This is a genomic window from Pseudomonas sp. Pdm06, from assembly GCF_014851795.1.
Lineage (GTDB): Bacteria > Pseudomonadota > Gammaproteobacteria > Pseudomonadales > Pseudomonadaceae > Aquipseudomonas > Aquipseudomonas fluorescens_AA.
This window is the reverse complement of sequence record NZ_JACVAH010000001.1, coordinates 286,623-344,293: the sequence shown is the minus strand read 5'-3', so window position 1 is coordinate 344,293 and position 57,671 is coordinate 286,623. Positions and strand designations below refer to the sequence as shown.

The window sequence follows — 57,671 nt, the reverse complement described above, 5'->3', positions numbered from 1 at the left end:
GGTTTGCTGCGCCGCGTCATGCCAGGCGTCTCTCGCGGAGCCACACCGGCTGTTCATGAATGCGCACCCGCAAGATCTGCGCCCGGACACAACCCGGATCATGCGCCAGACACTGGTCAAGCATTTGCAGCGCCTGCTCGTTGCGTTGCCAGAACCAGTGATGCCAGGCATGAAAATACAGCACGTCCGCCTGATCGGCCGACAACAGGCAGCGCCGGAACAGCACTTGGGCCGCCTGCTCGCAGCCGCGCAAACTGGTGAGCAACGCCAGGCGTGTCAACGCCGGGATGCTGCCGGGGTCCAGCGCCAACGCACTGGAAACCGCCGAATGCGCCTCTTCGATCGCGCGCTCCGGGTCACCCAGGCCCATCATCGCCTGCCCCAGCCACACATCCGCCAGACCACACCAGGGCGGCGCGTACCCGGCGTCGAGTTTCAAACACTGCCTGAACAGCACCTGGGCATCGCGCAGGCTTTGCACCGTGTGCTGTTGCACGCTGCACAACCCATTGAGATACGCCACCGCCACCGGATAGGACCCGCAGCGATCACCGACAGGGCGCAGCCCCGGTACGTGCTGGGCAACCAGGCATGTCAATGCACCCAGCGCCTCCCCCGGATCCCAGGCATCCAGCGTCTGACCGTGCAGCAAGGCCTGGTCGCTGCCGCGAATCAACTCGACCGACCAGAGCCGCTGTTCGCCCGAACCGATAGAACGCCCGCTCAAGCAGTAATCCGCCGACAAGCGCCCGACCAACGACCGTACATCGTTCGATGCTCCGTAGCCCGCGATCAACCCCGAGGGGATGACATGTAACGCCTCGCCGAATGCCGTGGTCAACTGACGGATCATCACATCCTGCAGATCCAGCGCCGTTGTTTCATCCAGGTTGCGAAACGGCAAAACCGCCAGCGAAGGCGCCACCGCCCTCGCATCGCTCGGTACGTCGAGCTCGACCACGGAACCGGTGAACCGATAACCCTGGCCGTAAACCGTCGAAATGTAGCCTTTGTTCTCCTTGAACAACTTGCGCAATGCGTAGATACAACGGGTCAACGACTCCTCCGCCGCATCCATCCGGGGCCAGACATGGTCCAGCAGATAATCCTTGCCGACGACCGTACCCGCCGACTTCAACAACAGACGCAGTACATGCAGCTCTTTGGGTGGAACATGAACTCCTTGTCCATCTCGCATCAGCGTTCCATCGCTTTGCAATAGCCAGTGGTCAAAAACGAATGACTTGACCAGCGGTTGATCAGTTGCACTGTCCATACTTTGAAACTTCTCTATAGAAAGTTACTGAAGCGCGATCGAGCCTGTCGGGACAGGCTCGGGATGGCGAGCTGCGTGACTATAGGAAGATGTGTGGGGGGATTCCGTAGGATGGCACGCCTATTTAGCTGAAGAAATCACGCCTGTAGCCGTAGGAAAAAGCGCTTTCAAAATCAGCAAAGTGAAGTCGGCCAGCAATGCAAAGCTACTTAAAAGGATCCCTGAAGGCGATGGTGCCCACTGAACCTCAAGTGAACAAGGGCACCTGCGAATTAATACTATCTGTTCTCAATTCCGATAGGCAGCTTAAGCTCGCGATAATCGGCAGGCCTCGGTGTTTTACTTTCAGGCATGCCTTTGATCTTGTGTAACATATCTTTGGTTGGCAATATGAACTGGCCATCGTTTCTGGACAATATCAACGTATCGATAGTCTCACCCTGTCTTAAATGATGAATGACTTCATCAATGCCAAATGCGCGCGATTCATTCAAGGGATGATCCCCTTTGTTGACCCAAATATGCAGGTGCAAGGTAGCAGTTGAGGGGGCTACCGGGAAATGAAAAAACAAACTGATTTTATCTTTTTCAGCAGACACCCCGTAGGTATCAACGAGATGCTGAAAACTGTCCAGCTTGAGCTTTTCCAGCATCTCGACATCACCCTGCTCTAAATCCAATATAGAGGTTAATGACTTTACCCCCGTCATTAACTCCGCACGATGCTGATGCAACTCTATCTTCTGATTGGACGGTATTTGTCCTATTGAAAGATCACCGTTGATTTCCTGGATCAAATTCTGTGGTGCCGTTGGATGAACAGCCCAAGCCGTCAGCTGGATGCCTTCCGGTCTAGTGGGCAGATCCGTGACTTGTCCAGCGGTGTAAGTTTGCGACATGTAGGGGATATTCGGATAAATGAGGAATCCATTGCCCGTTCCCAACGGCGCAGAGTAATGGAAGACATCGGGATTTTCTTTGTACACCTCTTTGTATACCTTATCGCTTGGCTCCCGGCTGTTGCCGTACAGCAGCTCAACCAGAAACTGGGTGACGTTTGCATCTTTGTACGTCTGCTGGAGCTGTGCCAGGTTAGTGGTTGTCAGCGTCACTTGAGCCAAGTCATCCGTTTGATATTTTTGTAAACCTCTTGGGTTTAGCCATCTGAAGCTGCCGTAATCGTCTTCAAGGTTTTTGGATATGTAGGCACCATGGTTAAAATCAATGACGCCTGATTCGTCTGACTTGATCAAAACATGATACTTGTCTTGATTCAATTTGCTCAGAGTTTTCCGGTTATCATCTATCCCATAAGCATCCAATGTTCTGCGGATCGCAGAAGCTTTATGCGTCTTCGGGTTGACCTGCGAGTTACGTACTGCCTGTACATCCAGGTCCAAATGGCGGGACTGACTTGAGTCGGCGAGCATAGTCGCAGCAGAACACTGCAATGCCTGAATTGAAGTCATTAGTAAGCTCCTGTGGTTGTCATACTACAAATGACAGGTGCGCTGGCTGCCTCAATGGCCAAGGCGTACCTGAGCGCACTGCACCGGCAAGACTATGGCCACACATACATTACAAAGGAAGGTTTAAAGCATTGTCGCGCAGACCTTTAAATGGAATGCCGCTAATATCCTTGATGGAGTCCGAGGTAGGTATGAAATAGGACCCCTCGTTACGACTAAGAACAAGATCCCCGATGTCTTTTCCAGACTCAAGGTGCGTAATGATCGCATCGAGATCGAAAGACCTTGGTTCATTCAGCGGGTGATCGCCTTTGTTGACCCAGGTGTGCAAGTGAAGCGTGGCGGTTTTTTCTGCAACGGGGAAATGAAAGAACATTTTGACGTTATCATGTTCATTGACGGCGTAAACATCGCGAAGATGTTGCAACGTCCCATCCCGCAATTTTTCGAGTTGCGGAAGATGCTCCTGCTTTAAACTTAGAATACTGGTCAAGGACTCAAGCTTTGTTTTATCGTCGATCGTCCTTTGTGACGTCTGCTGGCTTGCTTCAAGCCTTATGGGGCCAGAGGGATGATGTCGCGCCGCTAGAAATGCGGAATGTATACTTGGATGAATTGCATAGGTAACCAAAATGACGCCATGCCTAGTGTTTTTGAGTGTCTCAGGAGCATTGACATAAGTATCTAACACATTTGCATCACAGTACGGTGAATTGGGCATAATGAGATAGCCATGCTGCGTGAGATCGACCGGCGCGATAAACTCAGCCAAGCTCGCATTCCGGCGATTGAGAAAAGTATCCAGACAGTCTTCTGCATTGAGTGTCTTGATGAGAAAACCCGGCAAGGGAGTCTCCGAATAGGTAGCACTGAGCTGTGTCAACTGATCTTTGCTCGTGAAGGTGATGACAGCAACATCTTTGGTTTGATACTTGATAAGCCCCTTTGGATTTAACCAGTTAAAGTTGCCATAGCCGTCTTCGTCCTGCTTGGATACATAGGCGCCGAGGGTTAAATCAGGGGCACCTGAGCGGTCTTTTTTAACCAATACATGGTATTTCTCCCGATTTAGCTGGCTTAACGTTCCCCGAGTATCATCTATGCCATAGGCGTCCAGTGTTCTGCGCATCGGCGAGTCTTGAGTGTTATGCACTGCTCTTACCACTAGGGTCTGATTGCGCTGATGACTTTGCTCAGCCGATATAATAGCGATAGAACGTTGCGATGCTTGCACTTGGGTCATCATCTATATCCTTGTCGTATTGATAATATAGTGGACAGCGGCTCACCCTGCGCGGAGTGGAGTGGAGTGGAGTGGAGTGGAGTGATTGACGCTGTTTTTCAGAATTAAATACTCGCCATCATCGGCAGTTATATATTACTTCCAATGCATCATGAAAATCATGGATGATTTGGTTGAGTTTATTTTCAACTAGCGCAAGCGGATCAATCAACGCCTTTAATTCGAAGCCATCGTTGCACTTACCCAATGTTAAATTACCCGTTTCAACATAATCCATTGCACTTGTAATGACGGGCATGATAAGCCTGGCATTTTCTATCAATAATTCTTCGCCCATCGGGATGAACGACCAGATGAAGAGACGATCATCGACCAGTGAAACATTAATTGACCGCTCCTCACCCATATCAATAGCGATGGTTGAGTGCGAGTCAAAATCCTGCAACAAATAGTCTGGAATCCTCAGTACGGTCAGTGCATCACGGACCAGCGAGCTAAGTTCTTGATGGACATTTTGAGAGAATGATAAAGGATTGTAGAACATAACCATCTATAACGAACCGTTGAAGAACACTATGAAGCAGCCCTGCATTTCTGGCTGACTTCAGCCTCCATTAATTTGAAAGTGGCCAATCGTTCAAAATCGATCAGGCCACCCGTTCATTCATGTATTTTTAGCCGTGGCGCACCCTTGGTTTTCAATGACAGCCTGTATCTTCTTGTCACCTGCAATTGAATTGACGATATCGACCACAGACCTCCATTCCGCCACCTGACTCGTCGACAGTTCTACGTTAAAGGTCTCCTCCACAATCATCACGACCTCTACTATATCGACAGAGTCAGCATTCAAATCCTCCACCAGCCGCGAACTGCTGCTTATTTTTTGGTGTGCCTTCGAAAAATACCCAGCCAACAGCCTTATTACCTTAGACTCAGTAGTTGTCTCAGCAACAGACATATTCACTCCCCATAGGTTCTCACCATTAAAAATTCAACATCGCCTTCAACATATCCGCATACTGATTCAAATGCGCCGATAAAGTCTTATTGAAGTTGTCATGATAAGCGTTGGCGTTCGAATACTTCTGCGTGAAGGACTGCAATCTGTTTTTCAGAAGTTCCTCCTGGGCGTTGAAGCCGGTTTGCCAGGCGTTGAATGCGGCCGTATCGAGCTTTACCTTGTCGCCATAATCCTTCAGCCCCTCGTGCATCACATTCAAAGGCCCGATGTCGATGACCACGCACCAGGGCCCGTTCGGCTTGGGATTCTGCTGAAGGCAACTCTCAGGCAGGCCCAGCGCCTTGAGCCATTTTTCCGCGTCTTCCTTGCTCGCGCCGGTATCGGGGGGTGCCGGAAAAAGCATGGCAGCCGGGTTGGGCAGGGAATATTTTGCAATCAGTTTTTCCAGTGCCTCGCGCAACGGGCCCGCACTTAACTCGACCTCTTTGCCGTCGTTAACCCCTTCGACCCAATCCTTCATCATCGCGGTGATTTCGGTGTTGAAGTCGGAGAAGAAATCCGAATAAGCCGAGATGATGTGCTCGTAGCCGGCGAGGTAGCCGTTCTTGATCAGGTCGATCAGCTCAAGGAGTTTGTCGAAGAAATCGTTCGATGAGTTTATCGTCGCATCCAAGGCCTCGGCGATCTCGAGGGGCTTGGCCTGCTCCAGGTGTTCCTGGAGGGCCCGGAGGATTTTGCCTTGTTCGTCAATGAGTTGCTGGCGCTGGCTTTTGTCCAAAAGCCCGGTGCCCTGGCTGTGGCTCATTACGGCAACGCACTGGCGCACCTGTACGGCCCACATTTGTGCTCGATCACGTTTGGCGTGGATCAGTTCGACAAACTCCGCGACGAGGTGCTGCGTCGTGGACTCGGCGGCATCGCCCTGCACTGGCTTGGCGATGATGGACGGGCACTTGAGCAGATGACCAAGGCTGCGGTTCATTGCGTTCATGGACCGATCGAGCAGATTCGTCAGGGAACTGACCGTTTGAATCTCAGCCGGTACGTCTGGAGGCGGGGCTGCATCGGTGACGGCCTCCACGTTCGGCAGCAGTACGATAGGCGAACGAATAGATTGAGTGATTTCCATAGGCCTCGCTCCTTCACGCCGTCACGGCACGAATGCCATCGCTACGGGATTGGAAAATCTGCATCACCGTGTCCATCATTTTTTGCAGCAGCGCCGCGTCGGCCCCATCCCTCTGGCTGACTTCATCAGCCAGGCTCTTCTGGCTGCTTTGCGCACTTTGCATCAGCACTTCTTTCTCCTTCGCCGCGAACTCGGTCAGACGCACCATACTCGTGACCACTTGGCTGAAGCTCATCGACAGGGCGCTGAGGGCGCGGCCGATTTCCAGTTTCCTTTCGATCCCCTTGCTGCCCATCTGGCTCAACCAGTCGGAGGTCTGGCCGACCTTCTGGGCCTTGAGGATCTCCCCGTCGAACCAGGCACGTTCCTTGTCCGTCAGTGTCGAACCCTTGGGTTTGAAGTCGACCGTTTTCGGCCGAGCGAAATCATCGAAGGTCTTGATCTTGTAGGTGGTCTGCGGGTTCCACTCATTGCGATCGCGCTCCAACCTGAGGTCGCGTTCCAGGTTGCCGGCATCCATGGCATTACGACGGTTCACGTCGATGTCGGCATGCTTCAACGCCTGGCCCTGGAAGGTCTTGACCATGGCAAACCCGGCTATGGCGCCGGACACCACCGCGCCGGTGATGGCGCTGTTCAGCGCCGCCCGGCCCGACTCGACAATGGCCGCACCCTGGGATTTTGCCGCCTCCGAGGCCATGACGCTGAAGTGACCGCGCAGTTGCGCATTGGCGACCCGCGCGACGTTCAAGGCAATGATCGCGGCCACTAGGACGTTGGCGTGTTTCTCCCAGGCGCCCGGGTCAAATGCCAGGTCAGTGCGCACGTCATCGCTGACCATCGACAACGCTTCAGCGAAGTCCTCCTGGTCCGATTCAGTGGGCTGATAGGCGTTGATCCGGCTTCCCAGTTCCGCAGCCGAAGGGCCTGCGAAGTGGCCGTTCTGGAGGATTTGCTGTGCAGCGATCTGGTCCAGGATCGGCGAATCCTCAAGGGATTTGCGTTTTGAAAATTGCTCTTGGGCGATCAACTCGCTCAGCCCTGCGTCATTGATCCGGTCGTGGTCAATGACAGGGGGTGCGATGGTGGTTGGAACGTAAATAGTGCTCATCGTAGATACCTGTTGTCCGTGATTTCAAACATGCCTGACCATTTGCAGGCTGACGGAATGGCTGCGTTGCATATCGGCAAACAAGTGCTCGATCTGGCGAGTTCGTTCCTGCATCGCCTGGCCGTAGTTGCTGACCACCTGAGTCAGGTAGGCGCTGATTTCCTCGCTGATTGCCATGCGTACCCGCACATCGGCCAGGTGCACGGCAGCCTGGGCCTGGTGCTGGCCGCTTTTGATCTGCAGCCCACCTTGCACCGCGACATGGCCGAACTCAGTGACGGCCTGGGCGATTTCCAGGTTGGCGGCATAACGGGCCAGCAATACCGGATCGGCACCGTTGGTGATGAAGCCGCGCAACTGGGTGAGCATCTGGGTCAGCGTGTTGCCGACCGAGCTTGCCACTTGCTTCATCGCTTGCATGGCGGCGGGCGCGGCCTGGGCGGCCACCGACGCCAGTTTCGAGGCGACGGCACTGACCATCGGCCCGATCACCTGCACCCCGACCACGGCCACCAGCGCGACAGCGGCCAGCGTCGAAACGACGCCCTGGATCATGCCGGCGATCTGCGCGATTTCCTTGGCCTTGTCTTCATCGACACCCAGCTCCATCAGCATCTTGGTATAGATCTCGGTGAACAGCTTGATGGCTTCCTGCATGACGAGGGTCAGCGGCTTCATCGCTTCGGCCATGAACGACACGCCGGTTTTGTCCTGGATCACCGAGTCGGCAATCATCACGGCCGCACCGACCACGCCCACGGCGATGAGCACCGGGTTGGCGGTCAAGACACCGGCAGCGATGGTCGCCACGGTCAAGATCGCCCCAACGATCTTGCCGATGCAGCCCATGGTCTTTTGCAGGGCCTCGGCCTTGCGGACTTCTTCCAGGTACTTTTCCGACTCGCGCTGCATGTGCGCCTGGAGCCTGGCTTGCAGTTCCTGGAACAGCTCCTGGCTGAGCTCCTCTTTGCTTTGCGCCGACTCGCCGAGCAACTCGATGATTTTCAAGCGGTTCAATAGCGCCAGCGCACTGCTGCTGAGGGCCTTTTCGTCGGTTTGCTTGGGGGTCGAGCTGGTGGCGCTGAACACCAGCACTTTGCCGAACACCACGCTCACCGTTTTCGCGCAGGCGTTGGCGACCTCGATCAGTTTCAGATGCGCATCGGTGGCGGTCTGCAGGGTCTGGACCTGGCTGGTCAAGTCGCCGCGGATCTGGTCGCGCCGGGCCAGCTCCTGGGCATATTCGGGGGACTCCGGGTCCAGCTGCGCCAGTCGCGCCTCGCTTTCTTGAAGCAATGCCTGGAAATGCAGGACCCGCTCCTGCAATTGATCGAGGTGTTCCTGGCTGCTCCCGACGCTGCCCTCGGCCGCCGTCATGGCCTCGACGGCGGCGGTGTATTCAGCCGACAGGTTTTCATGGGCCTGTTGCCTGGCGCCGGCCATGCTCTGCAGCATGGCCAGGCGATTTTTCAGCTTTTTGACGTCGACCTCGCCGATCAGCTCGCTGATCATCGCCATCAACAGGGTGAACAGGTCGCCGTTGGTTTCCTGTTTGTTGCCATCGGCGCGCGGTGGCGGCGCATGTAGCATGGGCCGGCCTGTAGAGGCGGCGGATGTGCCGGTTTGACCTTCGTATTTCACTGACATCAGGTCCGCCAGCGCTTTCTGGCCGGCCTCCTGGAAGTCCGCGGTCCGAGCGGCCTTGCTGGCCGCCGCGGCGTATTTTTCAAAGGCCTCGCTGCGGCTCATCGCGCCGTGAAGCGCCGGGTTGAAAGTAGCCCTTATTTCACTCATGTTCAGTCCTCCGAACAGTGCTGTTCCATGTGGGCCAGGGTGTCGAGATACACCTTGGCCTGCTCGCGCAGGTCGTCTTGCGGGGCTTGCTCAAGCACGTACTCGAAACACAACCGAGCCTTGCCGACCTTGCCCAGGGCCAGATGACATTGGCCGGTGTAGAGCATCGGCCGGTAGTCGTTGCTGCCTTGGGCAAAGGCGATGGCATACAGGTCGATTGCCTTTTGGTGGTTTTGCTTGAGCTGGTGCACCGCCGCCAGTCCCATCCAGTAATGGCTGTTGTAGAAGTCGTAGATGCACAGGAAGTGAAAGAACTTCTCGGCATCGTCCAGCCGCCCCTGTTCGTAGAACTGGAAGGCGAAGGCATAGAGACTGTCCATGTGCTCGTCACTGAGGCCTTGCACGTCCTTCAACGCTGCGCCACCAAGCACCGCGTCGACGACGTCCAGGGCCACCTGCTCGTCTTGTTTGTTGTCACGACTCATCAGCCACACTCCTGAAAAAACGTCAGCGTCGCTGACCGGTGCATTGGGCCAAAACACCGATAGGCCACGCTGCCAAATTGCGCTCATCAATACCTTTGTGGCGAGGGAGCAAGCTCGCGCTGGGCTGTGTAGGAGCTGGCGAAGCCTGCGATCTTTTGATCTTTCGCTTGAGACTCAAGTGCCAGGGGAAAGATCGCAGCCTCGCTCCGCTCGACAGCTCCTACAGGCCCAGCGCGAGCTTGCTCCCTCGCCACAGGGGCTTTGCTTGGCTTCAGGCCTGTTCGACCTGCTCCAGCCAGATCAACAGGCGCAGCACCTCCTCGACTTCCTGCACCTGCAAAAAGCTGTAGCGCTGGTGGGTCTTGAAGATCCGTCGGGCCAAAGCGACGTCGTTGATCACCGGCACCCCGACCTCCTTGGCGTACGCCCGGACCGCCAGGGCACGCTGGTTGGTCTCCATCAGGGAAATGAACGGCAGCAGGGTGATTTCCGGGCGGAAATACACGCCGATGGCAATGTGGGTCGGGTTGGCGATGATCATCCGCGAGCTGCGCACATCGGACTTGACCTGCTCCGACAACAGCTCCATGTGCAGGTCGCGGCGGCGCCCCTTGATCTGTGGGTTGCCGTCCTGCTCCTTGTGTTCACGCTTGACCGAATCCTTGTCCATCATCTGGTCTTTCATGAACAACCAGTACTCGCTGAGTGCATCGAGCACGACGATCAGCAGGACACAGGCGAGAAATGCCAGCACCAACACCAGCAACAAACGCCCCCAGATCGCGAACAGCGCCGGTGCCTGGACGAACAGTTGGGCGAAGATCAATTGCCGCTGGGTGATCCAGACGATCCACAGCGCCGTGGCGAAACTGCCCAGGTACAACAGCGCCTTGAGCGTGTCCTTGACCGTGCGCAGGCTGAACAGTTTTTTGAAACCGTTGACCGGGTTCAACGCCCCCAGATTCAACTTCAACGCCTCACTGGCCAAGGCAAAACCACTTTGCAGCAAGGCCGGCAAGGCACTGGTCAGCACGCACACCAGCAACAACGGCAGCAACGCCTTGAGACCGACCAGCACCAGCATCGCCGAGTAGGATTGCAGCTGCGTGTCAAAATCGCTGGCGATGATGCGCCGGTAGACCTCCATGATCTCGATCAACGAGCTGTTGAACACCATGTAGGTGATGCCGCAGAGGGTCAGGCAGGTGATGACCAGGTCCTTGGCCTTGAACGTCTGGCCTTTGCGGGCGGCATCCCGGAGGCGCTTGGCGGTGGGTTTCTCAGTCTTCGAGGCGCTGGATGACATCACCCTCCTCCCCACCGCCCAGCGCCTGCGCCACGCCGTCGGCCATCGTGCCCATGCGCAAGACTTCGTCCGGCAGATGCACGCCGAAGTACAGCATCAGCACCACCAACGCCACCAGGCTCTTGACCGTCAGCGACACGGAGAAGGCGTTCATCTGCGGCGCATAGCGCGAAAGCAAACCCAGCAGCGCCTCGCTGACCAGCAAGGTCGCCACCACCGGCGCACTGATGACCAGCGTCTTGCTCACCAGCGCATCCAGCAACCCCAGGACCGCCGGCAAGTGCAGCTGACAGCCGCTCACCGGTGCACACAGGCGATAACTGTGGCCAACGGTTTCGAGCATCAACAGCATCCCGCCACCGGCGAGATACACCGCCGCCGCAAACAACTGGAGAAAATTCGCCAGTTCCGAGGTGTCGACACCGTTGGCCGGATCCATGGTGCTGCTGAGCATGGCCCCGCGCTGGTTGTCGATCAGGTTGCCCATGGCGTGCAACACCCAGAACGGCCAGCCCAACAGCATCCCCAACAACACGCCGATACTCGCCTCGCGCAGCACCAGGCCGAGAAACGCCAGGCTGTCGAGAGCGGCTGTGGGCACACCGATGTAACGCCAGAACCCCAGCGCCACCAGCACAATCACCGCCTGACGCGGGACACCGGTGAGCACGCCGCTGTTGAGAAACGGCAACATGAAAAAAATCGGTGCCAGGCGCGCCACACCCAGGACCGCTGCGGCGAACCAGGCGTACAAGTCGAAAAACAACGCCACCGACATCGGCTAGCTCAACGCCAGGCGGATGACTTCACGACTGAAATCCAGCAGCGTTTCGCCGTACCAGCCCGACAGCAGGAACAGGCACGCCGCCACCGCCAACAACTTGAAACCGAACGGCAGCGTCTGTTCCTGCAACTGGGTCACGGTCTGGATCAACCCGACCACCAGGCCGACCACGGTGGCGACGATGATCGGCCAGGCCACCATCAGCAGGATCAGGTACAGGGTTTTGTTGCCGGCATAGACCAGATCGTTCATCGGTGCGCCTATGCCAGCAAGGTCAGGTATTGCTTGACCAGCCCGGTCGACAGCAGCGCCCAACCGTCCAGCGCGACAAACAACACCAGTTTGATCGGCACGGAAATGATCACCGGGCTCATCATCATCATGCCCAGCGCCAGCAGGATGCTGGAGATCACCAGGTCGACGATCACGAAGGGCAAGTACAGGTAGAAGCCAATCTTGAAGGCACTCTTGATTTCACTCAGGGCATAGGCCGGCAACAGCGCAAACAGCGAGGGCACAAGTTCTTCATCGGCAGGCAGGTCCGCGTCGGTTTCATCCTGGAGCGCCTGGGCCCGCTCGAAAAACTGCGCCAGTTCCGGGTCGGTGTAGGTGCGCAGGTAATCCTTGTAACTGCCCAGGCCGTTCTCGGCGAAGTTCACCACCGACTCGATATCGGTAAAGGCCACCGCCTCGCGCTTGTAGTAGTCATGGCCTTGCTTCATGACCGGCGTCATGACGAAAATCGCCAGCATCAACGCAATCGCATTGAGCGCCATGTTCGACGGCACCTGCTGCAGGCCCAACGCGTTGCGCACGATGATGAACACAATGGAAAACTTGAGGTAGCACGTGCCCGCCGCCACCAGGAACGGCAGCAGCGACGCGAACGCCAACAGCGCGATCAGCGAGACATCATTCATCGGCGCTGGCCCGATAGACCTGGAGCAATTCGACCCCCAACTGACCGTCCAACCGCACCAGCTCCCCACGGGCCACCGGCTTGCCGTTGGCCCGCACCTCGATGTGCCGCGCCGCGTCCTCGGTCAACGGGATCAGTTGCCCGTCGATGATGCGCGACAACGTGGCCAGGTCGGTTTCATGGCTGGGGAGCAGGAACTCCAGGCGCACCGGCAGCGCTCCCAGGTCGATCGTCGCGTCGGTTTCTGGCGGGTTATCCGCATTGGCATCGGTCACGCTCGGTTGCATGTGTAGACCCTCCTGGGTAAAGGTGAAAGTGCCAAGGCTGTAGTCGGCCAGCCAACAGCGCTGAGAACCCTGGACGATGCGCACGACATCGCCCTCTTCCAGGCGCATCCGGCTGGCACGGCTCAGGTGGCTGACGCCAAGCATCAACTCCAGGCGCAACGGCAATTCGTCCAGCCATGAATCGACACCCACGCGCTCGCTGGCAACGGGTGTCGGCGGTAGTTGCAGCAACCACAGGCGCCCCCGTGGGGTTTCGAGCCAGGGCAGCTCGCAGGTGGGTAATCGCGCCGGGGCGACGCATTCGATGTCGGACAACGCCCGGTACTGCAGCTCCTCCACCTCCAGCAGCAAGGGACGTGGCAGCGCCCGAAACAACTCGACGATATTCATCAACGACGTCTCCACCTTCAGTAACGATTGCAACTGTGGAAGCGCGCGATACAGCCAGTCATGGGCCGCGATCAACCCTTGCCAGTGGCCGCCGTCGCCGTGGGCGCAAAAACGCAAGTAGCCGTCATGCCCTGGCACCTGGCCCAACCCCGTACCACGACCGGCCCGTCGCCAACGTTGAGTCGCCTGGGCCTGGGCATGGGCCAACGGCTCGACCCGTCGTAGCGGCAAGGCGCTCATGCCGGACGCTCGACCTGTTCGTCCTGCTCCTCATCCGGCGCCTGATGCGAGCCCTGGCGCGACTGCTCGCCGCCACTGTCGGCCAGCCGCCAGGCCGGTTCCCGGGCCAGTTCGAAAGGCGCCTTGAGTTGCTCGAACACCAGGGTATTGCTGGGGCTGAGCGTCAGGCTCCGGGTGGATTCTTCGGGCACCCGGGTAATCGTTATCTGTCCACTGGCAGCACCTCTATTGAACGGTACTTGCAGCACGCTCCGGCCCGTGTCCGGCAACGCCTCGACCATCACCTCAAGCATTGGCGGCGCTGGTGGTAGTGCCGCTGAAGGGAGGGCCGCTGGGGCAACGGCCGGCGTCTGGCGCGGGCCTTGAGCACTCATCGGCGCCTGGGGCAACGGTTGTTCGTCGAGACGGGGTGCAGTGAAAGGCTCCACCGCCAGCGACTCAACCGATGCCGACACCGCCGCTTTATCGACGCCAGAGGCCACAGGCTCCAGGCGTTGCGGCAACGCGTATTGGGTCAAGCCGAACGGCGCGCCTGCCTGTGGAAAAGCCAGGGTTTGCCTGGCAACCCACCGTTTGCCAGCAGGCTCAACCCCCTCCGTGCCCCGGACAACCGGCCGGGCTTCATCGCGCTCAACCGCCAGCGTCTCCTGCCCCACCTTCATCGCCTGCCAGGCCAACGTCCGAGCGGCTTCCATCAGGGGGCGCCGAGGCAGAATCAGCGCCGTCACCAGGTCCAGCACACCTTGTGGCAGTTCATCCTCTTGCACCGGGACGAGTTGGTCCAGCAGCTCATCCAGCGGACCTTCGTCGACGGGCTCCAGGGCCTGGACCGACCCCGTGGGCACTGCAAAGACCTCGTTCATCGCCGCACTCCGATCATCTCTTCCAGCTCCCGTTCTTCGCGGCGCACCGCCTCAAGCCGCTGCCCACGCAACAGCTGTTGGACGCCGCGCGCATACTTGTCGTGTCTGCGTTGCAGCCCACGCAGTTGCTCGCGCTGCGCCTGCAACTGTTGCTCGACCTGCCGGTACTGCTGATCCACGCGATCACGCTCGACACGCAGCAGATCGATGCGTCGCCGGATGACCGCCTGGGTGCGCAACAGCGCCAACAACTGGCCGTGATCCAGCACACAATCATTGGCTTGATGGCTGCTCAACAAACGTTGCAGCGCCGCCTCTTGTTCCTCGAAAGCGGACTGTTCCTGGCGCAGCGGCTGCAATTGACGCTGGACACGCAACACGGCCTGCTCGCCGCGTTGCCGGCGGAACAGACTGAAGGCCAGCAGGCGTCGTCGATCAAGCAATGATTTCATGCAGGCTCCGCAGGGTTTCATCTGGCTCACTGGATTGATCCGTCGGCTGGCGCAACCATTGGTCGAGGGCTTCGCGACGTTGCAGCGCGTGGTCATTGGTCGCGTCCGCGCCCGGGCTGTACTCGCCCATGTCGAGAAACACCTGCAGCTGTTCAAGGCGTGCCAGGGTGTCGCGAGTCGCGGCCGCCAATTGCCGGACCTCTGGCGTGGTGACCTGCGTCGCCACCCGGCTGACGCTGCGCAAGACATCGATGGCCGGGTAATGCCCCTTGGCGGCCAAGGCCCGGCTAAGGTAGACGTGGCCGTCGAGAATGGAGCGAATCTCCTCGGCGATCGGATCCGGCTCGTCGTCACTTTCCAGCAGCACCGTGTACCAGGCCGTGATGCTGCCCGACGCGGTCACGCCCGGACGTTCCAGCAGGCGCGGCAAGGCATCGAACACCGAGGCCGGATAACCCCGCCGCGCCGGTGCTTCACCGGCGGCCAAGGCCAGGTCGCGGCGCGCGCGGGCGTAGCGGGTCAACGAATCCAGCAACAGCACCACGCGCCGGCCCTGGTCGCGAAAATACTCGGCGATGGTGGTGGCCTGCAGCGCCGAGTTGCAGCGATCCACCGAGGAAAAATCCGACGTGGCGTACACCACCACGCAACGGGAATGCTTGGGCGACTGGCGCAAATGCTCGATGAACTCGGTGACTTCGCGCCCGCGTTCGCCAATCAGGCCAATGACAAAAACCTCCGCGTCCGTGTGTTCGATCAGCATGTTGATCAAGGTGGTCTTGCCGGAACCGGCGGCGGCAAAAATGCCGATACGCTGGCCGACGCCGCAGGTCAGCAAGCCGTCGATGACGCGAATGCCGGTGCGCAGCGGCTCCACCACCGGGCGCCGCTGCTGGTACGACGGTGGGTCGGCATCCACCGCACAATCGCGCTGGGCGACCGCCGTCGACGGCGCCAGGCGCTCGACGATAACGCCCTGGGGATCGACCACGCTGCCGAGCAAGGCGTCACTGCACGTCAACTGCAAAGTCGAGCCGGTGGGCACGATCATCGATTCCCGGGACAAGCCTTTCGCCTCGCCCAGCAAACTGAGCAGCACCGCGCCGGGCTTGAAGCCGATGACCTGCGCCCTGGCTGCGACCTGGGGCGAACGCCAATGCCGGCGCACTTCACAGATTTCGCCGACCACCACCTCACTCAACGCCGCTTCGATCAATGGACCGCTCAAACGCAAGGGATGGGCCGCCCGTCTTTCCAGCTGGACATTCATCGTCACGGCTGCTCAGCCAGCGTTTCAACAACCTGCAAAAAGACGTGCGACATGGGGCAGATCTCCTCAAAGCGTCTTGATGACATTGACCGAGACATTCTCGGAAACCTCGCCGAACGACATGACGTCCAGCTCCCGGAAACGTCCCTCGATCAGTTTCTTGATGTAGCGCCGCACGTCGACCGAACACAGCAGCACCATGTCCTTGTGGGCGATGTGCACGCTGTCCAGGCCGACACTGAGACGGTCCATCAGCTCTTCCGAGTCGGCCGGCTCCAGGTTGAGGAAATTGCCGCCCGAGGTTTGCCGGACGCCCCGGCGGACCACGTCTTCGAACTCCGCCGACAACAGCAAGACCCGCAGATCGTTGCCCTGGGCGAACTTGTTGCTGATGTAACGAGCCATCGCGCCGCGAACGTGTTCCACCAGCGCCAGCACATCCTTTTCCCGGGAGGCCCAATGGGCGAGGGATTCGAGGATGAGCTTCATGTTGCGCACGGAGATGCGCTCGCCGATCAAGCGTTGCAGCACCTCGGCGATCTTCTGCACCGTGACGTGGCGATAGACTTCCTTGAGCAGGTCGGGGTAACGCGCTTCCATTTCGTCGAGCAACTGCTTGGTTTCCTGCACGCCGAAAAACTCCTGGATGTTGCGCGCCAGCAGCGTGACCAGGCAGCGATAACACTCTTCGTCGGCAGGCCGCAGGTGATAACCCAACTGCTGCACCCGCTCCCGGTCGGTGGCCGTAACCCAGACGCCACCCAGGCGATTGCTGTCGGTGCCGCGCACCAGGGCAAAGCCCAACGGTTCCAATTCGGGGGAGTAATCCAGCAGGCGCCAGTGATCGAAATGAATATCGAACTGCTCGGCGCGCACTTCATTGATCAGCACCGCCACTTGATGGACCGGCAGCACCTCGCTGGCCCGCAGCCGCGGTTCGGGAATACGCAGCCCGTAATCGACGAAAAACTGGCTGCGAAAGCGCGCCGCCCAACGATCCTTCTCCAACGCTTGCAGGCGCGCCGGGGGCACCAGCAGCATCAGGGCGATGGTTTCGGTCGCAACGTTGTCGACGTCATCGATCAATCCCGACTCCCCCGGCCCCGCGCCGGCCTCGGCAGGTTCGCTGCGGCTTTCCCCCGATCCAGCCGGGCGCGAGGCACGGCGATGGCGCACGAACACCACCAGACCCAGCACCGCGGCGATCGAGAGAAATGTCAGCAGTGGAAAACCGGGCAGCAGGCCCACGCCCACCGCTAGCAACGCGGTGACGCCCAGGACGAACGGGTTGCCCAGCATCTGGGTGAGCATGTTGCGCCCCAGGTTGCTGTCATCGCCATTGACGCGGGTGACGATGAAACCGGCGCCGATGGCGATCAGCAGCGCGGGGATCTGGGCGACCAGGCCATCGCCGATGGTCAACAGGGTGTAGGTCGACAGGGCCGTGGACAGGTCCATGCCCAGTTGCCCGACGCCGATGGCCATGCCGCCGATGAAGTTGACGAAGATAATGATGATGCCGGCGATGGCATCGCCCTTGATGAATTTCATCGCCCCGTCGAAAGAACCGTACAGCTGGCTTTCACGTTCCAGCACGCTGCGTTTTTCCCGCGCCTGGGCCGCATCGATGGCGCCGGCCTTGAGGTCGCCGTCGATGCTCATTTGCTTGCCGGGCATGCCGTCCAGGGAGAAACGCGCCGCCACTTCGGCCACCCGTTCCGAGCCTTTGGTAATCACGATGAACTGGACAATGGTGACGATGGAAAAAATCACGAAGCCCACCACCAGGCTTTCGCCGATCACGAAGTCACCGAAGGAAGCGATGATCTCGCCGGCATCGGCCTGGCTGAGAATCAGCCGGCTGGTACTGATCGACAGGGCCAGGCGAAACAAGGTCGTCAACAGCAGCAGCGCCGGGAACGTCGAATAGCTGAGGATGCGCTCGATGTAGAACGAGCCCATGAACACCAACAACGAGATGACGATGTTCAGGCCGATGAGAAAATCCACCAGCACTGTCGGCAGGGGGATGATCAGCATGGCGATGATCATCACCATCAAGGTCAGGATCAGCAGCTCCGGACGCGCGCCGACACTTCGCAGGAACACATTAAGCATTTCAGGCCAGGCTCCGCGACAAGATCATGGCTGACCGCCGGACTGGCGCTGTTCGATGCATTCGTGGGCATAGGCGACGTCGGCCAGGCGGGTGAACTCAATGGCCAGGCGTTGTGGCGCCTCTTCATCGGCAAACAATGGCGGCGGCAATTGCAGGCTGAGCCTCCGCAGGGTTTGCAGCAACGTCGAACGCTCGCGGTGGGCACTGAGCAGCACCTGCTCGCCCAACGCCCCGAGCAGTAGCTGGTCGAGGTCGTCGGGGTAGGTCAACACGCCGAGCAGGAACACCAGCCATTCGGTCTCATGGGGGTTGTGCCGACAGACCAGTGCATCGCCGAGCACGGCGCCGATAAACAGCCCATCGGCCGAACGCAAGCGCTTCAGGTCGGTCACCCGGGTCAACAGTTGACCGAACTCAAGGCGCGAGCAACTGGGGTCCTGGGCGCTGATATCAGTCAGCAACGCGGCTTCGATGAAGGCCAGCACATTCATGCGCTGTGCCGGGCCATACAGGGCGATCCAGTCTTGGTAGCAACCGAGCGGGCCTTCGTCAGACTCGAGAAAATCCCGGTAGGTCTCGCGCAACAGGCCGGCCCTGACGGCCATGCTCTTGCCGAACATCCTGGCCTTGAGCGCGGCGTTGATCCCGGCGTTCATGCGCTTGGGGGAGCCTTGGGCAACCACCGTCTGCAAGAGTGTTTCGAGGCGCTGGCGGGTGTGGGTTTCCAGGTTGCGGCGGCGCAACAACGCCCGCAGCACCAGCGCCAGGTCGCTGTCATCGGGGAACAGGCGGCGCGCCATCTGCAGCAACCAGGCCACGGGCTTGTCCGCCAGCCGCGCCAGGCTCAGCACCTGCCGGGCCTTGGGCACGGTGTCGTCCTCCAGCACGCGTTCGAAGGTGTCGGTCAGGGTTTCGGACTTGAGCTCGAACAACCGTCGGGCACGGAACTGCGTCAGCGCCGCCGACAACTCGTCGCTGATCTGCACGATGCGCTGCGCCACGGCCGCCGTTGCACTGTCGTCCAGCGTCGCCTCGGCGTCGACTTGCGGTTGTGGATGTTCGGCGGCCTTCTCGGCATTCAACCGGGCCTGGGCGGCCCGGCCACCCATGGAAACCGGTGGCAGGATCATTGCTCGGACATCCGGAAGTACATTCGCCGCACGCGCTCGTGCTGCTCAGGGGTCAGCAACGGCATGCCCAACTCTACCGTGGCGGACTCAAGGGCGTCGCGGATCTCCTTGGGCTGGATCAGAAACACCCGCACCGTGTTGGCCGAGCGGCCCTGGCGATAGCTGAACAAACGGCCGATCCACGGAATCGACCCCAGCACCGGCACGCGGCCGATCTGCTCGCCGTGATCGTCACGGGTGAAGCCGCCCACCAGCAGGCTCTTGCCCTGGGGCACCCGCGCCACGGTACTGATGCGGGTGCGCCCGACCGTCGGCAACGCACTGTGCTGCTCACCCCGGCCGGGATTCTCGACTTCGTTGCCGTCCTCGATATTGAGCGACATCTCGATCTCGTCGGCCTGGGCGAAACGCGGCAGCACGTTGACCAGGGTGCCGTAGGTGATGTGCTGCAGATCGACGCTGCGCTCCCCCACCAGCGGGGCGTAGAACGTGCGGTTGTTGTCGAAGATCGCCGGCACGTTTTCCTGCGTCAGGATCACCGGTCGCGAGACCACGTTCGCCCGGTGGGTACGTTCCAGCGCCATGACCTGGGTCACGAACGAGGCGCCGTCGAGGGTGGTGGCCGAGCCGGCGTTGAGCGAGGCGCTGAACTGCCCGCCAGACTTCACCGCGCCCTGCCAGTTGATGCCCAACTGGTTGAGCTCATCCTTGTGCAGATCGATGATCCACAGCGACAACTCGACGTGGCGTTTCGGTGTGTCGAGGGCATTGACCAGGTTCTCGATGAAACGCACCTGCTCCGGCAGCCCCTTGACCAGCAGGCTGTTGGTATCCGGGTAGGCCACCACCCGAATGTTGCCGGCGGCTACCTCGCGGGCAATGATGCGTGGGGCCGTCGGGTCCTGGTCCGATGAGGTGTTCGCCAGGCCTTCGAGGGGAAACACCGGCATCGTCCCCCGCGGTCGCGGTTCGGGGGTTTGCGCCACCGACGGCTCGACCTGTTGCTGCTCACCGCGCAACAACGCTTCGATCACGGTGGCCAGCCCGGGGATGGTCACCTTGTCGTCGCGCAGCTCATATTGGCGGTCGCTGACGAAGGTGTTGCGCACATGAATGACGCCAATCTGTTGCTTGCCCAGCAGCAGTTCCGAGCGCTGGTTGTCCATCAACCCGGCCGCTTGCACCACCAGGTCGACATACATCGGCGGCCCCGACACATGGAACGTCCGCAGCCCGTCGTGGCGCAACGGATAACGCCCATCGTGCAAGCCCGAACGCCCGAGGAACGCCTGGAGCTTGGCGACGGTCAAGGTCTGCAACGACATCATCGCGCTCTTGATTTCCGAGGCGTCATACAGGTAGATCGCCTGGCCATCGCTGTACCAGATCAACCCCATCTGCGCGCTGACTCGCTCGAACGTCCGTTGCGGCGTGCGCAGATCGAACGTCCCGCCAATGCGCTTGGCCGCTGCGGCCTTGCTGACGATGACCGGTTTGCCCAAGGCCCCGGACAACTCGCTGAAAAACGTGCGCGCGCTCTGTTCCCGGGCCTCGAAGGTATAGACATTGGCGGCTGCGGCAACGGGCGCAAACAGCCACGCGCCGTTCAAGCAGAGGGATAACAGGACCCGGGATAACGAACGAGGGATCATCGACTCACTTGCCTGGCAGGTAGGTGATATCGGCCAGGCTGCTGGGGGTGAAACCCACCAGCTCGCGAATCTCCTTGGAGAAATGTGACGAAGAGGCGAAGCCGAACTCCAGCGCGACATCGGTCAGCGAGCCGTCCCCAAGGCTCATGTTCAACAACGCCTGGGCCGTGCGCCAACCGCGCAAGGCCGGCTTGGCCGCACTGCCCAGGGCCTGGTGGCAGAGCCGGCGAAAATGCGAAACCGACACGCCATAACGCTGCGCCAGGGTGGTCAGCTTTTCACTGCGAGTACCTTGCTCCAGCAAAAAACGCACGAGCCCGTAGCTCTCGTGATGCCGCAACAGGCGAGCGACAGCGTGATAGGCCTCGGTGCCATCCATCGCTTGCCCGATGTACCAGCGTTCGAGCCGTTGGGGCGAGCGGACGGTTTCGCCGACCACCGGCAACAAGGCCCATGGCAGCGCGTCCAGCCGTTGCCCGACATCCACCAGGGCATCGCTCATATCCAGGAACGCCTGCAGCTTGACCAGCGTCGCTTCGCAAACCGGCGTGACATGCAACTTGCCGCCACTGAACCGCAGGGAATCGCGCTGTACCACCAAACCCTCCCAACCGACGGGCAGGCAGTGGCTGCGACCCAACCGCGCAGCGTTCAACTGAACCGGGGCCTGGGCCACGCGCAGGTGCAGCACGCGTTCGCCCAGATCAGGCAAGGCCGTGGCGCGAATTGATTTGTCCTGCATACCGTCTCCTTTGCTACGTGGCGTTGGAAGGAACGACAGGATGAAAGACCCGACGCCGGGAATCTTGATGGAAAGGTGATGAGGGCCGGGCTGGCATATGCCTTGCACCATTACTGTTCATCGGCGCCCATGCCGATGGCCAAATGAGTGCCAGACTGATTAAAGGGACAACGGCGGCGTCTCCAGCCCGGCTCTGGCAATTGGCTCGGACACGGCGCTTTTTTTATGTGTAAAGGTGAAGCGCGATGAATGAAGTTCCAGCCAACCCCCTGGCCTGGGTCAATGGCAGCGATGCCCCGGAAAAGAGCGCGGTCAACCTCGGTTTCATGGCCTTGAGCGACTGCGCCCCAGTGGTGGTCGCCGCCACCCAGGGCTTCGCCCAACCCTACGGCCTGACCCTGAACCTCAAGCGCCAGGCATCCTGGGCCAACCTGCGGGACAAACTGGTCAGCGGTGAAATCGATGCCGCCCACAGCCTGTATGGCCTGGTCTACGCCGTGCACCTGGGCATCGGCGGGGTCGCACCGACCGACATGGCGGTGCTGATGGGGCTGAACCAGAACGGCCAGAGCATCAACCTGTCCCATGGCTTGCAGGCCCAGGGCGTGACCAGTCCTGAAGCACTGGAACGGCACGTGCACCAAACTCGCCCGAAACTGACCTTCGCCCAGACCTTCCCCACCGGCACCCACGCCATGTGGCTCTATTACTGGCTCGCCGCCCAGGGCATCCACCCCTTGTCGGACGTCGACAGCGTGGTGGTGCCGCCGCCGCAAATGATTGCGCACCTGCAAGCCGGGCGCATCGACGGCTTTTGTGTCGGCGAGCCGTGGTGCGCCAGCGCGGTGAAGCAGAACCTCGGTTTTACCCTGGCGACCACCCAGACCATCTGGCCCGACCACCCGGAAAAAGTCCTGGGCTGCACCCGGGCGTTCGTCGAGCAATACCCCAATACCGCCCGGGCCTTGGTGATGGCGATCCTCGAAGCCAGCCGCTTCATCGAACAAAACAGCGAAAACCGTCGCAGCACCGCGCAACTGTTGAGCGCCCCCGAATACCTCGACGCCCCGCTGGACTGCATCGAGCCGCGCCTGCTGGGGATCTACGCCGATGGCTTGGGCAACAGTTGGCAAGATCCCCACGCCATGCGTTTCCACGGCAATGGCGAGGTGAACCTGCCATACCTGTCCGACGGCATGTGGTTCATGACCCAGTTCCGCCGCTGGGGCCTGCTGCGCGAGGACCCGGATTACCTGGCCGTGGCCCGGGACGTCCAGCAGCTCAAGTTGTACCGTGAAGCCTGTGCGGCGCTGGACATCGCGTCCCCGGGCCAGGACATGCGCAGCAGCCAACTGATCGACGGCATCACCTGGGACGGCTCGGACCCGGTCGGGTACGCCCGCAGCTTCAAACTGCACGCCTTGAGCGATGCGGCTCCCCTTCTCGCCAGCCGCTGACAGGAGCCAAGACCATGCTGCGTATCCTGCTGATCAACGACACCGCGAAAAAAGTCGGCCGCCTCAAGGCTGCCCTGATTGAAGCCGGTTTCGAAGTGATCGACGAATCCGGCCTGACCATCGACCTGCCGGCGCGCGTCGAAACGGTGCGTCCGGATGTGATCCTGATCGATACCGAGTCACCCGGACGCGATGTGATGGAGCAAGTGGTGCTGGTCAGTCGCGACCAACCACGACCGATCGTCATGTTTACCGACGAGCACGACCCCAATGTGATGCGCCAGGCGATCAAGTCGGGCGTCAGTGCCTATATCGTCGAAGGCATCCACGCCGCGCGCCTGCAGCCGATCCTCGACGTGGCCATGGCCCGCTTCGAAAGCGACCAGGCCCTGCGCGCCCAACTCCTGGCCCGGGACCAGCAACTGGCCGAACGCAAGCGCATCGAACTGGCCAAGGGCATGTTGATGAAGATGAAGGACTGCAACGAAGAACAGGCCTACACCTTGATGCGCCGCCAGGCCATGAGCCGCCAGCAGAAGCTGATCCAGGTGGCGGAGCAGATCATTGCCATGAACGAGTTGCTCGGCTGAAAGCCTTGTAGCGCCTGGCCTGGCGCTATCGCGAGCAAGCTCGCTCCCACAGGTCCAGGGGTGAACACAATATTTGCGAACACCCCCAACCAACTGTGGGAGCCGAGCTTGCTCGCGATGGCGGCCCTGCATTCAACATCACCTTTGACTGACCTACCGCTATCGCGAGCAGGCTCGCTCCCAAAAGATCCGAGGGTGACCGCAGCTTCTGTGGACACCGCAAATCCACTGTGGGAGCGAGCCTGCTCGCGATAGCCCTTACGCCAATCCCTACTGTTGGCACAGATCTCGCTTAAACAAACCTACAGGTAACCAACGGCGGTTGCCCCACCTACGACAAAGACGTCGCACACCCTCCTTGCCTCTCTGGCGATCCGGGTTGCGGCGTTTTTTTGTTTTGGCTCTTCGGAGCCGGTGGTGCGACCACAGACGGCGCACTGCTCTAAGCACTGACTCATTTCTCGAGACTTTTACAGCTGAGGTGCGCGATGAATTCAAGCTTCTGGAAATCCGGCCACACCCCGACACTGTTCGCGGCCTTCCTCTACTTCGACCTGAGCTTCATGGTCTGGTACCTGCTCGGTCCACTGGCGGTGCAGATCTCCGCCGACCTGCACCTGACCACCCAACAACGCGGCCTGATGGTGGCGACACCGATCCTGGCCGGCGCCGTGCTGCGCCTGTTCATGGGCCTGCTGGCCGACCGGATTTCACCGAAGACCGCCGGCATGGTCGGCCAAGTGATTGTGATCGGTGCGCTGTTCTGCGCCTGGAAACTGGGCATCCACAGCTACGAGCAAGCCTTGTTGCTGGGCTTGTTCCTGGGCGTGGCTGGCGCGTCGTTCGCCGTGGCCCTGCCGCTGGCCTCCCAGTGGTATCCGCCACAGCACCAGGGCAAGGCCATGGGCATCGCTGGTGCCGGTAACTCGGGCACCGTGCTCGCAGCGTTGATCGCTCCAGTGATGGCGGTGGCCTTCGGCTGGACCAACGTGTTCGGCTTCGCGCTGATCCCCCTGGTGCTGACCCTGGTGCTCTTCGCCTGGCTGGCCAAGAACGCCCCCGAGCGGCCGAAAGCCAAATCCATGGCCGACTACCTCAAGGCCCTGGGCGATCGTGACAGCTGGTGGTTCATGTTCTTCTACAGCGTGACCTTCGGCGGTTTCATCGGCCTGGCCAGCGCCCTGCCCGGCTATTTCAACGACCAATACGGCCTGAGCCCGGTCACCGCCGGCTACTACACCGCCGCCTGCGTCTTCGGTGGCAGCCTGATGCGGCCCTTGGGCGGTGCCCTGGCGGACCGTTTCGGCGGCATCCGCACCTTGCTGGGCATGTACACCGTAGCGGCGGTCTGCATCGCGGCGGTGGGCTTCAACCTGCCGAGTTCCTATGCGGCCCTGGCCCTGTTCGTCTGCACCATGCTCGGTTTGGGTGCGGGTAACGGCGCGGTGTTCCAACTGGTGCCACAACGCTTCCGTCGCGAAATCGGCGTGATGACCGGGCTGATCGGCATGGCCGGCGGCATCGGTGGCTTCGCCCTGGCGGCGGGCATGGGGGCGATCAAGCAAAGCACCGGCAGCTATCAACTGGCGCTGTGGTTGTTCGCCAGCCTCGGTGTCCTGGCCTGGTTCGGCCTGCACGGCGTCAAGCGTCGCTGGAGAACTACTTGGGGTTCGGCCGCCGTCACCGCTGCTCGGGTATAACCTGCAACCATGAGCCTGCAATTGAGCTTCGCCGAAGCCAGTGCCATTGGCCCGCGGGAGGAAAACCAGGACGCCCTGCGCCTGGTCACCCCCGCCCCGGCCCTGGCCGCCAGCAAGGGTTACCTGTTCGCCATCGCCGACGGCGTTAGCCAATGCGCCGATGGCGGGCTGGCCGCCCGTTCGACCTTGCAGGCCCTGGCCCTGGACTACTACTCCACGCCGCAAACCTGGGGCGTGGCCCAGGCCCTGGACCGGCTGTTGCTGGCACAGAACCGTTGGCTGCAAGCCAACGGTGGCGGGCAACCGCTGCTCACCACCGTCAGTGCGCTGGTCCTGCGGGGCCGGCGCTTCACCCTCGCACATGTCGGCGATTGCCGGGTCTACCGCTGGCACGCCGATCATCTGCAACGGGTCAGCGAGGATCACGTCTGGGAACAGCAGGGCATGCAACATGTGCTCAAGCGAGCCCTGGGCCTGGATCAACACCTGATCCTCGACTTTCTCGACGGTGAACTGCGCATCGACGAAACTTTCGTATTGCTCAGCGACGGCGTCTGGGCAGTCTTGGGGGACACGGCCATCGCCGGCATCCTGCGCGACCAGCCGGACCTGGACCTGGCCGCGCAGACGCTGGTCAACGCCGCGCACCTGGCCGGTAGCCAGGACAACGCCAGCGCCTTGTTGGTGCGGGTCGATGCGGTGGGCGAAGCCAGCATCGGCGATGCCCTGATCCAGTTGCAGCAATGGCCCCTGCCACCTGCGCTGAAACCGGGCCAGGTCTTCGAGGGTTGGCAGATCGAAAGCCTGCTCGGCCACAGCCAGCAATCGTTGCTCTACCGGGTACGCGACGGCCAAGGCCAACCCTGGCTGCTGAAAACCCTGCCCGTGCACCTACGGGACGACAGCCGGGCCGGACAGGCCTTGCTCTCGGAAGAATGGTTTCTCAAGCGGGTCGCCGGACGACAGTTTCCCGAGGTCCATGGCGTTCCCCAGCGGCAGCATTTGTACTACGTGATGCGGGAATATCCGGGGGCGACCCTGGCCGAACTGTTCAACCAGGGTGGACCGCTGCCTCTGGCGCAATGGCTGGACCTGGCGCAACGGCTGGTGCGGGCCGTGGGCCTGTTGCATCGAAGGCAGATCTACCACCGCGACATCAAGCCGGAAAACCTGCACCTGGGCGACGACGGGGAATTGCGCTTGCTGGACTTTGGGTTGGCGTACTGCCCGGGCCTGTCCGAAGACCAGGCCAACGTGTTGCCCGGCACCCCCAGCTACATCGCCCCGGAAGCCTTCGGCGGCACCGCGCCCACGGCCCAACAGGATTTGTATGCCGTCGGCGTGACCGTGTATTTCCTGCTGACCGGGCATTATCCCTACGGCGAGATCGAAGCCTTCCAGCGCCCGCGCTTCGGTGTGCCGATCAGTGCCAGCCGCTATCGGCCGGACCTGCCCGAATGGCTCGGGCAAAGCCTGGAACGCGCCGTCGCGGCGGACCCGGGCCAGCGCTTTGAAACCGCCGAGGAATGGCTGTTGCTGCTGGAACAGGGCGAGCGCCGCAGCTTGAGCGTAAGGCCCAGGCCATTGCTGGAGCGCGAACCGCTGAAGGTCTGGCGGACCTTGGCGCTGGTGTCGTTGGTGGTGAATGTTGTGCTGCTGTTTTTGGTGTTTCACAGCTGATATCCGGTCGCGCCTATCGCGAGCAAGCTCGCTCCCACAGGTTTTGTGTCCACCGCAGATTCAATGTGGGAGCGAGCTTGCTCGCGATGGCGGCCTGATCGTCCATACAACTGCTCCTGCAAGACGCTCCAATACCGGGCAACCCGCTTTGATTCGGTGCAATAAATCCCTCTTCAACTCCATTCACCCGCCCCCCCCTCAATAAATACGCGCCTTCCAGCCACTTGGCACAACCACTGCATAACCTCTCTCACCATACATAAAGCAACGCCTCCAACGATGAAGGCGGTGCTTCCCGAGAGAACGGGACCAGGACAAAGGCGTCCTCGCTAGCTTGCTAGCGGGACGCCTTTTTTTGTTTTCGTAAAAATTGCCGAGCCAGTCCGATCGCCGTGATGAAACGGGCCTGGCTTGCGGAGAACCCTGATGAAAAAACTCAAACTGGTAATGATCGGCAACGGCATGGCCGGGGTTCGAACCCTCGAGGAACTGCTCAAGCTGAGCAACGAGCTGTACGACATCACGGTGTTCGGCGCCGAGCCCCACACCAACTACAACCGCATCCTGCTCTCGCCGGTGCTGGCCGGTGAGCAGACGTTCGAAGAGATCGTGCTCAACGACCTGAGCTGGTACCTGGACAACAACATCAAGCTGCTGCTCAACCGCAAAGTGGTGGAAATCGACCGGGTCAAGCGCCGGGTCATCGCCGAAGACGGCAGCGAAGCCGAATACGACCGCCTGCTCATCGCCACCGGCTCCACCCCGTTCATCCTGCCGATCCCCGGCAATACCTTGGACGGCGTGATCGGCTACCGCGACATCGCCGACACCCAAGCGATGATCGACACCGCCAAGACCCACAAGCACGCCGTGGTCATCGGCGGCGGCCTGCTGGGCCTGGAAGCCGCCAACGGCTTGAAGCTGCGGGGCATGGACGTGACCGTGGTGCACCTGGGCGAATGGTTGCTGGAACGGCAACTGGACAAGACCAGCGGCCAATTGCTGCAGACCGCCCTGGAAAACCGTGGCCTGAAATTCCGCCTCAGCGAGCAGACCCAGGCCTTGCACGACGCCGGCAATGGCCGGGTCGGCTCGGTCCAGTTCAAGAATGGCGACATCATCCCCGCCGACCTGGTGGTGATGGCCGCCGGCATCCGTCCCAACACCGCGCTGGCGGAAAAATCCGGCATCCCGTGCAACCGTGGGATCCTGGTCAACGACACGATGCAAACCTACGACCCGCGCATCTACGCCATCGGTGAATGCGCCAACCACCGCGGCACTGCCTACGGTTTGGTCGCACCGCTGTTCGAACAGGCCAAGGTCTGCGCCAACCACCTCGCCCAACTGGGCTTCGCCACTTACAAGGGCTCGGTCACGTCGACCAAGCTGAAAGTCACCGGCATCGACCTGTTCTCCGCCGGCGACTTCATGGGCGGCGAAGGCACCGAGACCATCACCCTTTCCGACCCCATCGGCGGCGTCTACAAAAAACTGGTGATCAAGGATGACGTGCTGGTCGGTGCCTGCCTGTATGGCGATACGGCGGACGGCGGCTGGTACTTCCGCCAGATCCGTGAAAACCACGGCATCAGCGAGATCCGCGATCACCTGATGTTCGGGGAAAACGCTTTGGGCGACGTCGGCCACCAAGGCCAGGACAAAGCCATGAGCATGGCCGACAGCGCCGAAGTCTGCGGCTGCAACGGCGTGTGCAAGGGCGCCATCGTCAAGGCGATCCAGGAGCACGGGCTGTTCAGCGTCGATGACGTGAAAAAACACACCAAGGCCGCCAGCTCCTGCGGCTCCTGCGCCGGCCTGGTGGAGCAGATCCTGATCAACACCGTCGGCGGCGCGGCGGACGTCAAACCCAAGAGCGAAAAAGCCATCTGCGGTTGCAGCGACCTCAACCACGGCCAGATCCGCCAGGCGATCCGCGACCAGCACCTGCTGACCATCGCCGGGGCCATGAGCTACCTGAACTGGCGCACCCCGAACGGCTGCGCCACCTGCCGCCCGGCGCTGAACTACTACCTGATCTCCACCTGGCCCGGCGAAGCCCAGGACGACCCGCAGTCGCGCCTGATCAACGAACGCGCCCACGCCAACATCCAGAAAGACGGCACCTACTCCGTGGTTCCGCGGATGTGGGGCGGCGTGACCAATCCTTCGGAACTGCGGCGCATCGCCGACGTGGCCGACAAGTACAACGTACCCATGGTCAAGGTTACCGGCGGCCAGCGTATCGACCTGCTGGGCATCAAGAAGCAGGACCTGCCCGGCGTCTGGAAAGACCTCGATATGCCGTCCGGCCACGCCTACGGCAAGTCCATCCGCACCGTGAAGACCTGCGTGGGCAGTGAGTTCTGCCGCTTCGGCACGCAGAACTCGACGCAACTGGGCATCGAGCTGGAACACGACCTGTTCAACATGTGGTCCCCCCACAAGGTCAAGCTGGCCGTCTCCGGTTGCCCACGCAACTGCTCGGAAGCCGGGATCAAGGACGTCGGCATCATTGGCGTCGACTCCGGCTGGGAGATGTACATCGGTGGCAACGGCGGGATCAAGACCGAGGTCGCCGAGTTTTTCGTCAAGCTCAAGACCGCTGAAGAAGTGCGTGAATACAACGGCGCCTTCCTGCAGTTGTACCGCGAGGAAGCCTTCTACCTCGAACGCACTGTGCATTACATGCAGCGAGTTGGCATGGAGCACATCAAGAAAGCCGTGCTGGAAGACCCCGAGCGGCGCAAGGCCCTCCACGAACGCCTGAAGTTTTCCCTGTCGCTGGAACAGGACCCTTGGAAGCAACGCCTGGAACAGCCTCAGTTGAAGAAAGAGTTCGAGGTCATCCCCGTGAAAAACCTGGAGGTGCCGGCATGAACTGGTTGGATATCTGCGCACTGGAAGAGATCAATATCCTCGGTTCGCGCATCATCAATGGCCCCAAAGGCGATATCGCGATTTTCCGCACCAGCGACGATGAAGTGTTCGCCCTCGATGACCGTTGCCCGCACAAGGGCGGCCCGTTGTCACAAGGCTTGGTCTACGGCAAACGCGTGGCCTGCCCGCTGCACAACTGGCAGATCGACCTGGAAAGCGGCCAGGCCCAAGCCCCCGACGTGGGCTGCGCCCATCATCATTCGGCCCGGGTCGAAAACGGCCGGGTGCAGTTGGCCCTGCGGGACGCAAGCTGATGAACCGCCAGATCACTGCCTCGACCTGCTGTTATTGCGGGGTCGGTTGCGGCGTCCTGATCGAGCATAACGGCGAGCGCATCCTCGGCGTCAGCGGCGATCCCGCCCACCCGGCCAACTTCGGCAAACTGTGCAGCAAGGGGTCCACCCTGCACCTGACCGGCGACCTCGCCGCCCGCGCCCTGTACCCGGAACTGCGCCTGGGCAAAGGCCTGGCCCGGGCCCGTACCGACTGGGACAGCGCCCTGGATCACGCCGCCAGCGTCTTCGCGGCGACCATCGCCGAACACGGTCCCGACAGCGTGGCGTTCTACATCTCCGGCCAGTTACTGACCGAGGATTACTACGCCTTCAACAAACTCGCCCGGGCGTTGGTGGGCACCAACAACATCGACAGCAATTCCCGGCTGTGCATGTCCTCCGCCGTGGTGGGCTACAAACGCAGCCTCGGCGCCGACGCCCCGCCCTGCAGCTACGAAGACCTGGAACTGAGCGACTGCGTGATGATCGTCGGCAGTAACATGGCCTACGCCCATCCCATCCTCTTTCGCCGCCTCGAAGAGGCCAAATCCCGCCGGCCGCAGATGAAAATCATCGTCATCGATCCCCGGCGCACCGACACCTGCGACCTGGCGGACCTGCACCTGGCGATCCTGCCGGGCACCGATGTCGCCTTGTTCCATGGGATTTTGCACCTGCTGCTGTGGGAAGACTGGGTCGACCGCGACTTCATCAAGGCCCACACCGAAGGTTTGGCGGACCTGAAGAACCTGGTACGCGACTACACCCCGGCAATGGTCGCCCAGTTGTGCGGCATCAGCGTCGAACAACTGCACCAGTGCGCCGAATGGGTCGGCACCTCGCCGAGCTTCCTGTCGCTGTGGTGCATGGGCCTGAACCAGTCCACCGCCGGCAGCGCCAAGAACAGCGCACTGATCAACCTGCACCTGGCCACCGGGCAAATCGGCCGGCCGGGGGCGGGCCCCTTCTCGCTGACCGGCCAACCCAATGCCATGGGCGGACGGGAAACCGGTAGCCTGTCGAACCTGTTGCCGGGCCACCGCGAAGCGGCCAACCCGGAGCATCGTGCCGACGTCGCCCGTTACTGGGGGGTTGAGCAATTGCCCGCCACCACCGGTTTGAGCGCCATCGAGCTGTTCGAGCAAGTGCGCAGCGGCAAGATCAAGGCCTTGTGGATCGCCTGCACCAACCCGGCCCAGTCGATGCCGGACCAGACAGCGGTACGCAAGGCCCTGCAAGCCTGTCCGTTCGTGGTGTTGCAGGAAGCCTTCCGGACCACAGAGACCGCCGCCTTTGCCGACCTGCTGCTGCCGGCAGCCAGCTGGGGCGAGAAAGAAGGCTCGGTGACCAACTCCGAACGGCGTATTTCCCACGTCCGTCGGGCCATCGGCGCACCGGGTGAAGCACGGCCGGACTGGGCAATCACAGTGGATTTCGCACAACGCCTGGAGAAACGTCTGCGCCCAGGCCAACCCAGCCTGTTCGCCTTCGACACCCCGGCCCAACTGTTCGATGAGTACAAGCAACTGACCCGTGGCCGCGACCTGGACTTGTCCGGCATCAGCCATGCCCTGATCGACCGCCTCGGCCCTCAGCAATGGCCCTTCCCGGACGGCGCCACGGTCGGGACGGCGCGCCTGTACGTGGACGGGATTTTCCCGACCGACAGTGGCCGAGCGCGCTTCGTGGCCGATCCCTATCGCGCCGCCCAGGAACTGCGTGACGCCCGCTACCCATTGACCCTCAACACTGGCCGCTTGCGTGACCAGTGGCACGGCATGAGCCGCACCGGTACCGCCGCGCAGCTGTTTGGGCATGTGAACGAAGCCGTACTCAGCCTGCATCCCGATGAACTGCAGCGGCATCGCCTGCAAGCGGGCGACCTGGTCAACCTCAAGAGCCGTCGCGGCAGCGTGATCGTGGCGGTGGACAGCGACGACAGCGTGCGCCCCGGCCAAGCGTTCCTGCCCATGCACTGGGGTGATCGATTCCTCAAGGGCGGCGTGAATACCCTGACTCAACCGGCTTTCGACCCCTTGTCGAAACAACCGGAACTCAAGCACAGCGGCGTGCGCCTGGAACCGGTGAACCTGCCTTGGCAGCTTTTCGCCTTGATCGAAGGCGATGTTCAACAGCATCTGGAGGCGCTGCGCCCCCTGTGCGAGGCGTTTTCCTACGTCAGCCTGAGCCTGACCGGCCGTGAGCGTCCCGCGTTGCTGATTCGCGCTGCCAGCGCCGTCGCACCCGAACCGCAACTGCTCCAGGCCATCGACGAGCAATTGGGCCTGATCGACGGGCCGGTGCTGGCCTATGACGACCCGCGTCGTGCCATCGGCAAACGGGTGCGCATCGAAAACGGCCGCATCACCGCCATTCGCCTGGCCGGCGAAACCCTGGCTCGGCACTGGCTGCAGAACCTGTGGCTGGAAGGCCGTGCCGATGAACAACTGCGGCGCTGGCTGCTGGCGCCTTTGAGCGCGCCGCCGGGCAATGTCGGCGCCGCAACGGGTGGCAGCAAAACCCTGTGCAACTGCATGAACGTCAGCCAGCGTGCGATCTGCGCAGGCATTGAACGTGGCTTGGACTTGCAGGGGCTTAAACAGGAATTGGGCTGTGGCACGCAATGCGGTTCCTGCGTACCGGAAATCAAACGCCTGCTGGTTGCCACTGCGCAACCGCTGGCGGCTATCTCGTGAGGAAAACACTATGAACGCAAAAGTCTGGCTGGTGGGTGCAGGTCCCGGTGACCCTGAATTGCTGACCCTCAAAGCCGTGCGCGCCTTGGGCGAGGCCGACGTGGTGTTGATCGACGACCTGGTCAATGCCGCGGTGCTGGAACACTGCCCCGCTGCGCGCATCATTGCCGTGGGCAAGCGCGGCGGCTGCCGTTCCACCCCCCAGGCCTTCATTCATCGGCTGATGCTGCGTTATGCCCGCCAGGGCAAATGCGTGGTGCGTCTCAAGGGCGGCGACCCGTGCATCTTCGGCCGCGGCGGCGAAGAGGCACAGTGGTTGCGCGAGCATGGCGTCGAGGTGGAGCTGGTCAACGGCATCACCGCCGGCCTCGCGGGGGCGACCCAGTGCGATATTCCACTGACCCTGCGCGGGATTGCCCGGGGCGTGACCCTCGTCACGGCCCACACTCAGGACGGTAGCAGCCTGAACTGGCAAGCCTTGGCTCAAAGCGGCACAACGCTGGTGGTGTACATGGGCGTGGCGAAACTGAGCGAGATCCGTGAGCAGTTGCTGGCCGGTGGCCTGGCGGCGAACACACCCGTGGCCATGATCGAAAACGCCTCCCTGCCCCACCAGCGTGATTGCCGCAGCGACCTGGCCTCGATGGAAGCCGATGCCAGCGCCTTCCAGCTCAAGAGCCCGGCGATCCTGGTGATCGGTGCGGTGGCCGGTGCCGCCGAACTGGCCGCGTCACAGCCTGCGTGGGTTCAGGCTTCGGCGCTGTAACAAACAACACCCAACCCAATGTGGGAGCGAGCTTGCTCGCGATAGCGTCGGGTCAGCAGCATCAATACTGGCTGACACACCGCTATCGCGAGCAAGCTCGCTCCCACAGGTGTTGTGTTTAACCAACGGTCTTGCGGCAACGCCCCCCCTCATTTTCATAAATCGCAGGCAAAGAAAAGCCCGGCCTAGGCCGGGCTTTTCCAAAGCTGTGGGCTAATTACTTAGCTTGAGCTTCAACCTGCGCTTCTACGCGACGGTTAACTGCACGACCAGCTTCAGTGGCGTTGTCGGCAACTGGGCGGGTTTCGCCGTAGCCAACAGACTGAACGCGGGACGATTCAACACCGTACTGGTTGGTCAGAACTTGCTTAACGGCGTTTGCACGACGCTCGGACAGTTTCTGGTTGTAAGCGTCAGGACCGACGGAGTCAGTGTGACCTTCAACAGTGGTGCTGGTGGATGGGTACTGCTTCATGAAGTCAGCCAGGTTCTTGATGTCGCCGTAGCTGTTAGGCTTGACGACCGACTTGTCGAAGTCGAACTTGACGTCCAGCTCAACACGAACGACTTCGGCAACTGCTGGGCAGCCATCAGCGTCAACGGTTACGTTGGCTGGGGTGTCAGGGCACTTGTCGACGTTGTCGCACACGCCGTCGTTGTCGCTGTCGGAGCAGACTTCAGCCGGAGCTGGAACTGGAGCAGCAGCAGGCTTGGAGCCGCCACCGAAGTTCACACCGATACCAACGCTTGGCGCCCACTCGGTGTCGCCCTGGTCGATGTTGTACTGAGCTTCAACGCCGGCACGGGCGTAGAAGTTCTCGGTGAAATACAGCTTGGCGCCGCCACCAACGTTGGCGAAGGTAGAACGGTTACGACCGTTGCTGCCATTCTGGTCGATGCTCTGGTCGGAGAAGCCGGCCGAAACGTAAGGACGCAGCATGTCGCCTGGGTTGTTGAAGTGGTACAGGGCGTCCAGAGCGGTGTTGGCGCCCTTGACGTTAGTGCCGTCGTCGGTACGTGCGTTGTGCACTTCGTCGTAGGCCAGACGCAGTTCAACGTCGTCGGTCAGAAAGTAACCAACCGAACCGCCGAACAGGTTGCCGTTGTTCTTGAAGTTACGAGCGCTGTCGAATTGTTCTTTCTTGGCGAAGCCTTCGATTTCAACTGCGCCTTGGCCTTGTGCCAGAGCGCCGAACGAAGTGGCAGCAATCAAAGAACCAATGGCAAAGCCCAAGGTGTTTTTCAGTTTCATCCGTTAAATCCCCATCTGGTGATTGTGAAGCAGTCCCGCAAACCGGGGGACAACTCGGCGGCAAGTCTATCAGAACTTGCCTACACGTAAGAGATATTTGCGCCGAACTAAGTTTCAGCAATGCCCGCAAATTTCTCACGCAATTTGTCAAGAGCGCGCTTGTAACGCATTTTTGTCGCGCTCAAACCCATGTGCATTATGTCTGCGATCTCCTGGAATTCCAGCTCTGCGACAAATCGTAGCACCAGAATTTCCCGGTCGATCGGGTTTACATAGACCAGCCAGCGATCGAGTCCACCCTTTTCCTCGGGCTTGGGCGCCTTATCTTCCGACGCTTCCTCGAGAGGGTCCAGGCTCAACGCGTCCATCAAGCGACGCTTTCGCCGTTCCTTGCGATACTGCGTGATGCATTCGTTGTACGTGATGCTGTAGAGCCACGTCTTGAACTTCGATTTCCCCTCGAAGTTCTTCAGGCCATACAGCACCTTCAACATCACCTCCTGACAGACATCGTCAGCATCACGATCGTTCCCGAGATAACGCGCACAAACGTTAAATAAAGTTCTCTGATAGCGACGCATCAACTCTTCATAGGCGCGTGTTACGTGGAACAGCTCCGTATGCGCCCGCGCGACCAACTCCTCATCGGAGAGATCACGGGGGTCGTAGCGCGTGGATAGCGATTGGGGTTTGTTCAAAACAAGTCGGGCCGACAGTCTAGGTCAATGTGCGCCGCAGCCTGTGGTAGCAGGCATTTCGCGGCGGCATACATTAGCAGGATTTGCCGGGTTAGCGGCTACTCACATGCTGTTCCAGCAGGATCCGATTGGAAAGCGACACCAACTCGCCCTCCTCGGTCAGCAATGTGGTTTTCACCGTGCCGATCTCCTCGATCTGGCCTTCGACCTCGCCAACACGCACTTGTTGCCCAACCTCATACAATTCACGCACATAGATTCCCGCAAGAATCTGACCGGCGATTTCCCGGCTTCCCAATCCCATTGCCAGCGCAACCGCCAGACCAACGGTAATTAATACGATCACGATCACGTGGTTGAGCAGGTCAGTCTTGACCTCCAACTGGCTGATCGCCACCGAAATACTGATGATAATCACCAGGCCCTGGGCGATACGCCCCACGCCAGCGGCATAGTCCAGCCCGACGCCTTCGGCCGCACCGCGTACCAGCCCATTGGCCAGTTGTGCCAGCAGGACCCCCACCAGCAATACCAGCGCAGCACCAAAAACCTTCGGCAAATACAATGCAAGCATATCGAGCGTAGCTGAAACTCGCTCAAGGCCAAGGGATTCTGCTGCGGAAACCAGGAAAATCAGCAATACGAACCAATAGACGATCTTGCCGACCAAGGTCGAGATCGGCACCTGGATGCCGCCACGGGACAGCAACTTGGTCAGGCCGGTGCCGCCCATCAGGCGATCGAGGCCCAGCTTGGCGAGCAGCTTGGACAGCAGCGTGTCCAGCAGCTTGGCCACGACAAAACCCAGCAACAGCACCACCAGCGCCCCGAAGAGGTTCGGGATGAAGTTGGCTACCTTGGTCCACAACGCAGTCATTGCCGTGACGAGGCTCTGGGTCCAGAGATCAAGTTCCATATTCAATCAGCCTTATCAGCGGTGCGAGTAACAGGTTTACGACGGGAAACCGGCGAGACATGGGCCGATCCGTTATTCAGGGCGATCATCAGTGCGGGCAACCAGCGGCCCAGCAGACTGAACAGATCGCCCGCGCCGACCTGGCGGTTGGCGGTTTTCAGTACACGTCCCAGGCATGCATCGTCGTCCCGGCTGGACGGCGAAGCCTTGAGCATGTCGCGCAAAGACTGTTCAAACGGATCGTGCATACGCACCTCTCGTGATGTCTGTGGAAGACGCGATCAAATTTCGTCGGGTCACATGAAACCCCTGTCACACCCAGCGCAAACGGCGGAACAACCACCACTGCCCCAGTGCCACGCAGATCATCAGCAGGCACGCGACCATGAAACCGTAGGGGCTTTCGGAAAACGGAATGCCGCCCACGTTGATACCTAAAAGGCCGGTGAGAAAACTCATCGGCAGGAAAATCCCGGTGACGATGCCGAAGCGGTACATGGTGCGGTTCATGCGTACCGAAAGGCGTCGGTCTTCGGCCTCCAGCACAAGCCCCACGCGCTCTCGAGTCAATTCCAGCTCCTCGAGGTAACGGGTCAGGCTGTTGTTCAATTCGTTCCAATAGTCACCGTCATCATCGAAAAACCAGGGCAGCTTGAGCCGCGTCATCTGGCCGAAGATGTCCCGCTGTGGCGCCAGGAATCGCTTGAGTCCGGCGGCCCTTCGACGGATGTGCAAAATGGCGTCGTGCTCGGGGGTATACCGTTCGTCGGTATCAAGCTTTTCTTCCTCGCCATCGACGATTTCGGACAGGCAAGTGACCAGGTCCTGCACCTTGTTGGTGAGGTATTGCGCCATATAAAGGATGAGTTCGGACGCTGTTTTCGGCCCCTTGCCCTCGGCCAGTTGCGCCAACAGTTCATCGGTGGCACGCAACGGACGCAGGCGCAGGGAGATCACCCGCTGGGCGGACGCGAAGATCCGTACCGACACCATGTCTTCCGGCTCGGCGCCCGGGTTGAGGTTGATCCCCCGCAGGAACAGCAGCAGTTCGGCATTGGGCAACGGCAACAAGCGCGGCCGGGTGTTCTCTTCGAGCAGCAGGTCGCAGTTGAATTCGCTCAGGCCGCTGGATTTGCGCAGCCAGGTGTGGGTTTGCGGATGACTGCGATCCCAGTGCAGCCACAGGCTTTCGTGGGCCTGCAACTGCAAATCGTCGAGTTCGGTCCGGGCTATGGAACGCGCGCCGCCTTTACCGTCCAGCACCAGGGCATGCACCAGCCCCCATTGCGCGTTTTCTTCCTCGAACATCCTCATCCCTTATGGCTGTGGCGCTTCATTCAGGCATTTTCAGCGGGCTTGGCGAAACGATCACGCCGTTGTTGTCGGCATAGACATACTCGCCCGGGCGGAACGTCACGCCGGCAAAGGTCACTGCCACATTGAGCTCGCCGACACCACGCCGGTCGGTCTTCATCGGATGGCTGGCCAGGGCCTGAACCCCGAGGTCGGTCTGGGCGATGACATCGACGTCGCGGATGCAACCGTAGATCACCAGCCCTTCCCAGCCATTTTTCGCGGCTTTTTCCGCCAGCATGTCCCCCAGCAGTGCCCGGCGCAGGGAACCGCCGCCGTCGACCACCAGCACCTTGCCGTTGCCCTTGAGTTCAACCTGCTCCTTGACCCGCGAGTTGTCCTCGAAGCACTTGATGGTCACGATTTCGCCGCCGAAGGAATCGCGGCCACCGAAATTGCTGAACATCGGTTCCAACACCTGCACCAGTTCCGGATAGGTGTCGCACAGGTCGGGCGTGAGGTAATGGTTCATCGAACAACTCCTGGAAGGCTGGAACGTCAGACTGAATGAGCAACCGTTTGTGACTGGAACTGCTTGAAGCGTCATATCTTAGCCGCAAGCCGACCAGAGCGAAATGCCCTTGTCAGAGCCTTCGCCTCAAACCGCCTCGGCCAACTGGGGCTGCTCTGCCAGCAGGGGGGCCTGTTGATCCTCGAGCCAACGCGCCACCAACGGCCAGACCTCAAGGTGGGCGGCCTTGCTGACCAGCATCTCGACATGACCGAAATCGTCAGTGAAACCCTGTTTCCGGCCCAGGCAGACAAACTGCTTGTGCACGGAGCCGAGCTGATCGAAAAGTTTGCGGCAAGCCCAGGTCGGGTCCTGGTGATCACCCGCGGCACTCACCGCCAGCACCGGCAACTGGACATCGGCCAACCCGGCCCACCAGTTCTTCTCTGCATCGCCGAAACGCCCGAACAAACCGTACCAACGCATGCTTTCCAGGGCCAGGCCGATGGGCTCGTCCTCGGGGCCGCGCTTGAGCCTTGAGCCGGACAATTGGGCAAAGCGTTTGAGAATGAAGCGGCCACTCCATTCCACCGGAGGGATCTTCAGCGGCCAGTAGGTGCGGCTGACCTGGGTGCCGAAAAATGCCGCCGACGCCACGGCAGGCTCGCCCAGGTAGTGGCCGCCCAAGGCTGCCGCCAGGGTGATGCCCCCCAGGGAATGACCGATCCAGTGGGGAACCTGCCCGCTCTGCTCACGCACGAAGGCGCCAATGGCCGGCAAGTCGTAGCGGGCGTAGTCGGCCACTCGATTGTGGCGATAGCCCTGGTTGCGCTGGGAGAGCCCATGGCCGCGCATCTCGGGGATCCAGACATCGAATCCCAGGCGTGCCAGGTACGCCCCCAGGCCCAGGCCCTTGGGTGAATACCAGAAGCGCCGGTTGGAAAAACTGCCGTGCAACAGGATCACCGGGACGCCGCGGGTCTGGCCGGCATCGGCCATGCCCAGCCGGGTCACGGCCAGTTCGACGCTGTAGTCCGGGCTGTTGCCGGGTTTCAAGCGATAGACATCTTCGCTCAGATCACCGCGCCGCTCGGCGCTGATCAGGGCGACAGGAAATAGGTCGCTGCTGCTTTGCATAATCTTCTTGCACAAAAAAAGACGACTGTGGGAGCGAGCTTGCTCGCGATTGCGTTGGATCAGCAAAATAATCTTGGCTGACACTTCGCTATCGCGAGCAAGCTCGCTCCCACAAAGGTTACCCGGCTTACATTACCGGTGAGGTCCCTTCACTCGATCAGACCGCCGCCTGACCCTCGGCCAGGAAGAACCAGGTTTCCAGCACGGAGTCGGGGTTCAACGAAACGCTTTCGATGCCCTGTTCCATCAGCCACTTGGCCAGGTCCGGGTGGTCCGAAGGACCCTGGCCGCAGATGCCGATGTACTTGCCAGCCTTGTTGCAGGCGGCGATGGCATTGGCCAGCAGCTTCTTGACCGCCGGGTTCCGCTCGTCGAACAGGTGGGCGATGATCCCGGAATCGCGGTCCAGGCCCAGGGTCAGCTGGGTCAGGTCGTTGGAACCGATGGAGAAACCGTCGAAGAACTCGAGGAACTCTTCAGCCAGGATGGCGTTGGACGGCAGTTCGCACATCATGATCACGCGCAGGCCATTGTCGCCACGGGCCAGGCCGTTTTCCGCCAGCAGGTCGACGACCTGGCTCGCTTCGCCCAGGGTCCGCACGAACGGCACCATGATCTCGACGTTGGTCAGGCCCATCTCGTTGCGCACGCGCTTGAGGGCGCGGCACTCGAGCTCGAAGCAGTCGCGGAACGATTCGCTGATGTAGCGCGACGCGCCACGGAAGCCCAGCATCGGGTTCTCTTCTTCCGGCTCGTAGAGCTTGCCGCCGATCAGGTTGGCGTATTCGTTGGACTTGAAGTCCGACAGGCGCACGATGACCTTTTTCGGCCAGAACGCCGCCGCCAGGGTGCTGATGCCTTCCACCAGCTTCTCGACGTAGAAACCGACCGGATCGTCGTAGCCGGCAATGCGCTTGTCGACGCTGTCCTTGATTTCCTGGGGCAGGCCGTCGTAGTTCAGCAGTGCCTTGGGGTGCACGCCGATCATGCGGTTGATGATGAACTCCAGGCGGGCCAGGCCCACACCGGCGTTCGGCAACTGGGCGAAGTCGAAGGCGCGGTCCGGGTTGCCGACGTTCATCATGATCTTGAACGGCAGCTCGGGCATGGCGTCCACGGAGTTCTTCTTGATGTCGAAGCCCAGTTCGCCCTCGAAGATGTAGCCGGTATCGCCTTCGGCGCAGGAAACAGTCACGCCCTGGCCATCCTTGAGCAGTTGGGTGGCGTTGCCGCAACCGACCACGGCCGGGATCCCCAGTTCACGGGCGATGATCGCCGCGTGACAGGTACGCCCGCCGCGGTTGGTGACAATGGCGCTGGCGCGCTTCATCACCGGTTCCCAGTCCGGGTCGGTCATGTCGGAGACCAGTACGTCGCCGGCCTGGACCTTGTCCATCTCCGAGACGTCCTTGATGATCCGCACCTTGCCCGCGCCGATGCGCTGGCCAATGGCCCGGCCTTCCACCAGCACGGTGCCGGTTTCCTTGAGCAGGTAGCGCTCCATGACATTGGCCTGGGTGCGGCTTTTCACGGTTTCCGGACGGGCCTGCACGATATACAGCTTGCCGTCGTCACCGTCCTTGGCCCACTCGATGTCCATCGGGCACTTGTAGTGCTGCTCGATAATCATCGCCTGCTTGGCCAGCTCGCTGACCTCGGCGTCGCTCAGGCAGAAACGCGCGCGCTCGGCCTTGTCCACGTCGACGGTCTTCACCGAGCGACCGGCCTTGGCTTCGTCGCCGTAGATCATCTTGATGGCCTTGCTGCCCAGGTTGCGGCGCAGGATGGCCGGGCGACCGGCTTGCAGCGTGCCCTTGTGAACGTAGAACTCATCCGGGTTCACCGCGCCCTGCACGACGGTTTCACCCAGGCCGTAGGCGCCGGTGATGAACACCACGTCACGGAAGCCGGACTCGGTGTCGAGGGTGAACATCACGCCGGCGGTGCCGGTTTCGGAGCGGACCATGCGCTGCACACCGGCGGACAGGGCGACCAGCTTGTGGTCGAAGCCCTGGTGCACGCGGTAGGAAATGGCACGGTCGTTGAAAAGGGAGGCGAAGACTTCCTTGGCGGCACGGATGACGTTTTCCACGCCACGGATGTTCAGGAAGGTTTCCTGCTGGCCGGCGAAGGAGGCATCCGGCAGGTCTTCGGCGGTGGCCGAGGAACGCACGGCGACGGCGATATCGGGATTGCCTTCGGACAGCTTGGCGAAAGCGGTGCGGATCTCGGCGTTCAGTTTCTCGGGGAACTCGGCTTCCATGATCCATTGACGGATCTGGGCACCGGTCTTGGCCAGGGCGTTGACGTCATCGACGTCCAGGGCATCGAGCGCATCGTGGATCTGCTTGTTCAGGCCGCTCAGTTCCAGGAAATCACGATAAGCCTGGGCGGTCGTGGCGAAGCCACCTGGCACCGATACGCCGGCACCGGCGAGGTTGCTGATCATCTCGCCCAGGGATGCGTTCTTGCCCCCCACATGCTCCACATCATGGACGCCGAGCTTATCGAGGGAAACTACGTACTCTACCAAGGTGATCTCTCCACTAACTGTGTTGGAAAAGCTCAAGGCACCGGCGGCTCCAGGGGAGCGCTTGCCGGCGATATGGCCTGGACCTGGAAAATAAGTGAGAATGCGGGCCACTGGCGGCCGGCAAATCGCGCCTATCATATCCAAGAATCGTCACTAGCTCACTAGCTTAAGGCCCAAGGCGCAAATGAAACGATCTGCTTTCTTTATCTCCGACGGCACCGGCATCACGGCCGAAACGCTAGGCCAAAGCCTGTTGGCACAGTTCGAAAACATTACCTTCGCCAAATTCATACGTCCGTACATCGACAGCGTCGACAAGGCGCGGGCCATGGTACAGCAAATCAATAAAGCCGCCGAAACCGACGGTTTCCGCCCGATCATCTTCGATACCATCGTCAATCAGGACATCCGTGAGATTCTTGCAACGTCCAATGGTTTCATGATCGACATTTTTTCCACCTTCCTGGCGCCCCTGGAACAGGAACTGAGCGAGCACTCTTCCTACTCGGTCGGCAAGTCCCATTCCATTGGCCACAACTCCAACTACATGGAGCGGATCGAGGCGGTCAACTTCGCGCTGGACAACGATGACGGCGCCCGCACGCATTATTACGACAAGGCCGACCTGATCCTAGTGGGCGTGTCGCGTTGTGGTAAGACACCGACGTGCCTGTACATGGCGATGCAATTCGGCATCCGCGCGGCCAACTATCCGCTGACCGAAGACGACATGGAGCGCCTGCAACTGCCCAGCGCCCTGCGCGCCCACCAGCACAAGCTGTTCGGCCTGACCATCGACCCGGACCGCCTCACGGCGATCCGCAACGAGCGCAAGCCCAACAGTCGTTATTCAAGCTACGCCCAGTGCGAGTTCGAAGTGCGTGAGGTGGAAAACCTGTTCCGGCGGGAGAACATTCCCCATATCAACTCCACGCATTTTTCCGTGGAAGAGATTTCGGCGAAGATCCTGGTGGAGAAAGGGGTGGAGCGGCGGTTCAAATAACCAGACGGTGTGCCACAAAACCTGTGGGAGCGAGCTTGCTCGCGATGACGGAGTGTCAGCCAACATTGATCTTGCTGACCCGCCGCAATCGCGAGCAAGCTCGCTCCCACAAGGGTTGGGAAGTCTTCCGGCCTATGGTTTCAACCGCTCAACCAACGCCTGCCCCACCGCCAGCGCCGACGCCGGGTTCTGGCCGGTAATCAGTTCCCGATCCGTCACCACATGGGCAGTCCACGGCGCGGTGTTGCTGCTGTACTGCCCGCCAGCCTGCTGCAACGCGGTCTGTGGGTAGAATTTCATGCTCCCACCGCCCAGCAGCCCCTTGGCCAGTTCTTCTTCCTGATTGCTGATCACGGTCATTTTGTACCCGGCGTAGATCCAATTCGACGGGGCCGAGGCCTGGCCTTTGGTAGTCAACTGACCAACGAAGCCCTTGGCATCAGGCAGGGTCGACAGCAACGCGATCGGCCCGTGGCAGACCAGCGCGGTGGTCTTGCCCTTGTCATGGAAGTGCGTCAACACCCGCCCCAGCGGTGCGCTCGTGAGCAAATCCTGCATGGGCGCATGCCCGCCGGGAATATACAGGGCATCGAACTGCTCCAGACCGATCTGCTCGACACGGGCCAGGCTGATCACCGGCGAGTCCTTGGCCGAAGTGATGTTCAGTTGCGCCAGCAACGCCTGGTAGCGCTCTAGCTCCGCCGGATCATTGTTGAAGTACATCTTGTCCACCGAGGACCGGTCCAGCGTCGGCGCCTTGCCCTCCGGGGTGGCGAACGTCACGTGGTGACCGGCATCCAGCAACAGCTTCACCGGTTGCAGCAATTCGTTGAGGTAAAACCCGGTGGAGAAGACCTTGCCATTGTTCAGATCCAGATGATCGGAATCCGACAGGACCACCAGCACGTTATCGGCATGGGCCGCGACGCCAATACCCGCCAGAACAACAGACGTTGCCAAGGTCGTGAGCTTTTTCATGATGACTCCAGGCTGTTTCGATAAAAGATGCGCTCACTGTATTGATGCGCTCACCGGCGATAAACTGGCGCACCGGAACATCACTTGGCCCCTGGAGGCAACAATGGCCCGTCGATTCGATTATCTGGCCGACGTGGAAGCCTTCGTCACGGTCGTGGAAAAAGGCACGCTCAGCGCCGGTGCCGTGGCGCTGGGCACTACGCCTTCGGTCCTGAGCCGTGCCATCTCCCGCCTCGAAGCCCGGCTCGGCGTGCAACTGTTGCGACGCACGACCCGGCGCCTGAACCTGACCGATGCCGGCACCTTGTACCTGGAACAGTCGCGCTCGGCCTTTGCCCTGATTGACGACGCCGAGCGGCGAATCCAGGGCCAGGATGGTGTCTTGACCGGTCGTGTGCGCTTGAGCGTACCGACCACCTACGGTCATTACCGCCTGCCATCGCTGCTGTCGCGTTTCGCCGAGGCTTACCCGCAAGTTCGGGTCGAGCTGAGTATCACCAACCGCAATGTCGATCTGGTGGCCGAGGGGTATGACCTGGCGATCCGCCTTGGGCCGCTGCCGGACAGCGGCCTGGTCGGACGCAAGCTCGAAGACGCCCGCCTGTGCCTGGTGGCCGCGCCGCACTACCTGGAACGCGCCGGGATGCCCCGGCACGTCGATGAACTGGCTGCCCACGCCTGCCTGCCCTTCGTAATGCCCAGCAGCGGACGTATCGCACCCTGGCTGTTTCGCGACAATCATGAAGACCGGGAATGGCTGCCGGCGGGCAATGTGCAAGTGTCCGATGATGTATTGGGTATCGTGTCCCTGGCACAGGCCGGGATGGGGATCTGCCAGACCTATGAATTCATTATCCGGGAACGAATCGAGCGTGGGGAACTGGTGGCTTTGCTGGAGGACTTTGGCGGGCGCAGCCGACCCTTTTCAATCATCTACCCGCCCCATCGGCAATTGCCGGCGGCGGCACGGGCGTTGATTGATTTTTTGATCGAGCAATAGCTGGTAACGCCGGCCGACCTCTGTGGGAGCGAGCTTGCTCGCGATTGCGGAGTGTCAGCCGGCATTAATGTTGCCGATCCACCGCTATCGCGAGCAAGCTCGCTCCCACAGCTGTTCTGATGTGACTGCAAGATTTGCATTCTCCCACAGCCTTCCTGTGGAAAGCTTTCTTGCTGCCACAGGCTCTACATTTAGTGGGCCGCAGCCGCCTGCTCGTCCATTTTCTTGCGCAGGCTCAGCGGGCGCATGTCGGTCCAGACTTCTTCGATGTAGGCCAGGCACTCCTTCTTGAAGCCGCTTTTACCGACGGTACGCCAGCCCTCGGGGATGGCCTTGTAGTCTGGCCAGATCGAATATTGCTCTTCGTGGTTGACCACGACCTGAAAGACGATGTCCTCGCGGTCGAATACTGAAGTCATGGTTGTCTCTCCATCTTTGCTCGAGGTTCGCTGCGTCACATGCGCAGCCAGGATATGAAAGGAACGTACGGGGCCTGCTGAAAATTAGCTGTCGGTGACCGCCGCATGCAGGGCTCGCCCGAAAATCTCGGCGACCCGGTCGATTTCGGCCCGGGTGATGATCAACGGCGGCAGGAACCGCACCACGCCGCCCTGGCGACCGCCCAGTTCCAGGGTCAGCCCGCGCTTGAGGCATTCGCGTTGCAGCCGTGGCGCCAGCTGTGCATGCACTGGTGGATGGCCCAGGGCGTCCGGCTTGCCCGCCGGATCCACCAACTCGACACCGAGCATCAGCCCGCGACCGCGGATATCGCCCAGTTGCGGGTAGTCCCGCTGCAGGATGTGCAGGTGTTCGCTCAGGCGTTCGCCCATGGCGGCGGCGTGGGCCGGCAGGTCGTGCTCACGCAGGTAGCGCATTACCGCGGAGCCGGCGGCCATGGCCATCTGATTGCCACGGAAGGTCCCCGCGTGAGCACCCGGTAACCAGGTGTCGAGCCAGTCGCGGTAAACCACCACCGCCAGCGGCAGGCTGCCGCCAATGGCCTTGGACAACACCACCACGTCCGGGATGATCCCGGCATGCTCGAAGGCAAACATTTTGCCGGTACGGCCGAAGCCGCTCTGGATTTCATCGACGATCAACGCCACCCCTGCCTGCTCGGTGATCCGCCGCAAGCCGCGCAGCCAGTCCAGGTCGGCGGGAATGACTCCGCCCTCGCCCTGCACCACTTCGACGATGACCGCCGCCGGCAATTGCACGCCAGCCTCCGGGTCGTTCAGCAGGTTTTCCAGGTAATGCAGATTGGCCTTCACGCCCTCGACACCGCCCAGCCCGAACGGGCAGCGGTATTCGTAGGGGTATGGCATGAACTGCACGCCGCTGCTGAGCAAGGCGCCCAAGGGTTTCTTCGGCCCCAGGCTGCCCATCAGGCTCAATGCCCCCTGACTCATGCCGTGATAACCGCCCTGGAACGACAGCACGGTGCTGCGTCCGGTAGCGGTACGCACCAGCTTGAGGGCGGCTTCCACCGCGTCGGTCCCGGTGGGGCCGCAGAACTGGATCTTCGCCTCGGCGGCCAGCTCCACCGGCAACAGGCCGAACAGGTCCTGGACGAAGCGGTCCTTGACCGGCGTGGTCAGGTCCAGGGTGTGCAACGGCAGCTCGTCGGCCAGCACCTGCTGGATCGCGTCGATCACCACCGGGTGGTTATGCCCCAGCGCCAGCGTGCCGGCGCCGGCCAGGCAATCGATGAAGGTGCGGCCCTCGACGTCTTCGACATACAACCCCTTGGCGCGCTTGAGCGCCAGGGGTATGCGCCGTGGATAGCTGCGGGCATTGGACTCCTGCCGACTCTGGCGAGCGAGCAGCGGCGACTCATTGAACTGGTAGAGCGTCTCGGCCGGCACGGGGCTGACCCGGGCCGGCTGTGCTTCGATAAGGCTGTTGGCGACTGACATCTCTCGACCCCGCAGTACGTAGTGACCCAAAACGACACACCGGGCAGGTGCGCATCCGGTCGGGGCGCACATGCAGGTTTCCTGTAGTGGAAACGCATCAGCCACGGGGGGATTTACTCGCGGGCAGCACTTTCTCCTGTGGCGCGATCAGTGGCTTGTGCATCGCAATGGCCTTGACCCCGCCGATGGCGAAGGCATCAGCGCTTTGCTCGAACCCCAGGTGTCGATAGAAAGCCTGGCTGCTACGGGTGCTGTTGAGGCGCACCCGGACCACCCCGCGCCCGCGCAGCCAGGCCTCGATGTCCCGCACCAGCGCCTGGCCGACACCGCGGCGGAAGGACTCCGGCTGTACGTAGCAGAAGGCGATCCGGCCACTGGCAGAGGCCATGGCGACACCCGCCGGCCGCCCCTGCAAACGGGCCAGGGTCAGGCGCAAGCGTGGGTCGACCAGCCAGGGGCGGATATGCGCGAGGGTGTTGTTGCGTACCCACGCGGCGACGACAGTGGGATCGTTGCGATGTTCGGCGGCACACCCGACCCGGATGGAGCGTTCGGCGATGCGGCTGATGATGCCGGCATCGCTGGGCGTGGCCGTGCAGATTTCGATGAAGGTGTCCATGGCGCGGTTTTCCTCAGTCCTTGAGTCGAGCTGAAAAAAACATAGACCCGGATAAGGCCGGGGCGCCAATGGCAGGTCGTTACAGCAGATGTACAACGACCTCCCGCCGAGTGCGCCTGTAGGAGCTGACGAGTGCAACGAGGCTGCGATCTTGTCCCAGACAGTTAGATCTCAAGCGAAAGTTCAAGATCAAAAGATCGCAGGCTTCGCCAGCTCCTACAGACCCAGCGGGAGCAAGCTCCCTCGCCACGGAACCCCTCGTTTGATCAGGGATGCTGCACCGGCATCGTCAATTCGACCCGCAATCCATCCGGGCGGCTGTCGAAATGCAGGCCGCAACCGCAACGCTGGACGATGGCCTGGACGATCGCCAGCCCCAGCCCGCAGCCGGTGCTCTGGCCGTTGCGCCAGAAGCGTTGGGTCAAGTGCTGGATGTCGTCGGCGGCGATGCCGGGGCCATGGTCGCGGACCTGGAAACGCACGCGCTGGCCGATCATTTCCAGGCTCAGTTCCACATCGGTATCGTCCGGAGTATGGCGCAGGGCGTTATCCAGCAGGTTGCGCAAGGCGGCGATGGAGAGCACCGCCGGCATTTGCACCGGCGCGTCGGACAGCCCTGGGGCCAAGTGCAATTTGATTCGCCGGGACTCACTGCTGGCCGCGTCCTGGATCGCCAGTCGCGCAACCTGCTCGGCGTTGCAGTGCACGCCATCGTCGAACGACAGGCTGCCTTCGACCCGAGCCAGCAGCAGCAACTGTTCGAGTGTGCGATGCATGCGGTCAGCGCCCTCCTCGGCCCGGGCCAAGGATTGGTCGCGGGCGGCGCCCTCGGTCATGCGCGCCACTTGCAGGTGCGTCTTGATGGCGGTCAACGGGCTGCGCAGCTCGTGGGCAGCGTCGCCGGTCAGCCGTCGCTCGCGCTCGATGGTCTTGCCGATACGCTGGAACAGCTGGTTCTGGGTCTCCAGCAACGGTCGCAACTCGCTGGGCAGCGGATGGATCTGCAAAGGCTCCAGGGAATCGGCATTGCGCCGCATCAGCGCATCGCGCATGCGATTGAGCGGCGCCAGGCCCTGGCCGATGCCCAGCCACAACAGGCACAGGCAACCGAGCAACGCCACGCCCACCGGCACCGAGGCAGCCAGCAGTATCGACATGTTCAGGGCTTCGCGCTCGATCTGGCGGTCGGCGGTGGTGATGCGCAAGTCCCCTCGGGCCAGGGTAAAGCTGCGCCAGGGCGCACCGTCGATCATCTGGTCGTGGAAGCCCATTTTCTCGGCTTCCAGGGCCTGTTCCGGGGTCCCGTGGCTGCGGGCCAGAATCTCGCCGCGCAAGGAACTGACCTGACAGGCCATGCCGCCGGGAATGCTCAATTGCTCGGAACTCAAGTGCGTGCCGTCGCCCTTGCTGGGCAACGGCGGCATCTGCTCCAGCAACCCGGCAACCATCCGCGCCGAGGCCACCAGGCGCTGGTCGAGGGAGAACATCATCTGGTTGCGCAGGTCGCTGAGCATCCACGCCGCGGCCAGGGCCCAGATCAGGGCGAAGGCGGCGCCGAGGGTCAGGCTCAGGCGCAGTCGCAGGCTCATCACTTGGAGGACTCTGCGCCGTCGGCCGGCCCCAGGCGATAGCCCAGGCCGCGCACGGTCTCGACAATGCCGTTACCCAGCTTGCGCCGCAGGTGATGGATATGGACGTTGAGGGCATTGCTTTCCAGCTCGTCGTTGAACCCGTAGACGCTGTCCTTGAGTTGCTCGGTGGACAGCACCCGGCCGCGACTGTGCAAGAGCGCCTGCAACAGCGATTGTTCGCGCCGGGACAGATCCACCGGCTGGCCGTCCAGGGTGGTTTCCCGGCTGCTGGGGTCGTAGGTCAGGCGACCGTGCTCGATCAGGTTGACGCTGCGCCCCGCCACGCGCCGCAGCAACGTGTGCAGGCGCGCCGCAAGCTCGCGCAGGTCGAAGGGTTTGAGCAGATAGTCATCGGCCCCGGCCTGCAAGCCGTCGACCCGGTCGGTCACCGAGTCACGGGCGGTGAGGATCAGCACCGGCGTCTCCAGCCCCTGCTGGCGCAGTTGCCGCAGCAGCTTGAGACCGTCCTCATCGGGCAATCCCAGGTCCAGCACCATGACATCGAACTCCGCCACGCCGACCATCGCCCGCGCCGCCGATGCGGTGGCCACGTGCTCGACCGTCAGGCCCTGCGCCGTGAGGCCGGCAACGATCCCGCTGGCAATCAACTCATCGTCTTCGCAGACCAGTACGCGCATGGTAAGCCCCGTGGAAAAAGGTACATTAAGCCGCCGGCCGATTAAGCCGACATTATGCGACGAGTACGGCAAACATGGGCGATCATTACGGCCTGCCGGTCGCCGCCGGGTTAATCGACGGTTAATCGCCAGTCGCCATTGTGTTTTCCACTCGCTTCGTTCTAAGGCTTTATCCATGCGTCGATTGTTTTTGCTGTGGCTGTTTCTGATCTCGGGCCTGGCCCAGGCCGCCAATCCCTTCGAAACCAAACCCGATTTCCTGCCGGTGGAAAAGGCGTTCGTGTTGACCTCCGAACGCCTGGACTCCGGTGAAACGCAGCTGTTCTGGCAGATCGCCGATGGGTACTACCTGTATAAGCAGCGGCTCAAGTTCGATGGCCTGGCCGAGGCGCAGAAACCCAAGTTGCCGGAGGGCGAGGCCCACAGCGACGAGTTTTTCGGCGACCAGCAAGTCTATCGCCAGGCGCTGGAACTGAAGATCCCCGCCGGTGCCACGGGCAAGATCAAGGTGGGTTTCCAGGGCTGTGCCGACGCCGGCCTGTGCTATCCGCCCCAGACCCAGGTGATTGACCTGGGCGGCAGCGCACCGGCGGCGGCCACCGGCGAGGCGCCGGACCAGGCCCTGGCCAGCGGCCTGCAACAACGGGCCTTGGGCTGGAGCCTGCTGGTGTTCTTCGGCCTGGGCCTGCTGCTGGCGTTCACCCCTTGTTCCCTGCCGATGCTGCCGATCCTGGCCGGGCTGGTGGTGGGCAGCGGCGCCGGGCCGAGACGTGGCCTGGCCTTGGCCGGCAGCTACGTGATCAGCATGGCCCTGGTGTATGCGGCCATGGGCGTGCTCGCCGCTCTGCTGGGGGCCAACCTCCAGGCACTGCTGCAACAACCGTGGCTGCTGGGCAGCTTCGCGGCCGTATTCGTGTTGCTGGCGCTGCCGATGTTCGGCTTCTTCGAATTGCAATTGCCGGCGGCGCTGCGTGACCGCCTGGAAAACGCCGGACGCCAGCGACGCGGTGGCAGCCTTGTGGGCGCCGGCGTGCTCGGCGCCCTGTCCGGCCTGTTGGTGGGCCCGTGCATGACCGCCCCGCTGGCCGGCGCCCTGCTGTATATCGCCCAGAGCGGCAATGCACTGCACGGCGGGTTGATCCTGTTCACCATGGGCATCGGCATGGGCCTGCCACTGTTGCTCCTGGTGACCGTGGGCAACCGCTTCCTGCCCAAGCCCGGCGCCTGGATGAACCTGCTCAAGGGCGTGTTCGGCTTCCTGTTCCTGGGCACCGCACTGCTGATGATTCGCCCGATCATCGACAGCTCGCTGTGGATCGGACTGTGGGGCGTGCTGCTGTTGATCGCCGCCTACAGCGCCTGGCGCCAGACCGAAGGCTTCGGCCGCATGGCCTACCTCTGCGGCAGCGCTTCGTTGCTGTTCGGCCTGTGGGGCAGCCTGCTGGTGATTGGCGCAGCGGGCGGTGGCGATGATCTCTTCCACCCCCTGAAGGTCTACGCCGGCAGCGAGGCTAGCGCGACCGTCAAAGCCCACGACACATTCGTCACCGTCAGCGAACCCGCCGCCCTGCAACGGGAACTGGACGCCGCCAAGGCCCAGGGCCAGTGGGTGCTGCTGGACTATTACGCCGACTGGTGCGTGTCCTGCAAGATCATGGAAAAACAGGTATTCGGCCGCGCCGAGGTGCTGGACGCCCTGCAAGGCGTGCGCCTGCTGCGCCTCGACGTCACCGCCGACAGCCCCGCCAGCCGCGCGTTGCTGAGCCGTTACCAGGTACCGGGGCCGCCGAGCCTGCTGTGGATCGGCGCCGACGGTGAAGAGCGCCGCAGCCAGCGGATCACCGGGGAAGTCGACGCCAAGGCGTTCCTGGAGCGCTGGAACCTCACCCGGGACGCGCGCTGATGCTGACGCTCACCCTGGGCACCTTCGCCATCGCCCTTAACCATCTGTTGCTGATCAGCGCCCTGGCCCTGGCGACCTTCGTCGGCTGGCGGGTGGCCAGGCGCGGTGGCGAGAACCCTGAGTCGGTGCTGTTCGTGCTGTTCCTACTGGGGCTTTTGGCCGCACGGATCGGCTTCGTCGTCGCCTATTGGCAACATTACCGGGACGACCCGTGGCAGATCGTCGACCTGCGGGACGGCGGTTTCCTCGCCTGGCCGGGGATCGTGGCGCTGCTGATGGGCGCCTTGTTGTGGGCCCGGCGCCGCCCGGCCCTGCGCCGTCCGTTGGGCTTCGGCGTCGGCAGCGGCTTGCTGTTCTGGCTGGTGGCGAGCCTGTCGTTGACGATTTATGAACAGGGCACCCGGTTGCCGGACATCACCCTGCGCACCGCCGACGGCCAGACCGTGAAACTCACCGACTACCAGGGCGGGCCCCTGGTGATCAACCTCTGGGCCACCTGGTGCCCGCCCTGCCGACGTGAAATGCCGGTGCTCGAAGAAGCCCAGCAACAGCGTCCGGACCTGACCTTCCTGTTCGTCAACCAGGCCGAAAGCATGCAAAGCGTCAGCACCTACCTGGCCACCCAGGGCCTGAGCCTGACCAACGTATTGTTCGATGGCAGCGGCCGCCTCGGCCAGGCCGTGGGTTCCATGGCCCTGCCGACCACCCTGTTCTACAGCGCCGACGGTCGCCTGCTGGGCAGCCACCTGGGTGAATTGTCGGAAGCGAGCCTGGCCCGCGCCCTGGAAAACTTCGAAACGCCGGATTCGTCCACGACGCCCCACTCCGCCACAAGGAAACCGCCATGCCCCGCCTCCGCCACCTGCTGACCCTGGCCGTCGCCGCCGCACTGTCGCAGGCCCCGCTGCTGCAGGCCGAAGAATTGCCTGCGGCCATCAAGAAGATCGAAGCCAAGGGCGCGAAAATCGTCGGCACTTTCGAGGCCCCGGACGGGTTGCGCGGTTACGCGGCGCAATACCAGAACCGCGGCATGGCGCTGTACCTGACCCCGGATGGGCAGCACGTCCTGCTGGGCAACCTGTACGACGCCGAGGGCAAGGACCTGAGCGTCGAGCCGCTGCAAAAAATGGTCTATGCACCGATGGCCAAGGCCATCTGGACGAAGATGGAAGCGAGCAACTGGATCGCCGACGGCAACAAGGACGCACCGCGCACGGTGTACCTGTTCAGCGACCCGAACTGCCCGTACTGCAACATGTTCTGGGAACAGGCCCGGCCTTGGGTCAAGGCCGGCAAGGTGCAGTTGCGCCACATCATGGTGGGCATCATCCGCGAAGACAGCCCGGGTAAATCCGCCGCCTTGCTGGCCGCCAAGGACCCGGAAAAAACCCTGGCCGAGCATGAAAAGGCCGGCAAGGGCAGCCCGCTCAAGCCGCTCAAGGACATACCGCCCGCCATCCAGGCCAAACTGGACGCCAACCAGCAGTTGATGGACGAACTGGAGCTGTCCGCCACCCCGGCGATTTTCTATCTGGATGACAAAGGCGACCTGCAACAGCAGCAAGGCGCGCCGTCACCGGACAAGCTGGTGAAGATTCTCGGGCCGAAGTGACCGACAACCATTGCGGCCCCCGGTGGGAGCGAGCTTGCTCGCGATGACGGCAGATCAGTCAGCATTGATGTGGCAGACACACAGCAATCGCGAGCAGGCTCGCTCCCACAGTGGATTTGCATCGGTCACAAAATTCCAGTAGGAGCGAGCCTGCTCGCGATGCGGTGGATCAGCTGCGCAAGACCTTCAGCAACGCCTCAGTCACGAACTCCGGATTCTCAAGATTGGAAATGTGCCCCGCTTCCGGTATCAGCAGACAAGGGCAACCGATCAGTTCGGCCATTTCCTTGGCCTCGGACGGCGGACGCGGTTTGTCCTGGTCGCCGCACATCACCACTGTGCCCTTGGCATCCAGTGCATGCAGGCGCGGCAGGATGTCGTCCCGACCGAAAATGATCCGCCCCAGCGGCACGATGCTGGCGCGCAGGCGATCGGTCGGCAGCGCGGCCAATGTGGCGCGAAACTGCTGGTAGAGCGCCGACTGCGGGTCGATACCCGGTCGGAAGAAGATCGGCACGACGATGTCCAGCAATGGCTCGGGAATGCTGCCACTGGCTTCGATCTTGTCGAACAGCGAGAAATAGTACTGGCGGGTCGGCTCCGGCTCGACGCCGACGTAGGTGTCCATCAATACCAGCGTCTGCACACGCCCAGGCGCCGCCAACGCCAGCCGCGCCCCCCACATCCCGCCCACCGAAAGCCCGACCAGGTTGAAGCGGTCGATGCCCAGGTGATCCATCAATGTCAGTGCCTGGCGGGCCAGGTCGTCCAGGGAGGTCATGCCCTCAGGCAATCGCCCGGACTGGCCGTGGCCCCATAAGTCCAGGGCGATGACCCGATAATCCCGCGACAACACCTCGATCTGCGGCGCCCACATGCTGTGGTCCCACAGGTAGCTGCTGCCCAGCAGCACCACCGGGCCCTGGCCTTGGTCCAGGTAGTGAAGCGGTTGTCCGTCGATCGTTGCAAAGGGCATGGGTGACCTCCTTGTTTGAGTCTGGAAAAAAGCTTGGGAAGACTGAGCCGTGCGGGCTGAGCAGTCAACCTTTGAGCCAGCAGTGCCTGTGCTGTCCCCATCGCGGGCAAGCCTTGCTCCCACAGGGTGAAGCTCGAACACAAATAACCTGTTCGCTGCCGATCCCTGTGGGAGCAAGGCTTGCCCGCGATGAGGCCGCTACAAGCGCCGCAAAACTACAACCCTTCCAACTCCGCCATCAAATCATTCAACCGGTCCACCTTCTCCTCAGTGATTTCGCTGGCCGCCAGCCCATCGATGTAATCGGCCAGTTCCAGCACCGTGCTGCACTCGAACATCGCCCTCAGCGGCACGTTGCGTTGCAGGGCCTTTTGCACCCGTGAGGCGATTTGCGTCGCCAGCAAGGAATGACCGCCCAACTCGAAGAAGTTGTCCCGTACCCCTACCCGCTCGACTTTCAGCACCTGGGCCCAGATGTCTGCCAGGGTCTGCTCCAGTTCATTACCGGGTGCCTGATAGTCCTGGCTTTGCAACTGGCCGATCTCCAGGGCCGGCAAGGCCTTGCGGTCGAGCTTGCCATTGGCGTTGAGGGGCAGGCGATCGAGCCACAGCCAGTGCAGCGGCACCATGTATTCCGGCAGTTCGGCCCGCAGGCGCTGCTTGATGCGCTCCAGGCGTTCGGTGGGTTTGAGTGCCGAGTCGGTGGCCACGAGGTAGCCCACCAGATGCTTGCCATTGGCGCCCTCCTGCACGCCCACCGCCCCATCGCGCACTTCCGGCTGCTCATGCAAGCGCGCTTCGATTTCCCCCAGCTCGATGCGGTAGCCACGAATCTTCACCTGATGGTCGATGCGTCCGACGTATTCCAATACCCCGTCGCTGCGCCGCCGCGCCAGGTCGCCGGTGCGGTACAGCCGCTCTCCCGGTGCCCCGAACGGGTTCGGCACAAAGACCGGGGCGGTGCGCAACGGATCGCTGACATAACCGCGCCCGACCCCGGTGCCCGCCACGCACAACTCACCCACCGCACCCAGCGGCACCAGGTCCAGCGCGCCGTCGAGCAGGTACAAACGGTTGTTGTCGGTGGGCGTACCAATCGGCAGGTAAGTGCCACGGGTCGACGCCTGGTCGACGCGGAAGAACGCCACGTCATCGGAGCATTCCGCCGGCCCGTAGGCATTCACCAGACCAATGTCCGGGTAACGCAACAACCACTGGTGGGCCAGCTCCGGCGGCATCGCCTCGCCAGTGGGCAGCATCCAGCGCAGGCCGTCCAGACCGATGCGCTCCTGGGCGAGCATGCCCTGGATCAGCGACGGCACGCTTTCCAGCACGGTGATGCCCTGTTGCTGCACATGCTCCAGCAGCCCTTGCGGGTCGTGGGCGATGGCGTTGGGCACGATGTCGACCCGGGCGCCGAACAACGGCGCGGCCAGGAACTGCCAGACCGAAATATCGAAGCTTTGGGACGCCGTCTGGGCGATGACATCCGCCTCGCTCAGCGCCAGGTACGGCACTTTGCTCAGCTGGTTGTTGAGCATGCCCCGCTGTTCCACCATCACGCCTTTGGGCAGGCCGGTGGAGCCGGAGGTGTAGATCACGTAGGCGAGGTTGTCCGGCCCGCTGTAGACGCCAGGGTTTTGCGACGAAAAGTCGCTGGCCTGGACGGTTTCCCACACCAGCAACTTCGGCCGTCCGGAACAGGCGAACTCGTCCAGCAACGCCTGGGCCTGGGCCTGGCAGGCCTGGGTGCAGACCAGCAAAGGCGTGCGGCTCAATTCGATGATGCGGCTCAGGCGCTGGCTCGGCAGGCCGGGATCCAGCGGCAAGTAGCCGGCACCGGCCTTGAAGCTGCCGATGATCATGCCCAGCAGTTGCGCATCCCGTTCAGCCAGCAACGCCACCGGCTGATCCAGACCGACCCCGGCCGCGATCAGCGCGTGGCCGAGGCGGTTGCTGCGCGCATTCAACTCGGCGTAGCTGTAGGTCGTGTCCAGGCAACTGAGCGCAAGACGTTGCGGATGAACCGCGACCCGCGCCTCGAACAGCTCGACGTAGCTCTGCTCCAGCGGATAGGCATGCTCGCTCTGGTTGCAGCCTTCGATCAGGAAGTCCTGCTCTTGGGCACCGATCAGCGGCAACTCGCTCATGTCACCGTGCAAGCCCTCCATCAGCGCCAGCAGCAGCCGCTTGAACTCACTCAGCAAACCCTGGACGGTGGCTTCATCGAAGTAGCGCTGGTCGTAGGAAAGGTGCAGCCCCAGGTCATCCCCGGGGTAGCAGACCGCCGTCAGCGGGAAGTTGGTGTGGGTGCGGCCCGAGTCGGAGGTGGCATTGAGGCTTTGGGCACGGTCCAGCACCGAGACTTCCACCGGCGCGTTCTCGAACACGAACAGGCTGTCGAACAACGGTTGGCCCTTGGGCAGTTCGCTGACTTCCTGGATGCTCACCAGCGGCAGGTATTCGTACTCGCGCAGTTGCATGTTGCTGTCCAGCAAATCGCTGAGCCACTGCCGTACGCTACAGCGCTGATGGTCCTCGGGCATCTGCACGCGCAAAGCGATACTGTTGATGAACAGCCCGACGGTGCGTTGCATCTGTGGCAGCTCCACCGGGCGCCCGGCCACGGTAACGCCGAACAGCACGTCGCGGTCGCCGCTGACCCGGCGCAGGACCAGGGCCCACGCCGCCTGGGCGAAGGTGTTGACCGTCAGTTGATGGGCCTGGGCCAGTTCCCGCAGCCGTGCGCCGTCCCGGGCATCGAGACGGGTGTAGCAGTCGCCGACGATCATGCCGCCGCTGTCACCGGCGTGCTCGCGCAGGAACGGTCGGTCGCCAGGGATCGGCGTGGTCCGCTCGAAGCCTTGCAGGTTGCGCTTCCACCACTGCCGGGCTGCGTCCAGGCTCTGGTGTTGCAGCCAGCCGATGTAGTCGCGATAGCGCGGCGGCACGGCCAACTGCGGCTCGCGCTGCTCGCCCAGGGCGGTGTAGATCTCGAAGAAGTCGTCCATCAGCAGCGAACGGCACCAGGCATCGATGAGGATGTGGTGGTTGCTCATCATGAACCAGTAGCGCGCCGCGCCGACCCGAATCAGCCGCAGGTGGAATGGCGCCTGGTTCAACAGATCGAAACCGGCCTCGCGTTCATCCTTGAGCAGGGCCTGGAGCTTGGCTTCCTGGGCGTCTTCAGGCACCTCGGACCAGTCGAGGTAATCCACTGGCGTGCGGCCTGGCTTGTGGATGATTTGCAGCATGTCTTCGCCGACGTTCCAGCAGAACGATGCGCGCAAGGCTTCGTGACGGGCGATGACCGCCTGCCAGGCCTG

Annotated in this window: 51 protein-coding genes (2 of these 51 cut by a window edge); 13 read left to right on the top strand and 38 right to left on the bottom strand. The window is 61.7% G+C overall.

The window, feature by feature from the left end:
• From IB266_RS01520 to IB266_RS01415, 22 genes are all read right to left on the bottom strand, one after another.
• A protein-coding gene (locus IB266_RS01520) for a transglycosylase SLT domain-containing protein (RefSeq protein WP_175459446.1) crosses the window boundary here: on the bottom strand, positions 1-20 show its start. The gene continues 445 nt to the left of window position 1, outside the view; only the first 20 of its 465 coding nucleotides appear in the window; the start codon lies at positions 18-20; its stop codon lies off the left edge, out of view.
• Positions 17-1,198 (bottom strand): winged helix-turn-helix domain-containing protein, encoded by a 1,182-nt coding sequence (locus tag IB266_RS01515; protein WP_225613371.1) that lies wholly within the window; start codon positions 1,196-1,198, stop codon positions 17-19. The genes IB266_RS01520 and IB266_RS01515 overlap by 4 nt, the downstream gene beginning before the upstream one ends.
• 356 nt (positions 1,199-1,554) lie before the next feature.
• Positions 1,555-2,745 (bottom strand): hypothetical protein, encoded by a 1,191-nt coding sequence (locus IB266_RS01510; RefSeq protein ID WP_192259732.1) that lies wholly within the window; start codon positions 2,743-2,745, stop codon positions 1,555-1,557.
• A 109-nt stretch (positions 2,746-2,854) separates the two neighbouring features.
• Positions 2,855-3,988: a hypothetical protein gene (locus IB266_RS01505; protein ID WP_192259730.1), complete on the bottom strand. Its 1,134-nt coding sequence runs from the start codon at positions 3,986-3,988 to the stop codon at positions 2,855-2,857.
• Positions 3,989-4,106: 118 nt separating this feature from the next.
• Positions 4,107-4,538, bottom strand: coding sequence for a hypothetical protein (locus IB266_RS01500; protein ID WP_192259728.1), 432 nt, complete (start codon positions 4,536-4,538; stop codon positions 4,107-4,109).
• Positions 4,539-4,652: 114 nt separating this feature from the next.
• The gene (locus IB266_RS01495; protein ID WP_192259726.1) at positions 4,653-4,949 is read right to left on the bottom strand and encodes a phosphopantetheine-binding protein; all 297 of its coding nucleotides are present in this window, start codon (positions 4,947-4,949) and stop codon (positions 4,653-4,655) included.
• Positions 4,950-4,974: 25 nt separating this feature from the next.
• Positions 4,975-6,081: an IpaD/SipD/SspD family type III secretion system needle tip protein gene (locus tag IB266_RS01490; RefSeq protein WP_192259724.1), complete on the bottom strand. Its 1,107-nt coding sequence runs from the start codon at positions 6,079-6,081 to the stop codon at positions 4,975-4,977.
• A gap of 13 nt (positions 6,082-6,094) precedes the next feature.
• Positions 6,095-7,192, bottom strand: coding sequence for a cell invasion protein (locus IB266_RS01485; protein ID WP_192259722.1), 1,098 nt, complete (start codon positions 7,190-7,192; stop codon positions 6,095-6,097).
• A gap of 24 nt (positions 7,193-7,216) precedes the next feature.
• A complete protein-coding gene (gene sctE, locus IB266_RS01480; protein ID WP_192259720.1) occupies positions 7,217-8,986 on the bottom strand; it encodes a type III secretion system translocon subunit SctE in 1,770 nt (589 codons plus the stop codon).
• A gap of 2 nt (positions 8,987-8,988) precedes the next feature.
• Entirely contained in the window at positions 8,989-9,471 is a 483-nt protein-coding gene (gene sicA, locus IB266_RS01475; RefSeq protein WP_060738471.1) for a type III secretion system translocator chaperone SicA, read from the bottom strand.
• 271 nt (positions 9,472-9,742) lie between these two features.
• Positions 9,743-10,777, bottom strand: coding sequence for an EscU/YscU/HrcU family type III secretion system export apparatus switch protein (locus tag IB266_RS01470; protein WP_192259718.1), 1,035 nt, complete (start codon positions 10,775-10,777; stop codon positions 9,743-9,745).
• Complete coding sequence (gene sctT, locus IB266_RS01465; RefSeq protein ID WP_192259716.1) at positions 10,752-11,555, bottom strand: type III secretion system export apparatus subunit SctT; 804 nt, start codon at positions 11,553-11,555, stop codon at positions 10,752-10,754. The genes IB266_RS01470 and sctT overlap by 26 nt, the downstream gene beginning before the upstream one ends.
• Before the next feature lie 3 nt (positions 11,556-11,558).
• Complete coding sequence (locus tag IB266_RS01460; protein ID WP_014337351.1) at positions 11,559-11,813, bottom strand: EscS/YscS/HrcS family type III secretion system export apparatus protein; 255 nt, start codon at positions 11,811-11,813, stop codon at positions 11,559-11,561.
• An 8-nt stretch (positions 11,814-11,821) separates the two neighbouring features.
• On the bottom strand, positions 11,822-12,481 hold the full coding sequence (locus IB266_RS01455) for an EscR/YscR/HrcR family type III secretion system export apparatus protein (RefSeq protein WP_192259714.1): 660 nt from the start codon (positions 12,479-12,481) through the stop codon (positions 11,822-11,824).
• Positions 12,474-13,397: a FliM/FliN family flagellar motor switch protein gene (locus tag IB266_RS01450; protein WP_192259712.1), complete on the bottom strand. Its 924-nt coding sequence runs from the start codon at positions 13,395-13,397 to the stop codon at positions 12,474-12,476. The genes IB266_RS01455 and IB266_RS01450 overlap by 8 nt, the downstream gene beginning before the upstream one ends.
• Entirely contained in the window at positions 13,394-14,260 is an 867-nt protein-coding gene (locus tag IB266_RS01445) for a type III secretion effector protein (protein ID WP_192259710.1), read from the bottom strand. The genes IB266_RS01450 and IB266_RS01445 overlap by 4 nt, the downstream gene beginning before the upstream one ends.
• Positions 14,257-14,712 (bottom strand): type III secretion protein, encoded by a 456-nt coding sequence (locus tag IB266_RS01440; protein WP_192259708.1) that lies wholly within the window; start codon positions 14,710-14,712, stop codon positions 14,257-14,259. The genes IB266_RS01445 and IB266_RS01440 overlap by 4 nt, the downstream gene beginning before the upstream one ends.
• Positions 14,696-15,982 carry a type III secretion system ATPase SctN gene (gene sctN / locus IB266_RS01435; RefSeq protein WP_192259705.1) on the bottom strand — a complete coding sequence of 429 codons (1,287 nt, stop codon included), beginning with the start codon at positions 15,980-15,982 and terminating at the stop codon, positions 14,696-14,698. Before sctN ends, IB266_RS01440 begins: the two co-directional genes overlap by 17 nt.
• A gap of 66 nt (positions 15,983-16,048) precedes the next feature.
• On the bottom strand, positions 16,049-18,100 hold the full coding sequence (locus IB266_RS01430) for an EscV/YscV/HrcV family type III secretion system export apparatus protein (RefSeq protein ID WP_192259703.1): 2,052 nt from the start codon (positions 18,098-18,100) through the stop codon (positions 16,049-16,051).
• A 24-nt stretch (positions 18,101-18,124) separates the two neighbouring features.
• Positions 18,125-19,231, bottom strand: a complete 1,107-nt coding sequence (gene sctW, locus IB266_RS01425) for a type III secretion system gatekeeper subunit SctW (protein WP_192259701.1) — start codon at positions 19,229-19,231, stop codon at positions 18,125-18,127.
• Entirely contained in the window at positions 19,228-20,883 is a 1,656-nt protein-coding gene (gene sctC / locus IB266_RS01420) for a type III secretion system outer membrane ring subunit SctC (RefSeq protein WP_192259699.1), read from the bottom strand. The genes sctW and sctC overlap by 4 nt, the downstream gene beginning before the upstream one ends.
• A 4-nt stretch (positions 20,884-20,887) precedes the next feature.
• Positions 20,888-21,625, bottom strand: a complete 738-nt coding sequence (locus tag IB266_RS01415; RefSeq protein WP_192259697.1) for a helix-turn-helix domain-containing protein — start codon at positions 21,623-21,625, stop codon at positions 20,888-20,890.
• 245 nt (positions 21,626-21,870) lie between these two features.
• Between IB266_RS01415 and IB266_RS01410 the strand changes: the two genes are divergently transcribed.
• The 8 genes from IB266_RS01410 (at position 21,871) to cobA (ending at position 33,729) form a co-directional block, all read left to right on the top strand.
• Positions 21,871-23,082: a CmpA/NrtA family ABC transporter substrate-binding protein gene (locus IB266_RS01410; RefSeq protein ID WP_192259695.1), complete on the top strand. Its 1,212-nt coding sequence runs from the start codon at positions 21,871-21,873 to the stop codon at positions 23,080-23,082.
• Between the two features lie 14 nt (positions 23,083-23,096).
• Positions 23,097-23,672, top strand: coding sequence for an ANTAR domain-containing response regulator (locus IB266_RS01405; RefSeq protein WP_060738484.1), 576 nt, complete (start codon positions 23,097-23,099; stop codon positions 23,670-23,672).
• A 488-nt stretch (positions 23,673-24,160) separates the two neighbouring features.
• A complete protein-coding gene (locus tag IB266_RS01400; RefSeq protein ID WP_025212688.1) occupies positions 24,161-25,372 on the top strand; it encodes a nitrate/nitrite transporter in 1,212 nt (403 codons plus the stop codon).
• 9 nt (positions 25,373-25,381) lie between these two features.
• Complete coding sequence (locus tag IB266_RS01395; RefSeq protein ID WP_192259693.1) at positions 25,382-27,052, top strand: bifunctional protein-serine/threonine kinase/phosphatase; 1,671 nt, start codon at positions 25,382-25,384, stop codon at positions 27,050-27,052.
• Positions 27,053-27,478: 426 nt separating this feature from the next.
• Positions 27,479-29,932 (top strand): nitrite reductase large subunit NirB, encoded by a 2,454-nt coding sequence (gene nirB / locus IB266_RS01390; RefSeq protein ID WP_060738486.1) that lies wholly within the window; start codon positions 27,479-27,481, stop codon positions 29,930-29,932.
• Positions 29,929-30,246 (top strand): nitrite reductase small subunit NirD, encoded by a 318-nt coding sequence (nirD, locus tag IB266_RS01385; protein WP_018605256.1) that lies wholly within the window; start codon positions 29,929-29,931, stop codon positions 30,244-30,246. The genes nirB and nirD overlap by 4 nt, the downstream gene beginning before the upstream one ends.
• A complete protein-coding gene (locus IB266_RS01380) occupies positions 30,246-32,963 on the top strand; it encodes a nitrate reductase (RefSeq protein WP_192259691.1) in 2,718 nt (905 codons plus the stop codon). Before nirD ends, IB266_RS01380 begins: the two co-directional genes overlap by 1 nt.
• A 10-nt stretch (positions 32,964-32,973) precedes the next feature.
• On the top strand, positions 32,974-33,729 hold the full coding sequence (gene cobA, locus IB266_RS01375; RefSeq protein ID WP_060738488.1) for a uroporphyrinogen-III C-methyltransferase: 756 nt from the start codon (positions 32,974-32,976) through the stop codon (positions 33,727-33,729).
• Between the two features lie 217 nt (positions 33,730-33,946).
• Here cobA and IB266_RS01370 read toward each other — a convergent pair whose 3' ends face one another.
• The 8 genes from IB266_RS01370 to ppsA all read right to left on the bottom strand — a co-directional run bounded on the left by IB266_RS01370 (position 33,947) and on the right by ppsA (position 42,069).
• Positions 33,947-34,981, bottom strand: coding sequence for an OmpA family protein (locus IB266_RS01370; RefSeq protein WP_060738489.1), 1,035 nt, complete (start codon positions 34,979-34,981; stop codon positions 33,947-33,949).
• Between the two features lie 107 nt (positions 34,982-35,088).
• Positions 35,089-35,679: an RNA polymerase sigma factor SigX gene (gene sigX, locus IB266_RS01365; RefSeq protein WP_003183614.1), complete on the bottom strand. Its 591-nt coding sequence runs from the start codon at positions 35,677-35,679 to the stop codon at positions 35,089-35,091.
• 91 nt (positions 35,680-35,770) lie between these two features.
• The gene (locus tag IB266_RS01360) at positions 35,771-36,595 is read right to left on the bottom strand and encodes a mechanosensitive ion channel family protein (protein WP_003199523.1); all 825 of its coding nucleotides are present in this window, start codon (positions 36,593-36,595) and stop codon (positions 35,771-35,773) included.
• 2 nt (positions 36,596-36,597) lie between these two features.
• Positions 36,598-36,843, bottom strand: coding sequence for a hypothetical protein (locus IB266_RS01355; RefSeq protein WP_014337331.1), 246 nt, complete (start codon positions 36,841-36,843; stop codon positions 36,598-36,600).
• Between the two features lie 64 nt (positions 36,844-36,907).
• On the bottom strand, positions 36,908-37,903 hold the full coding sequence (locus tag IB266_RS01350) for a zinc transporter ZntB (protein ID WP_060738490.1): 996 nt from the start codon (positions 37,901-37,903) through the stop codon (positions 36,908-36,910).
• Between the two features lie 25 nt (positions 37,904-37,928).
• The gene (gene rraA / locus IB266_RS01345) at positions 37,929-38,420 is read right to left on the bottom strand and encodes a ribonuclease E activity regulator RraA (protein ID WP_192259689.1); all 492 of its coding nucleotides are present in this window, start codon (positions 38,418-38,420) and stop codon (positions 37,929-37,931) included.
• Between the two features lie 126 nt (positions 38,421-38,546).
• Positions 38,547-39,536 carry an alpha/beta fold hydrolase gene (locus IB266_RS01340; protein ID WP_192259687.1) on the bottom strand — a complete coding sequence of 330 codons (990 nt, stop codon included), beginning with the start codon at positions 39,534-39,536 and terminating at the stop codon, positions 38,547-38,549.
• A gap of 157 nt (positions 39,537-39,693) precedes the next feature.
• Complete coding sequence (gene ppsA, locus IB266_RS01335; protein WP_192259685.1) at positions 39,694-42,069, bottom strand: phosphoenolpyruvate synthase; 2,376 nt, start codon at positions 42,067-42,069, stop codon at positions 39,694-39,696.
• Positions 42,070-42,253: 184 nt separating this feature from the next.
• Here ppsA and IB266_RS01330 point away from each other — a divergent pair, with 184 nt between their 5' ends.
• A complete protein-coding gene (locus tag IB266_RS01330) occupies positions 42,254-43,072 on the top strand; it encodes a pyruvate, water dikinase regulatory protein (protein ID WP_003199510.1) in 819 nt (272 codons plus the stop codon).
• A gap of 132 nt (positions 43,073-43,204) precedes the next feature.
• Here the strand turns inward: IB266_RS01330 and IB266_RS01325 are convergent, their stop codons facing one another.
• Complete coding sequence (locus IB266_RS01325) at positions 43,205-44,050, bottom strand: type 1 glutamine amidotransferase domain-containing protein (RefSeq protein WP_192259683.1); 846 nt, start codon at positions 44,048-44,050, stop codon at positions 43,205-43,207.
• A 103-nt stretch (positions 44,051-44,153) separates the two neighbouring features.
• Here IB266_RS01325 and IB266_RS01320 point away from each other — a divergent pair, with 103 nt between their 5' ends.
• Positions 44,154-45,050 carry a LysR family transcriptional regulator gene (locus tag IB266_RS01320; RefSeq protein WP_192259681.1) on the top strand — a complete coding sequence of 299 codons (897 nt, stop codon included), beginning with the start codon at positions 44,154-44,156 and terminating at the stop codon, positions 45,048-45,050.
• Between the two features lie 191 nt (positions 45,051-45,241).
• Here the strand turns inward: IB266_RS01320 and IB266_RS01315 are convergent, their stop codons facing one another.
• From IB266_RS01315 to IB266_RS01295, 5 genes are all read right to left on the bottom strand, one after another.
• Positions 45,242-45,469: an MbtH family protein gene (locus IB266_RS01315; RefSeq protein WP_072407945.1), complete on the bottom strand. Its 228-nt coding sequence runs from the start codon at positions 45,467-45,469 to the stop codon at positions 45,242-45,244.
• Positions 45,470-45,553: 84 nt separating this feature from the next.
• On the bottom strand, positions 45,554-46,966 hold the full coding sequence (locus IB266_RS01310; RefSeq protein WP_192259679.1) for an aspartate aminotransferase family protein: 1,413 nt from the start codon (positions 46,964-46,966) through the stop codon (positions 45,554-45,556).
• A gap of 97 nt (positions 46,967-47,063) precedes the next feature.
• Positions 47,064-47,585, bottom strand: a complete 522-nt coding sequence (locus IB266_RS01305; protein ID WP_192259677.1) for a GNAT family N-acetyltransferase — start codon at positions 47,583-47,585, stop codon at positions 47,064-47,066.
• 266 nt (positions 47,586-47,851) lie between these two features.
• A complete protein-coding gene (locus IB266_RS01300; RefSeq protein ID WP_060738499.1) occupies positions 47,852-49,177 on the bottom strand; it encodes an ATP-binding protein in 1,326 nt (441 codons plus the stop codon).
• Complete coding sequence (locus tag IB266_RS01295; protein ID WP_060738500.1) at positions 49,174-49,854, bottom strand: response regulator; 681 nt, start codon at positions 49,852-49,854, stop codon at positions 49,174-49,176. The genes IB266_RS01300 and IB266_RS01295 overlap by 4 nt, the downstream gene beginning before the upstream one ends.
• Positions 49,855-50,029: 175 nt before the next feature.
• On the opposite strand from IB266_RS01295, the gene dsbD reads away from it, so the two are divergent.
• Genes dsbD through dsbG form a run of 3 tightly spaced genes read left to right on the top strand, consistent with a single transcriptional unit; the run spans position 50,030 to position 53,369 of the window.
• Positions 50,030-51,757, top strand: coding sequence for a protein-disulfide reductase DsbD (gene dsbD / locus IB266_RS01290; protein WP_192259675.1), 1,728 nt, complete (start codon positions 50,030-50,032; stop codon positions 51,755-51,757).
• Positions 51,757-52,626, top strand: a complete 870-nt coding sequence (locus IB266_RS01285; protein WP_192259673.1) for a TlpA family protein disulfide reductase — start codon at positions 51,757-51,759, stop codon at positions 52,624-52,626. The genes dsbD and IB266_RS01285 overlap by 1 nt, the downstream gene beginning before the upstream one ends.
• On the top strand, positions 52,602-53,369 hold the full coding sequence (gene dsbG / locus IB266_RS01280) for a thiol:disulfide interchange protein DsbG (RefSeq protein ID WP_192259671.1): 768 nt from the start codon (positions 52,602-52,604) through the stop codon (positions 53,367-53,369). Before IB266_RS01285 ends, dsbG begins: the two co-directional genes overlap by 25 nt.
• A gap of 169 nt (positions 53,370-53,538) precedes the next feature.
• Here dsbG and IB266_RS01275 read toward each other — a convergent pair whose 3' ends face one another.
• Both IB266_RS01275 and IB266_RS01270 read right to left on the bottom strand, forming a co-directional pair.
• Positions 53,539-54,345: an alpha/beta fold hydrolase gene (locus IB266_RS01275; protein ID WP_192259669.1), complete on the bottom strand. Its 807-nt coding sequence runs from the start codon at positions 54,343-54,345 to the stop codon at positions 53,539-53,541.
• Between the two features lie 215 nt (positions 54,346-54,560).
• A protein-coding gene (locus IB266_RS01270; RefSeq protein ID WP_192259668.1) for a non-ribosomal peptide synthetase crosses the window boundary here: on the bottom strand, positions 54,561-57,671 show its 3' end. Its footprint extends 9,876 nt past the window's final position; 3,111 of the gene's 12,987 nt are visible here — the last part of the coding sequence; its start codon lies beyond the right edge, outside the window; the stop codon is at positions 54,561-54,563.

Coding starts and splice junctions, on each gene's coding strand:
- IB266_RS01515 (WP_225613371.1), bottom strand. CDS start 1,198: ATGCGAGATGGACAAGGAGTTCATGTTCCACCCAAAGAGCTGCATGTA.
- IB266_RS01510 (WP_192259732.1), bottom strand. CDS start 2,745: ATGACTTCAATTCAGGCATTGCAGTGTTCTGCTGCGACTATGCTCGCC.
- IB266_RS01505 (WP_192259730.1), bottom strand. CDS start 3,988: ATGACCCAAGTGCAAGCATCGCAACGTTCTATCGCTATTATATCGGCT.
- IB266_RS01500 (WP_192259728.1), bottom strand. CDS start 4,538: ATGGTTATGTTCTACAATCCTTTATCATTCTCTCAAAATGTCCATCAA.
- IB266_RS01495 (WP_192259726.1), bottom strand. CDS start 4,949: ATGTCTGTTGCTGAGACAACTACTGAGTCTAAGGTAATAAGGCTGTTG.
- IB266_RS01490 (WP_192259724.1), bottom strand. CDS start 6,081: ATGGAAATCACTCAATCTATTCGTTCGCCTATCGTACTGCTGCCGAAC.
- IB266_RS01485 (WP_192259722.1), bottom strand. CDS start 7,192: ATGAGCACTATTTACGTTCCAACCACCATCGCACCCCCTGTCATTGAC.
- sctE (WP_192259720.1), bottom strand. CDS start 8,986: ATGAGTGAAATAAGGGCTACTTTCAACCCGGCGCTTCACGGCGCGATG.
- sicA (WP_060738471.1), bottom strand. CDS start 9,471: ATGAGTCGTGACAACAAACAAGACGAGCAGGTGGCCCTGGACGTCGTC.
- IB266_RS01470 (WP_192259718.1), bottom strand. CDS start 10,777: ATGTCATCCAGCGCCTCGAAGACTGAGAAACCCACCGCCAAGCGCCTC.
- sctT (WP_192259716.1), bottom strand. CDS start 11,555: ATGTCGGTGGCGTTGTTTTTCGACTTGTACGCCTGGTTCGCCGCAGCG.
- IB266_RS01460 (WP_014337351.1), bottom strand. CDS start 11,813: ATGAACGATCTGGTCTATGCCGGCAACAAAACCCTGTACCTGATCCTG.
- IB266_RS01455 (WP_192259714.1), bottom strand. CDS start 12,481: ATGAATGATGTCTCGCTGATCGCGCTGTTGGCGTTCGCGTCGCTGCTG.
- IB266_RS01450 (WP_192259712.1), bottom strand. CDS start 13,397: ATGAGCGCCTTGCCGCTACGACGGGTCGAGCCGTTGGCCCATGCCCAG.
- IB266_RS01445 (WP_192259710.1), bottom strand. CDS start 14,260: ATGAACGAGGTCTTTGCAGTGCCCACGGGGTCGGTCCAGGCCCTGGAG.
- IB266_RS01440 (WP_192259708.1), bottom strand. CDS start 14,712: ATGAAATCATTGCTTGATCGACGACGCCTGCTGGCCTTCAGTCTGTTC.
- sctN (WP_192259705.1), bottom strand. CDS start 15,982: ATGAATGTCCAGCTGGAAAGACGGGCGGCCCATCCCTTGCGTTTGAGC.
- IB266_RS01430 (WP_192259703.1), bottom strand. CDS start 18,100: ATGCTTAATGTGTTCCTGCGAAGTGTCGGCGCGCGTCCGGAGCTGCTG.
- sctW (WP_192259701.1), bottom strand. CDS start 19,231: ATGATCCTGCCACCGGTTTCCATGGGTGGCCGGGCCGCCCAGGCCCGG.
- sctC (WP_192259699.1), bottom strand. CDS start 20,883: ATGATCCCTCGTTCGTTATCCCGGGTCCTGTTATCCCTCTGCTTGAAC.
- IB266_RS01415 (WP_192259697.1), bottom strand. CDS start 21,625: ATGCAGGACAAATCAATTCGCGCCACGGCCTTGCCTGATCTGGGCGAA.
- IB266_RS01410 (WP_192259695.1), top strand. CDS start 21,871: ATGAATGAAGTTCCAGCCAACCCCCTGGCCTGGGTCAATGGCAGCGAT.
- IB266_RS01405 (WP_060738484.1), top strand. CDS start 23,097: ATGCTGCGTATCCTGCTGATCAACGACACCGCGAAAAAAGTCGGCCGC.
- IB266_RS01400 (WP_025212688.1), top strand. CDS start 24,161: ATGAATTCAAGCTTCTGGAAATCCGGCCACACCCCGACACTGTTCGCG.
- IB266_RS01395 (WP_192259693.1), top strand. CDS start 25,382: ATGAGCCTGCAATTGAGCTTCGCCGAAGCCAGTGCCATTGGCCCGCGG.
- nirB (WP_060738486.1), top strand. CDS start 27,479: ATGAAAAAACTCAAACTGGTAATGATCGGCAACGGCATGGCCGGGGTT.
- nirD (WP_018605256.1), top strand. CDS start 29,929: ATGAACTGGTTGGATATCTGCGCACTGGAAGAGATCAATATCCTCGGT.
- IB266_RS01380 (WP_192259691.1), top strand. CDS start 30,246: ATGAACCGCCAGATCACTGCCTCGACCTGCTGTTATTGCGGGGTCGGT.
- cobA (WP_060738488.1), top strand. CDS start 32,974: ATGAACGCAAAAGTCTGGCTGGTGGGTGCAGGTCCCGGTGACCCTGAA.
- IB266_RS01370 (WP_060738489.1), bottom strand. CDS start 34,981: ATGAAACTGAAAAACACCTTGGGCTTTGCCATTGGTTCTTTGATTGCT.
- IB266_RS01360 (WP_003199523.1), bottom strand. CDS start 36,595: ATGGAACTTGATCTCTGGACCCAGAGCCTCGTCACGGCAATGACTGCG.
- IB266_RS01355 (WP_014337331.1), bottom strand. CDS start 36,843: ATGCACGATCCGTTTGAACAGTCTTTGCGCGACATGCTCAAGGCTTCG.
- IB266_RS01350 (WP_060738490.1), bottom strand. CDS start 37,903: ATGTTCGAGGAAGAAAACGCGCAATGGGGGCTGGTGCATGCCCTGGTG.
- rraA (WP_192259689.1), bottom strand. CDS start 38,420: ATGAACCATTACCTCACGCCCGACCTGTGCGACACCTATCCGGAACTG.
- IB266_RS01340 (WP_192259687.1), bottom strand. CDS start 39,536: ATGCAAAGCAGCAGCGACCTATTTCCTGTCGCCCTGATCAGCGCCGAG.
- IB266_RS01330 (WP_003199510.1), top strand. CDS start 42,254: ATGAAACGATCTGCTTTCTTTATCTCCGACGGCACCGGCATCACGGCC.
- IB266_RS01325 (WP_192259683.1), bottom strand. CDS start 44,050: ATGAAAAAGCTCACGACCTTGGCAACGTCTGTTGTTCTGGCGGGTATT.
- IB266_RS01320 (WP_192259681.1), top strand. CDS start 44,154: ATGGCCCGTCGATTCGATTATCTGGCCGACGTGGAAGCCTTCGTCACG.
- IB266_RS01315 (WP_072407945.1), bottom strand. CDS start 45,469: ATGACTTCAGTATTCGACCGCGAGGACATCGTCTTTCAGGTCGTGGTC.
- IB266_RS01310 (WP_192259679.1), bottom strand. CDS start 46,966: ATGTCAGTCGCCAACAGCCTTATCGAAGCACAGCCGGCCCGGGTCAGC.
- IB266_RS01305 (WP_192259677.1), bottom strand. CDS start 47,585: ATGGACACCTTCATCGAAATCTGCACGGCCACGCCCAGCGATGCCGGC.
- IB266_RS01295 (WP_060738500.1), bottom strand. CDS start 49,854: ATGCGCGTACTGGTCTGCGAAGACGATGAGTTGATTGCCAGCGGGATC.
- dsbD (WP_192259675.1), top strand. CDS start 50,030: ATGCGTCGATTGTTTTTGCTGTGGCTGTTTCTGATCTCGGGCCTGGCC.
- IB266_RS01285 (WP_192259673.1), top strand. CDS start 51,757: ATGCTGACGCTCACCCTGGGCACCTTCGCCATCGCCCTTAACCATCTG.
- dsbG (WP_192259671.1), top strand. CDS start 52,602: ATGCCCCGCCTCCGCCACCTGCTGACCCTGGCCGTCGCCGCCGCACTG.
- IB266_RS01275 (WP_192259669.1), bottom strand. CDS start 54,345: ATGCCCTTTGCAACGATCGACGGACAACCGCTTCACTACCTGGACCAA.